Origin of the sequence: Photorhabdus kayaii (assembly GCF_025384895.1) — a bacterium.
GTDB lineage: Bacteria > Pseudomonadota > Gammaproteobacteria > Enterobacterales > Enterobacteriaceae > Photorhabdus > Photorhabdus kayaii.
This window is the reverse complement of the sequence record NZ_JAJAFZ010000007.1, coordinates 1-57,671: the sequence shown is the minus strand read 5'-3', so window position 1 is coordinate 57,671 and position 57,671 is coordinate 1. Positions and strand designations below refer to the sequence as shown.

Genomic DNA, 57,671 nt, shown 5'->3' with positions numbered 1-57,671 from the left:
ACTGCTGTATCCGAAGCCTATTTTGCCCGCCTGCTTGGGCTACCTTTTATTGCTGTTATGCCCTCATACACTGCGAAACGTAAAATTCAGGAAATTGAATTTTATGGTGGTAAATGCCATTTTGTTAACCATTCAGCACAAATATATGACGAGTCAGAACGACTAGCGAAAGAACTAAATGGTCATTATATGGATCAATTTACCTACGCCGAACGAGCAACAGACTGGCGAGGTAACAACAATATTGCTGAAAGTATTTTTCGCCAGATGCAAATGGAACCATTTCCTGAACCAGATTATATTGTTATGAGCGCTGGTACTGGGGGAACTTCTGCAACTTTAGGACGCTATATCCGTTACCAAGGGCATAACACTAAACTAATTGTTGTCGATCCAGAAAACTCTATATTTTATGACTATTACCGTCAAAATTGCTGTGATATTCGTGGCAATTATAGCAGCAAGATTGAGGGTATTGGCCGCCCTAGAGCAGAGCCTTCTTTTATTCCCTCAGTCATTGATGACATGATCCAAATACCCGATTGCGCCAGCATTGCAACAATTTACTGGTTGGAAAAATTACTAGGTAGAAAAGTTGGCGCATCTACGGGGACTAATGTCTGGGGAGCGCTTCTGCTTGCTAACCAAATGCATGACCGTGGAGAACAAGGTGCAATAGTAACTTTACTGTGCGACAGTGGTGAACGTTATCTCGATACTTACTACAATCCAGATTGGGTAAAAAATAACATCGGCGATATCTCACCTTATCTCAAACAACTACCCAATTTCTGTAGTTATAAGTAACATGACCATTTTATTCCAATGAGGATGTTACAATGAGACGAGCTGTTGTTGTATTCAGTGGGGGGCAAGATTCCACTACCTGCCTGATTCAGGCAATTAATCAATATGATGAAGTACATTGTGTCACTTTTGATTATGGTCAGCGCCATCGTGCCGAAATTGATGTTGCACGTAATATCAGTCATTCTCTTGGTGCTGTCGCACATAAAGTATTGGATGTCACATTACTTAACGAATTGGCTCTCAGCAGTCTGACTCGTGATAATATTCCTGTTCCCGATTACAATGAAAGTGAAAAAAGTGCCATACCCAGTACATTTGTCCCTGGCCGTAATATCTTATTCCTGACGCTGTCTGCTATATATGCTTACCAAGTTGAAGCCAAAGCAGTCATTACCGGCGTATGCGAAACTGATTTTTCCGGCTACCCTGATTGCCGTGATGAATTTGTCAAGGCACTGAATAAAGCAGTAAGCCTTGGCATTGCCCGTGATATCCGCTTTGAGACGCCATTGATGTGGCTCAACAAAGCTGAAACTTGGGCATTGTCCGACTACTACCAGCACTTAGACTTTGTTCGTAGTCAGACATTGACTTGCTACAACGGTATTCAAGGTAATGGGTGTGGTACATGTGCAGCTTGTCATCTCAGAGCTAACGGATTAGAACAATATCTCAATGCGCCTGAGAAAATTATGACTGAAATGAAAGCAAAAACACATTTAGTTTAATCCAAATGGCAATGAGAGCTTTTTCCTCTCATTGTCCTGTTTTCACCAAAACTCCCATTATTTCACGTAATTCACCTTCAATAGACAAAGCTCTTTGTGTTTTTCTATCAATCCAGACAAACGTAGTTTTAGCATCTGCAATGAGTTGATTATTCCTCTTGCGTATAATTTCCTGAGAAAATACGCCACTTCTGTTTCTCAGCTCCGTCAACCGACAATCCACCTCTAATTCATCACCAAGAACCGCTGAACTGCGATAATTAATATTAATATTAACCACTGCAAACCCAACATTGTTTTTCTGTATCCATTCCACTACAGAGTGTTTATGCAGCCACTCCCATCGAGCACTTTCTAGAAATTCCAAGTAGCGAGCATTGTTCACATGTTGAAATAAATCTATATGATAACCATGAACTTTTATAACTGAACTCATAATATTGCCTTAATGTTAACGTCACTCGTCTGATCAAGTTGATTTCACAATAGCAAAACAAAAAATTCATACTAATTAAAGTGATTTATTTGCAACCTTGATCACAACATCCTCATTCACAAAATAAATCATGAATAAGGATGAGGGAGATATATACTAGTAGCTTAACTTATTTCTGTTTCGTTCAACGAAAACTGGCCCTATTCCCTGAACCTCTTGTAATTGTTCCACTGTAGTAAATGCACCATGTTTTTCCCGATATTCAACAATCCCCTGTGCTTTTTTTACTCCAATACCATTCAGTGCTTTTGCTAACTCTTCTGCACTTGCAGTATTAATATTCACCTTTCCTTTTTCCTCTACTTTCAAAGCTTCCTGCTGCTGTAGCTGCTTTTCTGATGAAGAATGGCTGGTAGTACTGACTGTTTTAGCTACTTTGTCTTTTACTTGTTCGGCGGCAATCGCAAGTTGTCCGCCACACGCATAAAGCAAGCCAGCAACCAGAACAGATAAAATTCCCGATTTTTTCATATATGAATTCCTCCATGTTTTATTAGCGAGAAAAAGATTGCCACAGATAAATTTGAGCACAATGGACGAAGATCAGATATGCGAAAGGCCGCGAAAGCGGCCTTTATTGACAAGATAATTACAAAGATATTTGCGATACTCTCCGCAAATTTTTATTCGATATGACCTAACTTAATTTTGGCTTTTTCACGCAGACTTATCAGCAAAGATTCCAGCATAGCGTTACCCATTTCACTCTGGTAAACACCCGTCATGCTTTTAATTTGTTCCTCCGATACAACACCTGGAGTCACTTTATCCAGTTGAATCAGCACAACGTCATCCAAACTATTTTTCGTCAAACCATATTCTGCCTGACCTTCTTTTGGCTGTGGTAACGCGAACACTGCATTAACTAACATATTATCTTGAGATGTACGCTGAATAACCTGAGACTCACCAAACTGAATACCTGCATTTTTCAATGCTTGCTCACCTTTACCTTCTTTTAAGGCGGCCAGTAACTTATCGCTTTCGACTTGAAGTTGTTTTTCAGCTTTCTGACGTTTAACCAGTTCAGTAACCTGTTCTTTAACTTTTTCGAAGGGTTGTACTGTTTCTGGTTTATAATTGTCTACACGCAGAACAAATGCACGATCACCTTCAACGGAGATAACATCAGAGTTAGTTCCTGTTGGCCCCTGCCCATCAACAAGATTGCCTTCAAAAATGGCATGAATGACAGAACTAAAGTTAATCTCTGCCGGCACATGATTACGATCAAACCAATCAGTCGTCACAACCTTAATACCTGAAATTTCCTCAGCAGCAGCTAAAGATTCATTATCGCTGGTAGCAGCATCACTGACTTTCTGTTGCAGAGCATAGAAAGCATCTACTGCTTTTTCCTGCTTAACCGTTTTTTCAATTTCAGAGCGAACTTCAGATAAGGGTTTAATTATTTGAGGTTTAATATCATCCAAATGGAAAATAGCGAAGCCATTAAGAACCTTAATCAAAGAAGAAATTTGGCCTTTCTCTTTTAAATTAGCTTGTCTCAACTCTTCAGGAAGAGCATCTTCTTCCATCCAGCCGATATCACCGTGATTTTTCGCTGAAAATTTATCGGTGGACTTTTCAGCCGCCAATTTACCAAAATCAGCCCCTTTATTTAACTCATCAACTACTGTTTTAGCCTCAGCTTCAGTTGCAAGCTGAATTAAACTGTACTTTTTCTGCTCTGGTTGTGTATAGCGTTTTAAGTTGTGCTCATAGTAAGCATCAATGTCAGCAGACGTAGCCGAAACCTTATTCATTTCATCTACAGCATCCATTTTGATATAGCTGACTTTCACTTCCTCAGGAGCAATAAAGCTGCTCTTATTCAGATTATAGTAATCTTGCAAATCTTTATCTGTTACTTCCTGCTGCGCCTGAATTTTCTTCAGCTCCAGTGTAGCCAAACGGGCGGTTCTCTGTTGCAAAAACAATTCAGCATTGAGTTTCACTTCACTCGGCAAGGCTATTTCACTACCAGAAAAAGCCATAATTAATTGTTGATTAACTAAATTCTGGCGTGTTTGTTCAGCAAAAAGATCCGGACTCATATTGGAACGGTTGAGCAACTCCAGATATTTGTTGTTATCAAATTTACCATTTATCTGAAAGTAAGAAGTATTTCGGATAAAATCCTTAACTTGCTCATCACTGGCAGATAAACCTAATTCACGGGAATATTGTTCAATTAATACATTATTAATTAGACGCTCCAAAGCCTGATTACGAATCTGCTTCATGCTTTGTTCGTCACTTGCCAACACAGAGAATTTATCTCCCAATTGATCTTTCAAGGTGTCTCTCTCTTGCTGAAACACCCTCTCCAATTCAACACGACTGATAGTCTGACCATTCACTTCGGCAGCATAACTACCAGCTCCACTTGTCAGGTAGCCCCCAACTCCCGTCAAAACAAAAGACAGGATAATGAGAGCCAGCACGATTTTAAGCACAGGACTGTTTGCCGCCGTGCGTAGGTTGTCCATCATAAAGGGGCAAAACTCCGCTTTGGTGAAATTGAAAATACCATATTACGCTAATTCAAGCGCTAAGAGAAAAAAAGCGCACCAATCAATTGATGCGCTTCTATTTTAACTTACCAAACCTATCTCGTCAGTCTATGTTTGCCAATATAACAAGGACTGATAAACAATATTTGGTTCGTGTCACCCATTAACAGCGTCTTTCAAACCTTTACCTGGACGGAAAGCAGGTACTTTAGCCGCAGCAATTTTGAGCTCTTTTCCTGTTTGAGGGTTACGGCCTGTACGTGCAGAACGTTCACGAACAGCAAAAGTACCGAATCCCACCAGAGCAACATCATCACCATCCTTCAATGCACCCGTTACAGAAGAAATGAATGCATCTACTACACGCCCCGCAGCTGCTTTAGAAATATTAGAGTCAGCAGCAATTTTGTCGATCAGTTGTGATTTATTCACTCTTATCATCCCCATATAGTTTTTACTACCGCATCAGAATCCCAACGGATAACCCGATAGCAGTGCCGTTATATCAATCCTTCCCGATATTGGCAAGAAATCATAAGACAACAAAATATTTATTAAGCAGTTTACCCAAGTTAATAATGTAAAAAAGCTGGTAAGCCTGAATTCACTTACCAGCCTATATTTCATTCATACTTATTGAAAAAATTCACTATTTTGTATTACTTGACTGACACTAATTCTGCGCCAAACGCAGGGTTCTGCAATGTAATAGACAAAACATCTTCAATACGTTTAACTGGATGGATCTGTAGATCTGCAACAATGTTCTGGGGAATTTCTTCCAGATCACGTTTATTCTCTTCCGGAATTAAGACCGTTTTAATTCCACCTCGATGGGCAGCTAATAGTTTCTCTTTCAAGCCACCGATTGGCAGAACTAAACCACGCAACGTGATCTCACCCGTCATAGCAACATCCGCCCGAACTGGATTACCAGTCAGACAGGAGACTAATGCTGTACACATGGCGATACCTGCACTTGGGCCATCTTTTGGCGTCGCCCCTTCCGGAACATGGACATGAATATCCCGTTTCTCATAGAAATCAGAGTTGATACCCAACTTATCAGCACGAGCACGAACAACTGTTAATGCTGCCTGAATGGATTCCTGCATAACCTCACCGAGTGAGCCGGTATAGGTTAGTTTACCTTTCCCTGGAACACATGCGGTTTCAATGGTCAGTAAATCACCACCAACCTCAGTCCATGCAAGCCCTGTAACCTGACCAATACGGTTTTCTGTATCTGCACGGCCATAATCCACACGTTGAACACCCAAATAATCTTTCAAGTTATCTGCATTGATTTCAATATGTTTTAAATTTTTATCCATTAACAATGTCTTCACCGTCTTACGGCACAGCTTAGAAATTTCTCGCTCTAAACTACGCACTCCGGCTTCACGAGTGTAATAACGGATAATGCCAATAATAGCACTGTCATCAATAATTAATTCATTTCTTTTCAGAGCATTACGTTCAATCTGCTTAGGCAGCAAATGACGCTTGGCAATATTTAACTTTTCATCTTCGGTATAACCGGAAAGACGAATAATCTCCATGCGATCCAACAATGGTGCCGGAATCTTCATAGAGTTGGATGTTGCAACAAACATGACATCTGACAGATCATAATCGACCTCCAGATAATGGTCGTTAAATGCCACGTTCTGTTCTGGGTCCAAAACTTCCAATAAGGCAGAAGCTGGATCACCACGCATATCGGACGACATCTTATCAATCTCGTCCAGTAGGAATAGGGGATTTTTCACTCCAACCTTGGACATTTTTTGAATCAATTTGCCCGGCATAGAGCCAATATAAGTACGGCGATGACCACGAATTTCCGCTTCATCACGGACCCCACCCAATGCCATACGCACATATTTCCGCCCGGTCGCTCGTGCAATAGACTGACCTAAAGAGGTTTTACCCACCCCAGGAGGACCAACCAGACATAAAATCGGTCCTTTAATTTTGCTAATTCGGCTTTGTACTGCTAGATACTCAAGGATACGCTCTTTCACACGCTCTAAACCATAATGGTCGGTATCCAGAGTTTCCTGAGCTTTAATTAAATCTTTTTTAACTTTACTGCGAGCAACCCACGGAACCTGCACCATCCAATCGATGTAGCTACGGACAACCGTCGCTTCCGCCGACATAGGAGACATCATTTTCAGCTTTTGCAATTCAGCTTCGGCTTTTTCACGAGCTTCTTTGGGCATTTTTGCCGCTTCAATTTTGCGCTTCAGGGTTTCATACTCATCAGGCGCATCATCCATTTCACCCAGTTCTTTTTGAATCGCTTTCATCTGTTCATTCAGGTAGTACTCGCGCTGGCTTTTTTCCATTTGTTTTTTCACGCGGTTACGGATGCGCTTTTCTACCTGTAACAAATCAATTTCTGATTCCATCATTGCCATCAGATATTCAAGACGCTCAACGACATCAGACATTTCCAAAACAGTCTGTTTATCACTGAGTTTCAATGGCATATGCGCAGCAATTGTATCAGCTAATTTAGCTGCATCTTCAACACTGTGTAGCGAAGTCAAAACCTCTGGCGGGATTTTTTTATTTAGCTTAATGTAGCCTTCAAACTGATTAATAGCTGTCCTGATCATCACTTCCTGCTCACGTTCATCAACGATCGGTGAGTCAAGATACTCAGCATGAGCAGAAAAATGTTCGCCATTGTCAGTCAGAGTTGTAATGCGGGCACGTTTCAACCCTTCGACAAGCACTTTTACGGTGCCGTCAGGCAATTTTAACATCTGTAAAATAGAAGCTACTGTACCAACGGAGAAAAGGTCATTAACCCCTGGCTCATCAGTTGAAGCTTCTTTTTGCGCAACCAACATGATCTGTTTGTCATGATCCATTGCTGCTTCTAGGCAGTGAATAGACTTCTCACGCCCTACAAACAATGGGATCACCATATGCGGGTAAACCACCACATCGCGCAGAGGCAATACAGGGATTTCTATGCGTTCGGAACGCTCAAGATTCATAGAGCTCTCTCTTCGTTTAGCTTTCGCCAGTTTTTAGGGAATCTCGTGAAACGCGGTTCTCACGAGTTTCACTCCATAGAATATAAAATATATGGGGACAGGAATTTGACATTCAATAGTATGATACTTTAATAAAAATAAAATGAGGGTAGTCCCCTCATTTTATTTAATAATATCTCGTTTAGCGAATTCCCTATCCTAGACTCAATTATTCACCAGAAACCTGGGCATCCGGTTTGCTGTAAATCAGTAAAGGCGCAGATTGACCATTGACAACCGATTCATCTACAACAACTTTCCCAACGTTTTCCATTGATGGCAGATCATACATAGTGTCCAGCAATGCGCCTTCAACGATAGAACGCAGGCCGCGGGCACCTGTCTTACGAACCATTGCTTTCTTAGCAATAGCCGTCAGGGCTTCACTTCTGAATTCCAGATCAACACCTTCAAGGTTAAACAGTGCTTGATACTGCTTAGTCAACGCATTTTTAGGCTCTTTCAAAATCTGGATCAACGCTTCCTCACTCAATTCACTGAGCGTGGCAACAACAGGTAACCGCCCAATAAATTCAGGGATAAGACCAAATTTGATGAGATCTTCTGGCTCAGCCTGTGCAAGCAATTCGCCTTCAGTCGCTTTTTCTGACTCACCTTTGACTTTCGCACTAAATCCAATACCTGTACTGGTATTTAGACGCTGACCAATCACTTTATCCAGACCTGCAAACGCACCACCACAAATAAACAGGATCTTAGAGGTATCTACCTGTAAAAACTCCTGTTGTGGATGTTTACGCCCCCCCTGAGGAGGAACCGCAGCAATTGTACCTTCAATCAATTTCAGCAGCGCTTGCTGTACACCCTCACCTGAAACATCCCGAGTAATTGACGGGTTATCAGATTTACGTGAAATCTTGTCAATTTCATCAATGTAAACAATACCGCGCTGAGCTTTTTGCACATCGTAGTCACATTTTTGCAGTAATTTCTGAATAATGTTTTCTACGTCTTCTCCCACATATCCCGCTTCAGTCAGCGTAGTCGCATCTGCCATAGTAAAAGGAACATCAAGATAACGGGCCAATGTTTCAGCCAATAGTGTTTTACCACTCCCTGTCGGCCCAATCAGCAGGATATTACTTTTACCTAATTCAACACCGTTACTGGTATCGCCATTACGTAACCGCTTGTAATGGTTATAAACAGCAACCGCCAACACTTTTTTCGCCGTTTCCTGGCCGATCACATAATCATCCAAATGCTGACGAATTTCATGAGGCGTTGGTAATGCATTACGCTCACGATGTGGTACAAGCTCTTTAATTTCTTCGCGAATGATGTCGTTACATAAATCCACACATTCATCGCAGATATACACTGACGGGCCAGCAATCAATTTTCGCACTTCATGTTGGCTTTTCCCGCAGAAAGAGCAATACAGCAGCTTTCCTGAACCGTCTTTGCGCTTATCTGTCATCAGTCACAACCTCACTTTATCAACTGCTCACCCAGATTCGTCTGGCAAAGCAGGAAACTTCTGCTATTACCCCGAACGTCATAGCCTTACCAAGTGGTAAGCCGAATGTTTATATACCCGTTATCTTTCAAGTCGCCTCTTTGTTGACTGCACTCACTCACCCCGGTCACATAGTTACCTATGCTCCCGGGGATTCGCTCTCTTGCCGTCTCGATGCATCTTGAAATCCATAGGGTATATTATAGCTTCTGGGAATAATAAATTAATCGCGATGGGTGAAAATCTTATCAACCAATCCATATTCTACGGCTTCGTCTGCTGACAAGAAACGATCACGTTCTGTATCTTTCGCGATCTCTTCAATAGGTCTTCCCGTATGTTTTGCCATCAATTCATTCATACGCGATTTTACTTTCAGTATTTCCTGAGCATGAATTTCAATATCTGTAGCTTGCCCCTGGAAACCGCCTAATGGCTGATGAATCATAACCCGGGAATTTGGCAAACAGATACGTTTTCCCTTTGCCCCAGCAGTCAACAAGAATGCTCCCATTGAACATGCCTGCCCCATACAAATAGTACTGACATCCGGTTTAATAAACTGCATCGTATCATAGATGGACATTCCCGCAGTAATCACACCACCTGGTGAATTGATATATAAGAAAATATCTTTTTCCGGATTCTCTGCTTCAAGAAACAACATCTGAGCTGCAACCAGATTTGCCATGTGATCTTCAACCTGACCGGTCAGGAAAATAATACGCTCCTTTAATAAGCGAGAATAGATATCGTATGAACGTTCTCCACGAGCAGTCTGTTCAACTACCATCGGCACCAAAGCCATGTGAGGCGCATATTGATCCCGCTTGTCGCTATATGACATTTTCGTCTCCTAATAGAATTCATGTTGGTGCCATTCATAACCAATTCTACTTGAGATAAGCGATGATGACCATGATTCAAAGTTAGCCAATCAAGGGGGAATCCCCCCTGAAAAATTTTGCAATCATATACATAATATTAAAAAGGATCTGAGGGTAAACCCACTTTTTTCAAGAAAAATCTTGCCTCTTAATTTATAAAAAAACCCGCAGGTTAATCTGCGGGTTCATTTCACTGAGATGATAAATTCATTATCTCATGACAAAACTAAAGCTTATGCCATTTGATTCTGATTCATTAACTCATTGAAAGTTGTTTCTTTTTCAGAAACTTTTGCTTTACCCAGAAGAACTTCAACAGCTTGTTCTTCTAAAGCAACATTACGAACATTATTCATCAATTCTTGGTTTTTACCATAGAATTCGATCACTTCTTGAGGTGCTTCATAGGCAGAAGCCATTTCCTCAATTAATGCTTTAACACGTTCTTCATCAGCTTTCAGTTCATTACTACTGATAACTTCGCCTAATAACAAACCAACAACAACGCGACGCTTAGCCTGTTCTTCAAACAGTTCACGAGGCAGTTCCAAAGCTTGTTTTTCATTGCCACCGAAACGCTGAGCAGATTGACGGCGCAGAACATCAATTTCGCTATCAACAGCAGCAGCAGGAACTTCGATTTCGTTAACTTTAACTAATCCCTCGATAACCTGAGATTTAATACGGTTACGAACTGCATTTTTCAGTTCACGTTCCATATTTTTACGTACTTCTGCACGCAGACCATCAACAGTGCCATCAGCAATACCGAAACGTTTGATGAATTCTTCATTAAACTCTGGCAGCTCACGCTGTTCCACTTTTTTCAACGTGATTGCAAACTTAGCAGCTTTGCCTTTCAGATTTTCAGCGTGATAATCTTCTGGGAAATTCACATCAATGGTAAATTCTTCCCCAGCTTTATGGCCAATAATGCCCTCTTCAAAACCTGGGATCATACGACCCTGCCCCATAGCCAGAACAAAATCAGAAGCCTTACCACCTTCAAACTCTTCACCATCGATAGAACCATTGAAGTCAACAGTCACACGATCTTCTGCACCAACAGCTTCTTCAGTTTCTTTCCAATTAGCCTGCTGCTTACGCAATGTTTCCAGCATTGCATCAACATCTTCGCCTTTTACTTCAACAACGGGCTTTTCAACTTCAATAGATTCCAGATCTTTCAATTCAATTTCTGGATAAACTTCAAACTCTACAGAGTAAGTGAAATCTTCACCATTTTTGAATTGTTCTGGTGCATAACTTGGCGCACCTACTGGATTAATTTTTTGTTCGATGATTGCATTAATAAAGTTACGTTGCATCAGATCACTCAGAACGTCCTGAATGACAGAAGCACCGTAACGTTGTTTAACAACGTTCATAGGCACTTTGCCTTTACGGAAACCATCGATACGAACTTTTTTTGCTACATTGACCAACTCACTACTAACTGCTTTCTCAACATCGGCAGCAGGAACGGTGATTGTCACACGACGCCCAAGGCCTTGAGTGGTTTCAACAGAAACTTGCATTTTTTTACCTCAAAAAAATCATAGTGCTCGGTCAACTCCAGAGACCACACAACCAGCACATATTTTATGTACCAATCGCAACACTCTCTACGAACCGGGGCGGTCGCATTTAAAAACCGAGAATCCCTGATGTCAGAAGCGTCCCGAAACCATTCTAAAAATTAGACGCGACATTATAGCGATGCAGAGGGTGTGAGTCGAGAATTGCTGAAAAAAGCCCGAACTATTCATCAACTTCACAGGATAACGATTATTCAGCGGCTAAATTTGCATCCAAAATGTATCATATATAAAACGTAAAAACGGCCCGAAGACCGTTCACTGGATTTATTCAGTTGTGTAAGAAAACGCCCCAAATTAAGCATCAATCAGCGGATTTCAGGCAACAATATTACCCCCACGACATGCCGGTGACGCCAAAACAGTATCCTGCAATTCATTCCACTCTTTTTCTGTATAGGTATGCAACGCCAAAGCATGAACACCTGCGGACAATTCTGCCGATAATACGCTGTAAACAGAACGATGGCGGTTTAGCATACGTTCACCAGCAAATTTATTGCTGATGATTACGACCTTAAAATGGCTTTCAGAACCTATGGGTACATTGTGACGATAACTTTCATCAATGACCTCAAGATATGAGGGATTAAATGCAACCTGTAATTTCTCTTCTATATCCTGATACACCATATCATTCCCCTTAACCGCACAGTAGTCGTACTACCAACCATACTAATAATTTTAGTCTATTCTCCATAAGTTATAGCATCAACGCATTAAAATATCTTTCAATCGAATCCTACATCATAAGGTTTTTATATGCGTTTACCCCATCAGAGATATGCCATGATCAAAAGGCAGTGCTATTATTGACGTAATTTATGCTATTGATAAGTATTACTGGATATCCTTATCACTGATGAGAAAATTAACATGTTGAAAAGAATTTTATTCCCACTCATTGCACTTTTTCTTCTTGCAGGCTGTGCAGCTCCCAGCAATACCCTGACCATCGAACCTAAAATTACATTGCCAACAGCAGACCCAACGATGGGTGCGATTACCATCAGTATTAGCGGTGCCGACAATCGTCAGTCTCAAACACTTGCTCAAGTTAACCGCAATGCAAAGCTGGAAATACTGAAACCATCCCGTGATCTGCGCTTTCTACTCCAGGAAATCCTGGAAAAACAGATGACCGCTCGTGGTTATATGATTGGCTCTCCAGCCAATGCCAATCTGCAAATTATTGTGAACAATTTATATGCAGACGTTAAAGAAGGTAGCCTGCGCCATAATATTTCAACAAAAGCCGATATTTCCATCATTAGTACAGCGCAAAATGGCAGTAAACAAGTTAAGAATTACCGCACTAGTTACAATGTACAAGGTCCTTTAGGCGCAACTAATGAGAAAATTGCTGATGCAGTCAATACTGTATTATCAGAAGTCATAGCAGATATGGCTCAAGATCCTTCCGTCAGTAATTTCATCAAACAAAATGCTCGCTAATTAAAGGATTAATTATTTACTCTGCCCGCAAAGGGCAGGGTTTTGGGAGGCACATGTCTTATCGTTATCTCACCGTTTTTACCCAACATAATTCACGAATTCTGCTTTTACTCGGCTTTGTTTCTGGTTTACCGCTCGCATTGACCGCCAGCACCCTGCAAGCATGGATGACCGTTGAAGACGTTGATCTGAAAACAATTGGCTTTTTTTCTCTTGTCGGCCAAGCGTATGTTTTCAAATTTCTTTGGTCCCCTTTTATGGACCGCTTTATCCCCCCTTTTCTTGGACGTCGCCGTGGTTGGCTACTTGTTACACAGTTATTACTTATAGCCAGTATCGCGGCAATGGGCTTTCTCCAGCCATCTCAACATTTATGGTGGCTAGCCACACTGGCAGTAACCGTCGCTTTCTGTTCTGCATCACAGGATATCGTCTTTGATGCTTATAAAACCGATTTATTGAGTAGCGAAGAGCGGGGTGTAGGTGCTGCCGTTTCGGTATTTGGTTATCGATTAGCCATGTTAGTTTCAGGCGGGTTAGCATTATGGATCGCAGACCGCTATATTGGCTGGCAACACACCTACTGGTTGATGGCTGGACTGATGCTGATTGGCGTCTATGCGACGTTAAAAGCTAGAGAGCCTGAAATTGACGCTCCGTCACCAAAAACACTCCAGCAAGCCGCAATAGAGCCATTAGTCGATTTTTTTAATCGCAATAATGCATGGCTGATACTACTGTTAATTGTCATGTATAAAATGGGAGATGCCTTTGCTGCCAGCCTAAGTACCCCATTTCTTATCCGAGGTATTGGCTTTGATGCTGGTGAAGTTGGAATGATCAACAAAACGCTGGGATTAGCAGCAACTATCGTTGGTGCATTATATGGTGGTTATTTAATGCAACGATGGAGTTTATTCCGCTCACTCATGATCTTTGGCATCCTGCAAGCGATTTCCAATATTGGATACTGGCTGTTATCCATTACTGACAAAAATATCTACACTATGGGCAGCGCCATTTTTCTGGAAAATATCTGTGGCGGAATGGGAACCGCTGCATTTGTTGCCTTACTTATGGCGTTATGTCATAAATCGTTCTCTGCAACACAATTTGCTTTATTATCTGCTTTATCTGCTGTTGGACGAGTCTATGTCGGCCCAATTGCGGGTTGGTTCGTTGAATTACATGGCTGGCCAAACTTCTATCTATTCTCTATAGCGGCCTCTGTTCCAGGCTTATTACTGTTATTTATCTGCCGCCAGACTCTGGTTTATACCCAGCGAACTAACGATTTTATGCCACGTACTGAATTCAAAAATTCCTATCGTCTAGCGCTTGGCTTACTATCATTAGCAAGCATCTTGCTCACATTCTGGTTATTTACCATCACCACCAATGCTCTTAACTGGACTCATGCACCTTATCTGGCCGAAACATTGCTATTATGGGCAGCACAGATTGGTATCACAGGCATCATTCTCGGTAGCTTTCTAGATTATCTCGCATTAAGAAGGAACAAATTGGCTTAAAAGGCGAAAACATTAAGTTAATTTATTAAAGGTTGACGACGGTCAGCCTTTGATATCTCTGCCCTCTTTTTAAATAGTTAAGTGATAGCGATCACACTTCAAATAGTCATTTGCCCAAAAGTGCTATTTTCGAGTAATTATTTGATTGTTCAATATTCATATCCGCGTAGAATCAGACTACCATTTTAAGGGTTATTTAATATAGCTTTGAAACCCAAAACCTCTTTTCATGGATGCGTTAGAGAAATTTATGAGAACAACCATTCTGGCTACTGCTTTATTCACCACCGTCTCAGTTCCAGCTTATGCTGAATATCAAGGGGGCTTTGCTAATATCAGCATGAACTACCTCGACTGGACTAGCCATACCACACACAAGTCAGGGCAAACCTCTCATAAAGACGACTTTGCCTACTTAGAACTGGAAGGCGGAGCCGGATTTAACTGGGGTGAACTATACGGGTTCTTTGATCTGGAAAATGCTTTCAACAATCAGCATGCTGAACCAGGGGATAACCAAAGATACACTTTTAAAACAACCGGTCGCTTTTATCTGGCTGATACAGGTTTCAATCTCTATGGTCATGTTTATGGTACTTATTCGCTCCCAGGTACAGCACATGGCGGGAACTTCCATGAGGTAAATACCCTCTATGGTATTGGCTACAACACTGATTTCGCTGGTGTCTGGTTCAAACCGTTTGTGGCGCTGCACTATGTTGACCAAACTTTCTACTCCGGTAATAACGGCTATGTCGTTGGTTGGGTTGCGGGTTACGACTTTCAACTCTGGGAAGAAAAATTCAGCATAACTAACTGGAATGAAATAGAACTTAATCGAAATGAACGCTACGGCAACGGTGGACGGAATGGTACCAATGGTGCAATAGCGTTATGGTGGACACCTCACAAATCCTTCACAACTGGCATTCAATATCGATATGCCGATCATAAACTGGGTGAAGACTTCTGGCAGGATGGGATTGTTTACACTATCAAATATAATTTCTAATTATTGATTTTAATTGTGAGCTACCAAAAGTGGCTCACAATTAATTTAATTCTTAAATAAAATGGCCGCGGCGGAAATTTTTAAAGCAAATTTTTATATTTTTTTCCTCTTCTCTAAAAAATATAAAATAACTTTAGTATAAATTCGTATTTCCGCCCTATTTCGTTACAATTAAATAACCTTTTCAAGCTAACTTCTGATTAATCCTCCACTTGCATGTGATCCCATCGACATAAAGGGTAACAACCCCTCAACTAACTATTACAAATGTTTACACTCCAGTAGCCTTACCGTAGAATGCCCGCACTGATGAAACGACAATAGAGCTTTTGTTATTTGGAGTCGTTAGATGAGACTTATGAAATACAATAAAAGTATTGGGATATTGTCAATACTAGCGGCTACTCTTGTGCTGAGTGGCTGCGATATGGTATTGATGAACCCTAAAGGCGCCATCGGCGCTGAACAAAAAACGCTGATACTCACGGCTATTGGCCTGATGCTGATCATCGTTATTCCGGTAATCATCATGGCATTCACTTTTGCCCTGCGTTACCGCGAAGCCAACAGAAGTGCTACCTATCGCCCTAACTGGGCGCACTCAAATAAAATTGAGCTGGTAGTATGGACCGTTCCTATCATTATCATTATTATTTTAGCAACCATTACTTGGAAAACAACCCACGAGCTTGACCCATATAAACCACTGGTTAGCGATGAAAAACCCGTAACTATTGAAGTCATCTCTCTTGATTGGAAATGGCTATTCGTTTACCCGGAGCAAGGTATTGCTACAGTTAACGAAATTGCTTTTCCTACCGGAGTGCCTATTAACTTCAAAATCACCTCTGATTCCGTGATGAACTCATTCTTCATCCCGCAATTAGGTGGTCAAATCTATGCAATGGCTGGTATGCAGACTAAACTTCACTTAATTGCCGATGAACCTGGCGTTTATAAAGGTTTGTCCAGTAGCTATAGTGGTCACGGCTTCTCTGGCATGAAATTTACTGCTACCGCTACCGCAGATCGGGAAGGTTTTGAACAATGGGTTCAAAAAGTGAAAGCCTCTCCCAAAACCTTGGATACCATGCAAGCATTTGATGAGTTAGCCAAACAAAGCCAGAATCATCCGGTTGAATACTTCTCAAGCGTTAAACCTAACCTGTATCAAGACATTATTGCCAAATTTATGGGCAACATGAATATGCATGGCGGCCACGGTGCAACGACAGGTCATAACATGAATATGAGCGAAACTGCTCATGCCGGAGTTGAGGAATAAAGTAATGTTGGGAAAATTAACACTTGATGCAATCCCACTGCATGAGCCCATTGTCATGGTTACTCTTGCAGGGATTCTCTTAGCAGGGCTCGCAATTGTCGGAGCCCTGACCTATTTCCGTAAATGGAAATGGCTATGGAGCGAGTGGTTAACCAGCGTTGACCACAAGAAAATCGGTATTATGTACATTATCGTGGCGCTGGTCATGATGCTCCGTGGCTTTGCCGATGCCATCATGATGCGTGGTCAGCAGGCTGTCGCCTCTGCGAGTGAAGCAGGTTTCCTGCCACCGCATCACTATGACCAGATTTTTACCGCCCACGGCGTCATCATGATTTTCTTCATGGCGACACCTTTTGTTGTCGGTCTGATGAACGTCGTGGTTCCACTACAGATCGGCGCTCGTGACGTGGCATTCCCATTCCTGAACTCACTGAGCTTCTGGTTTTTCGTCGTCGGCGTTGCACTGATTAACATCTCTCTGGGTGTAGGTGAATTCGCTCAGACCGGCTGGTTAGCTTATCCTCCGCTCTCAGGTATAGAATATAGCCCAGGCGTTGGGGTCGATTATTGGATATGGAGTCTTCAGATATCCGGCATTGGTACCTTGCTGACAGGCGTTAACTTCTTTGCGACGATCCTGCGTATGCGTGCTCCTGGCATGTCCATGATGAAAATGCCTGTATTCTCTTGGGCAGCACTCTGTACTAACGTATTGATCATCGCCGCATTCCCGATTCTGACAGTGACCATTGCCCTGCTAACTTTTGACCGCTACATGGGCACCCATTTCTTCACCAATGATATGGGTGGCAACATGATGATGTACATCAACCTGATATGGGCTTGGGGTCACCCTGAAGTTTACATTCTGGTGTTGCCGGTCTTTGGTGTTTTCTCTGAAGTGACTGCGACGTTCTCGAAAAAACGACTGTTCGGCTATACTTCTCTGGTATGGGCAACCATTGCCATTACCGTACTGTCGTTCATTGTATGGCTGCACCACTTCTTTACGATGGGCTCGGGTGCGAACGTTAACGCCTTCTTTGGCATAGCCACCATGATTATCTCGATTCCGACAGGCGTTAAGATCTTCAACTGGCTGTTCACAATGTATCGAGGCCGTATTGAGTATAAAACACCGATGCTGTGGACCGTTGGCTTCATCGTCACCTTCTCTATCGGTGGTATGACTGGCGTTCTGCTGGCAGTTCCAGGCGCAAACTTCGTTCTGCATAACAGCTTGTTCCTGATCGCACACTTCCATAACGTTATTATCGGTGGTGTTGTCTTCGGTTGTTTTGCTGGTACTGCTTACTGGTTCCCGAAAGCTTTCGGTTTCACACTGAACGAAAAATGGGGTATCCGCGCATTCTGGTTCTGGATTATCGGCTTCTTTATCGCCTTTATGCCAGTTTACGCGCTCGGCTTTATGGGGATGACTCGTCGTATTAGCCAAGATATCAACCCTGAATTCCATACTCTGCTGGTCGTCTCCGCGATTGGTGTTGCACTGATTGCCGTTGGTATCCTGTGTCAGGTCATTCAATTCTACGTTAGTATCCGTGACCGTGACCAAAACCGTGACCTGACCGGCGACCCTTGGGGCGGGCGTACTCTGGAGTGGGCAACATCTTCTCCACCACCGTTTTATAACTTTGCTGACGTTCCACATGTGCAAGCGCGTGATGCATGGTGGGATATGAAAGAAAAAGGCACAGCTTATAAACGTCCTGCTAAGTATGAAGAAATTCATATGCCTAAAAATGCCGGTGCGGGTGTAATTATTGCTGGCTTCAGCTTGCTGTTTGGTTTCGCCATGATTTGGCATATCTGGTGGCTAGCTATCGCAGGCTTTGCGGGCATGATTATCACTTGGATTGCAAAAAGCTTTGATGAAGATGTTGATTACTACGTACCCGTTGCTGAAGTTGAGCAAATTGAGAATCAACACCATGAACAAATTAGCAAGGCAGGTCTGAACCATGTCAACTGAAACTATGACTAACCACAATCATGCCCACGAGCATCACGGGCACCACGATGCGGGAGCCACTAAAGTATTCGGTTTCTGGGTCTACTTGATGAGTGACTGTATTTTGTTCGCATGTCTATTTGCGACTTATGCAGTACTCGTTAACGGAACCGCAGGCGGCAAATCGGGTAAAGAGATTTTCGACCTCTCTTTCGTATTGGTCGAAACTTTCCTACTGTTATTCAGTAGTATCACTTATGGCTTTGCCATGTTAGGCATGAACAAAGGAAAAGTCGGCCAAGTTAACGCCTGGCTCGGTATGACTTTCCTGTTCGGCCTTGGCTTCGTGGCGATGGAATTGTACGAATTCCATCACCTGATTGTTGACGGCCACGGCCCTGACCGCAGTGCATTCTTGTCCGGATTCTTCGCACTGGTTGCTACTCACGGTATCCACGTTACCTGTGGTCTGGTCTGGATTATCATCATGATAATCCAAGTAACCCGCCGCGGTTTAACTGATGTAAATAAAACCCGTCTGAACTGCCTGAGCTTGTTCTGGCACTTCCTGGATGTGGTATGGATCTGTGTATTTACCGTTGTTTATCTGTTAGGAGCTATGTAATGAGTCATTCCAATACCGCTCATACTGGAGCTAGCCACGGTAGCCTAAAGTCTTATCTGATCGGCTTTGTTCTTTCGGTCATCCTGACAGTGATTCCGTTCTGGATAGTAATGGATGGTTCCGCCTCCCATACGACTATCCTGACAACAGTAGTCGCTCTGGCTGTGGTGCAGATTATTGTTCATTTTATTTACTTCCTGCACATGAACACTTCGTCAGAAGAGCGCTGGAACTTAGTCGCATTGCTGTTCACTATCTTGATTATCGGTATTGTTGTTGTTGGCTCACTATGGATTATGTACAACCTCAACATTAATATGATGGTTGATTAAAGAGCTGCATATATGATTAAGCAATACCTGCAAGTAACTAAACCAGGAATTATTTTCGGCAATTTAATTTCTGTGATCGGTGGTTTTCTACTCGCCTCGAAAGGGGTGATTGATTACCCTTTGTTCATCTCGACTCTGCTCGGCGTTTCATTAGTCGTGGCTTCTGGTTGTGTATTTAACAACTACATTGACCGTGACATCGATCGGATCATGGAAAGAACAAAAAACCGCGTCCTTGTAAAAGGGCTTATTGATCCGAAAATCAGCCTGATTTATGCATCAATACTGGGTATTGCTGGCATAGTGCTGCTCTATGCAGCAGCCAATGCTTTAGCAATGCAATTAGCGATTATCGGTTTTGTCATCTATGTAGGGGTTTACAGCCTCTATATGAAAAGGAAATCTGTTTATGGCACGTTGATCGGCAGTTTGTCCGGTGCTGCACCTCCGGTTATTGGTTATTGTGCAGTAACTGGTCAGTTTGATACGGGCGCGTTGATCCTGTTACTGATTTTCAGCCTGTGGCAAATGCCGCACTCCTACGCCATTGCTATTTTTCGTTTCAAAGATTACCAGGCAGCCAATATTCCTGTACTGCCCGTCATTAAAGGCATATCTGTGGCGAAAAACCACATTATCCTTTATATCCTGGCATTTATGATTGCAACCCTTATGTTAGCCATCAGCGGTTACGCTGGTTACAAATATCTGGTTGTTGCAGCAGCAGTGAGCGTCTGGTGGCTAGGAATGGCGTTATCCGGTTACAAAACTGATAATGACCGCATTTGGGCTCGTAAATTATTTATATTTTCCATTGTGGCAATCACTTCCCTGAGTGTCATGATGTCTATTGACCCACATGTGCCCTCAGAAGCCTTCCTAACTTACGTCCGGTAATTTTCCCTGATGGCAGTCGCTACCCCCTCTGCCATCAGTTTCCTTCCAGCCTGTTATCCCCTCTCCTTAATACTTCAATATTATTAATTCAATTAACTATTTACCCCTTATTGAAAACCTATCTACAATGACGCATCAAAATATTTCGAGGTAATCATGAACGATAATAAAATGACGCCACTTGAGCTTCGGGCGACATGGGGCCTAGGTTCAGTTTTTTCTCTGCGAATGCTAGGCATGTTCATGGTTCTTCCTGTATTAACAACCTATGGACTTCATCTAAAAGATGCCACCGAAACACTTATTGGCATCGCCATTGGCATTTATGGTCTAACCCAAGCAATTTTCCAGATCCCTGTTGGCCTGTTTTCTGACAAAATTGGCCGTAAGCCCTTAATTGTTGGTGGATTATTGCTATTCGTCCTTGGCAGTATTATTGCTGCTCTCAGTGACTCCATCTGGGGCATAATAATTGGACGAGCGTTACAAGGCGCTGGAGCGATATCTGCTGCAATTATGGCGCTACTTTCTGATTTAACCCGTGAACAAAATCGAACTAAAGCAATGGCTTTTATTGGCATTAGTTTCGGAATAACTTTCGCCATCGCCATTGTACTTGGCCCAATCCTTACGAATGCCATTGGATTAAATGGCCTATTTTGGGGAATTACCATTCTGGCCGGTAGTGGCATTCTGATAACATTATTTGCTGTTCCTTCCACCGATAAACACATTATTAACCGTGAATCAGGCATTGTTCGTCACAGTTTCAGTAAGGTTCTGGCTGATAGCCAGTTGCTGAAACTTAACTTTGGCATTCTCAGTTTGCACACTTTGTTAATGGCAAGTTTTGTCGCCCTTCCTTTGGTGATGCAACAAGCGGGGCTCCCTACCCAACAACACTGGAAGGTTTATCTGATCACTATGCTAGTTTCATTCTTATCTGTTTTACCTTTCATTATTTACGCAGAAAAAAAGCGCCGCATGAAACAAGTGTTTTCACTGTGTATCACGATGCTACTGATTGCTGAAATTGTATTGTGGGCGGCGGGACATCACTTATGGGTGATTTTTATCGGCATACAAATTTTCTTTATTGCTTTCAATGTAATGGAAGCTATCCTGCCATCACTTATCAGTAAAGAAGCACCAGCGGGTTATAAAGGTACAGCAATGGGTATCTACTCCACCAGCCAATTTTTAGGTGTCGCTTTAGGGGGTGGCCTCGGTGGTTGGTTATATGAATTAAAAGGAGCACCGCTGGTATTTGCGGCAGGTATCGTTCTGACAATCATTTGGCTCATTATTAGCATAACAATGAAACAACCTGCATATGTCAGCAGCATCAGAATTTCTCTACCAGAGAATATAGTCAATAAGGCATTGCTGGAACAAAAAATTCTTGTTCAGCCAGGCGTTTGCGAGGTCGTTATTGTTCCGGAGGAGCATAGTGCTTACATAAAAGTAGATACTAAGCTGACAAGCAGAGCACAACTTGAGCAATTGATAGCTAATAATAACACGATAGATTAAGTATCAAACCAGATAACCCCTACTCACTCCGATTCGATATTAAGGGAGATTGGGAGTGGGATTCCTTGTCAGGAATACCCCACTCCACATTAGGCTAGATATATCAATCCATTAGTCGGAAAATCAATCCCGAAAATTAGTAAACTGGAATGGCTGTCCCAGCTCTGCGCCACGAACTAATGCCATAACACTTTGCAAATCATCACGAGCTTTACCTGTCACTCGCACTTGCTCACCCTGAATCTGTGCCTGTACTTTCAGCTTACTATCCTTAATCAGCTTCACGATCTTTTTCGCCGTAGGGGTATCAATCCCCTGCTTCAGAGTCGCTTCAACGCTGTAAGTTTTACCACTGTGCAACATATCATCAGGGATATTCAATGCAGCACCATCGATACCACGTTTAGCCAACTTTTCACGCATGATATCAACCAACTGATTTACCTGAAAATCTGACTCACTGGCAATCTTGATAGATTCATTTTTTTCATTTAACTCGAAATTGGCGCTGACATTACGGAAATCCCAACGGCTAGCAAGCTCGCGCTGCGCATTTTCTACCGCGTTGCGAACTTCATGCATATCAATTTCTGAAACAATATCGAAAGATGGCATTATCCATGACCTCCTGATAATCAATAAGTTGGCATGATAACCGCTTTCCATTGTCAGCAAAAGCGCTATACTCGGATTAGCGGGATCTTATTATTTCCATCCAATATTATGGCAGCGTCTTTCAAAAGGTGTATATGAAGATAACCGTTCTTGGCTGTGGCGCTATAGGAAAACTGTGGCTAGCAGCATTATCACAACAAAAACATCAAGTACAGGGTTGGCTAAAAAGTTCTCGGTCTTATTTATCTGTTCATATTGACGAAATGAATGGGCAAGTCTTCAACCAACCAATCCCAACTAATAACAACGACCATCTTGCCAACAGCGAATTACTGATTGTCTGTTTGAAAGCATGGCAAGTCGCTGATGCAGTGAATAATTTACTCCCCAAACTTTCACCTAATTGCCCAATCTTATTACTACACAATGGTATGGGTACCCAAGAAGAACTATTATCAGCGCCTAATCCAATACTGCTTGGCGTCACAACGCATGGTGCATATCAGGATGACCAACGGGTTTATCATACCGCTTCCGGGCTAACCCATATTGGCCCAGCAACGTCAAATGCAACTGGGCTTAGCTCTCTGGCTAATGTATTACATCAATCTTTGCCAGATGTTGCATGGCATAATGAAATTCTCTCGATTAGTTGGCTGAAACTTGCCGCTAACTGTGTCGTAAACCCGCTGACTGCGCTTTATGAATGCCAAAATGAAGATCTGCTTCGCTACCCGGAACAATTGAATATTTTGTGCGAAGAAATTATTCAGGTTATGCAACGAGAAAACATCCATACCACTATCGACAAGCTGATTGCCTATGTCTACGATGTGATTAAGCTTACAGCAAAAAACTACTCATCCATGTTGCAGGATGTCCGCGCAAAGCGTCGCACTGAAATTGACTATATCACTGGTTATTTATTACGCCGGGCCCGTGCACATGGTCTTTCTACCCCTGAAAATACCCGTATCTATAACCTAGTAAAACATAAGGAAAGATGATTATGAATCCTTCAGCACTCATCTGCCTAACTCACGGTAGTGAAGAAATAGAAGCCGTTGCAACCATTGATTTACTGGTACGCGCTGGCATCAGTGTTACGATCGCCAGCACCGCCAGCGATGGAGAATTAGTTTTAACTTGCTCCAGAGGTGTGAAATTGGTTGCTGATGTCCCTCTGGAAAAAGTTATTGATGAATCTTTCGATGCCATCATCTTACCCGGCGGTATGCAGGGTGCCGAGTGTTTCCGTAATAATCCACTAGTTATCGAAAAAATCCGCAAGGCACATTATCAAGGAAAAATTATCGCTGCAATTTGTGCCGTGCCTGCTATCGTGCTTGAACACCATAATTTATTCCCTACTGGCAAAATGACCGGCTACCCCGGTTTGCAAGACAAAATTTCATCCGATAAATGGATTGATTGCCGAGTCTGTTTTGATGATCGTGTCAATCTATTGACCAGCCAAGGGCCAGCGACAGCTTTTGATTTCGCATTAAAACTCATTGAATTATTAAAAGGACGAGCAACAGCAGCCGAGGTGGCAGCTCAACTCATATTACCACTAGGTGTATATTCTTATCAGGACTGAAAAAATAGACAAAAACACCTTACTTTATACGATTCGGGGTTCACGTAATAGGAACCCCGAAACATAGAATTGAAGCAATTAAGGCCGATAAACTTTCACGTTATCAAAACCCTGCTCAGATAAATAGAGTGCCTGCAAACGACTCATTACCCCACGTTCACAATAGAGCAAATAAGTCTTATCCTTTGGCAAATCACCAAACTGACTGCTCAACTTATAGAATGGCAATGATTTAATTTCCACACCATTTAACTGCAATGGCCGATCATCTTGTTCATCAGGCGAACGAATATCCAATAACACATCCGTCGGAGCGAACGCTGTCACCGTTTCAATTTCAACCACTTGCTGATTGCTTTGTTCTGCGATCTGGCGAATATCAATATTCTGAGCTTCACTGACAACTTTTTCCAAAATATTAAAATCGAAATTCGCCTCTTCTGCTTCAATTTTAGCTTTAACAGCTTTTACTGTCGGGCTTTTTGAAATAACACCACAGAATTCAGGCATTGTACGGGCAAAATCCTCAGTGCCTATTTCACGTGCCAACCTGATAATGTGCTCTTTATCATGAGAAATCAGCGGCCGCAGAATCAACGTATCCGATGCATTATCAATCAAACGCAAATTAGTGAGTGTCTGGCTGGAAACCTGTCCCAAAGCCTCACCGGTAACAATCGCCTGCACGCCATAACGCTCTGCAACTTTAGATGCCGCTCTTACCATCATCCGTTTAAGCACCACCCCCATTTGACCGTCATCAACTTTTTCCAAAATTTCAGCGACAACAGGTTCAAAATCCACGGCAACGAAACGGACTTTATGGGAACTGCCAAAACGATTCCAAAGATAATGAGCAACCTGTTTCACACCAACTTCATGAGCAGAACCGCCAAGATTGAAGAAGCAATAGTGAACACGACAGCCACGGCGCATTAGCATATAGCTGGAAACACCAGAATCAAAGCCTCCAGAAATTAGAGATAATACATCTTCCTGCGTTCCGATAGGAAAACCACCAATTCCTTCATAACGGGCTTTTACCAGAATCAGTACATCTTGATCAATTTCCAGATTAACAGTCACATCAGGATGATTGAGTTTTACTTTTGCAGATTCAATATGCTGGTTTAAACCACCACCGACATAACGTTCTACTTCATTGGAAGTAAATTGATGTTTACCGCGACGTTTAACCCGCACGCAAAATGTCTTATTGTGGAGCGATTCGCCATAAGCCTCATAAGCTTGTTCAAAGATATGATGCATGTCACGAAACTCACGCTCCTCTACTTGCAGAATATGGTGAATACCGGGGATACGTGTCAGCGCATCACAAATTTGAGCGCCAAGGTTTTCATCTTTAGTACGAACTTCGATATTATCCCAATGGCGAACCACTGCAATATTATCTCCTAACGTTTTAAGCACATTGCGAATATTACTAGCGAGAATTTTAATAAAGCGCAAACGAACAGTTTGGCTCTTGATCGTGATTTCAGGGAATAATTTAATAATAAACTTCATAGTGAGTTATAGTAGTAGTTAGGCATTTTGATAAAAAAAACTGATGGTATGTCTTGGTTGTCAAATCAGGCCGCGAAGTATAACACTATCTCGTGATATAGCCCGGAAAAAACACAAAATCAGTTAAGGATTTGTTTGCACCAGCATAATAAGATAGTCTGCAACCCTTAGGCGAACTCTGTAAATAGTAAAAAATTATGCCAAAGAAAAATGCAATATCAGAAAGTACAAACAGTACGCCAGAAACTGCGGCGGCAATGACATTTGAAAGCTCATTAAAAGAGCTGGAACAGATTGTCGCCCGGCTAGAATCAGGTGAACTGGCACTGGAAGAAGCCCTAAGCGAGTTTGAGCGTGGTATTCAATTAGCCCGTCGAGGGCAACAAACGTTGCAACAAGCAGAACAGCGAGTGCAGATTCTGCTTAACGATGATGTCCAATCTCCACTGAGTCATTTCTCCCCGGATACTGAATAAGCCTATGTCTGAACAAAATTCAACCCAATTTAAAGAACAGCTTAAAATCTGTCAACAACGAGTCAATAACGTTCTGATAAGCACACTATCTTCACTGGCATTTGCAGACAATCCACTCGTTCACACAATGCAACATGGCACTTTACTCGGTGGTAAACGTCTGCGCCCATTTTTAGTTTATGCCGTCGGTGAACTGTTTGGATTATCTGCAAATAATCTGGATGCTCCAGCAGCAGCCGTTGAATGTATCCACGCCTTTTCATTAATTCATGACGATTTACCGGCGATGGATAACGATGATTTACGCCGTGGACAACCGACCTGCCACATAAAATTTGGTGAAGCTCACGCGATTTTGGCAGGAGATGCATTACAGGCGCTGGCGTTTGAAATCCTATCTAAAAGAGAAATGCCGGATGTAACAACGGCAGATCGCCTTGAAATGCTTGCCGAACTAGCAACCGCCAGCGGTATCGCTGGTATGTGCGGCGGTCAAGCGTTGGATTTAGCTGCGGAAGGTAAACACATTGATCTCCATATGCTGGAACACATTCATCGCCATAAAACGGGCGCACTTATTCGTTGCGCCGTCAGAATGGGCGCATATGGCGCAGGCCAAAGTGGGCATGATGCCTTACCTGAATTAGATCAGTATGCTCAGGCCATTGGCCTCGCATTCCAAGTTCAAGACGATATTCTTGATGTCATTGGCGATACCGAAATGATAGGAAAACGCCAAGGCAGTGACCAACAGTTAGAAAAAAGCACTTACCCCGCATTATTGGGGTTAGAACAAGCACAGAAAAAAGCATACGAACTGTATCAAGAAGCATTACAAGCTTTGAATAAACTGGAAGATAAATCTTATAACACAGCAATGCTGCGCACACTTGCCAGCTTTATCATTGAACGTAACAACTAAGGTCTGCCGGTAAATTTACCCACTGGCAGCGCTATTAATAAACACTTCTTAACGAGCATCAAATGAGCATTGATATAGCCAAATACCCCACATTGGCATTAGCGGAAAATCCTGAAGAGCTTCGTATGTTACCAAAAGAGAGCCTGCCGAAATTATGTGATGAACTTCGGCAATTCCTGCTAAACAGTGTCAGTCGCTCCAGTGGTCATTTTGCCTCCGGTCTTGGCACCGTTGAGCTGACTGTGGCGTTGCATTATGTCTATAAAACACCTTTCGATAAATTGGTATGGGACGTCGGCCATCAGGCTTATCCTCATAAAATCCTGACAGGGCGCCGAGATCGTATTGATACGATTCGTCAAAAAAATGGGCTTCATCCTTTCCCTTGGCGAGATGAAAGTGAATACGACACCTTATGTGTTGGTCACTCATCAACCTCTATCAGCGCCGGATTAGGTATGGCAATTGCGGCTCAACGCGAAGGCAAAGGCCGCCGTACAGTTTGTGTTATCGGTGATGGTGCGATAACCGCGGGGATGGCTTTCGAAGCGATGAACCATGCCGGGGATATCGACCCAGATATGTTAGTCATTCTTAACGACAACGAAATGTCCATCTCAGAGAACGTCGGAGCGTTAAACAACCATCTAGCTCAACTTCTATCCGGTAAACTCTACACCACGTTGCGGGAAGGCGGGAAAAAAGTCTTTTCCAATCTACCACCGATTAAAGAGCTACTGAAAAAAACTGAAGAACATATCAAAGGCATGGTTGTTCCTGGCACTCTGTTTGAAGAATTAGGCTTTAATTACATTGGCCCCATCGACGGACATGATGTACTGACATTGACCCAAACGCTGAAAAATATGCGTGAATTGAAAGGGCCACAGCTTCTGCACATCATGACCAAAAAGGGTCGTGGCTATGCCCCCGCCGAAAAAGATCCTATCAGTTGGCATGCGGTGCCTAAATTTGATCCGACCACTGGCGCATTACCTAAAAGCTCAGACAACCGCCCTACTTTCTCCAAAATCTTTGGAGACTGGTTATGCGAAGAGGCCGCTAACGACAAAAAGCTGATGGCGATCACACCTGCCATGCGTGAAGGCTCTGGTATGGTACGTTTTTCCCGCGAATATCCTGATCAATACTTCGATGTCGCCATTGCAGAACAACATGCCGTGACTTTTGCCGCAGGTTTGGCAATTGGTGGTTACAGGCCAATTGTTGCAATCTATTCGACATTCCTCCAACGTGCTTATGACCAAGTTATCCATGATGTCGCCATCCAGAATCTACCTGTTCTATTTGCAATAGATCGCGGCGGTATCGTAGGTGCTGATGGTCAGACACATCAAGGTGCCTTTGATCTTTCATTCCTTCGTTGTATCCCCAACATGGTAATTATGGCGCCAAGTGATGAGAACGAATGCCGACAGATGCTGCATACTGGCTATCATTATCAGCAAGGTCCTGTAGCCGTGCGTTATCCACGAGGAACCGGAACGGGGGCAGAACCCCAACCATTTGAACAATTACCAATTGGTAAAGGTATTATTCGCCGTCAGGGTAAGAAGGTAGCGATCCTGAACTTTGGTACTCTGTTACCTGATGCAATAACAGCAGCAGAATCACTGGATGCGACTGTTGTTGATATGCGTTTTGTCAAACCACTGGATAAAGAATTGATATTAGAAATGGCTGATAACCATGATTTATTGGTCACGCTGGAAGAAAATGCCATTATGGGCGGCGCCGGAAGTGGCGTTAATGAACTACTAATGCAGGAAGGTCGCCTAGTGCAAATTCTGAATATTGGCTTGCCTGACCAATTTGTGCCACAAGGTAGTCAGGAAGAAATTAGAGCGGAGTTAGGGCTTGATGCCGCAGGTATTCAAAATAGCATCAATAAAAGGCTATTTTCCTGAGTATATACCCTATGGATTTCAAGATGGATCGCGACGGCAAGGGAGCGAATCCCCGGGAGCATAGGTAACTATGTGACCGGGGTGAGTGAGTGCAGCCAACAAAGAGGCAACTTGAAAGATATAGAAATTCGTTATCAATGAAATAATAGCCTATTAAATTCCTTTCTCACTCGAACAATTCCGCATGTGTACCGGTTCTGACAAACTCTATTGCATTTTTCTGTTCGTCCAGAAGATAAATTAAAAGAAAATCCCCCCCAATATGACACTCTCTAAATCCAGCCCAATCTCCGACTAACTCATGATCTTTATATTCAGCTCCTAGAGGTGAATCATTAGCAATGAGGAGCATTACAACAGATTTTAATCGGTTCATGTCATAGCGCCCAGAACGGCTCAATCGTTGCCAATCTTTACCGAACTGTTTTGTATAGTCTGAGCGACGCGGAAAGCTAGCGCGCTTACTTGCCGCAGTCTTTTTCAATGTCATGAATTAAATCATCCGCATCGTTAAAACGTGCATTCATTGAGCTTCTCGCCTCATTCATAGCCTCAACAGTAACTCTGTTAGGGATTTTCTTGATCTCGAAAGGTAGCACCTTTTCTTTGGCCACCATCGTTACAGCAATGCGTAGAAAGTCAGACATTTTAATCCCAATAGCAGCTAAAACATCGGTTGCCTCTTGCTTAATTGCAGGATCTATACGTGTGCGAACATAAGTTTCAGTACCCATTTAATACCTCGTACATGCTGATTTTTGTAGTGCTATCGTAGTCCTAATTTTGATATTAAGCAATCTTAGCCCAGAGAAGAAAATGCTGAAGTATAAAGCAAAAAGCAACGATATTACCTTTCAGTGGCAACCTGTTCAGGGGTTCGGGAATTGTAGTAATTTCATTAGACTTTCCATCTACACCACACCTCAGAAAATAAAAATCTGATAAAACGCTAGTAACCAAACAATCACGAAAGAAAATACACCCGCAATAATATCATCCAACATGATGCCTAAACCGCCATGAACATAGCGATCAAACCAGCGAATGGGCCACGGTTTCCACATATCGAGAATACGAAACACCATAAAACCGGTCAAAATCCACTGCCAATTAACCACAGGGATTGCCATCAATGTGATCCACATACCGATAAATTCATCCCAGACAATACTACCGTGGTCATGAACTTTCATATCATCAGAAGTACGCTGACAAATCATTATGCCGAAAAACATCCCGACAATAATAACCAACCAGCAAATCCATTCCGGAAACTGGACCAGCAATAACCAGAATGGAATAGCCGCCGCCGATCCCATTGTTCCCGGCACAACCGGCGACAGCCCACTACCAAAACCTGTCGCTAATAGATGCCAGGGATTACTCATCCGTAAACGACACTTTGCCTTATCCATGTGCCTCCTCAGTAATAAAGTGATCGAACCCTTTTAGATCTAATTTAATCTCTTTATTATTGCTGTAATAACGAACGCCCTCCGATTCCGCCATAATCTGTCCAACACAGCTAAAACCAGCTCCGGTATGCGCCAACGCAATTTCCAACGCACCACGATTCCTCTCCGGGACGGTAAAACACAATTCATAGTCCTCCCCACCACTCAAAGCCCACATCAAAGCTTGTTGCGGTTCAACGTACTGTTTCATTGCATCAGAGTAAGGAAGCGCATCCAGATTTATTCTGGCTCCACATCGGCTGGCTTTCAGAATGTGACCTAAATCGGAAATCAAACCATCAGACAAATCAATTGCTGATGTTGCCAAGCCACGTAGTGCTTGCCCTTGTAAAATACGAGGTTGCGGCCTGAGATGACGCTGAACCAACCAGTTGCGGGATACCGGATCAGAAATTTGTAGACGGTTTTGTAACAGAGCCAAACCCGCCGCACTATCACCCAACGATCCACTCACATAAATCCAATCACCATTTTTTGCGCTAGTACGCCGTAACGCCCTGCCTGCGGGAACCAAACCATGAATCGTCAACGTCAGACTCATCGGACCGCGGGTAGTGTCACCACCAATAAGCTGCATACCATAATAACGCAACTGCTCAAACAGACTGTCACTGAAACCACCCAGCCAGCGTTCATCCACTTCCGGTAATGTTAACGCCAATGAAAGCCAAGCAGGATCAGCGCCGACTGCGGCCAGATCACTCAGATTCACAGCAAGAGATTTGTAAGCTAAATCTTCAGGGGAAATATCAGGTAAAAAATGTACGCCTGAAACCAAGGTATCCGTACTAACCGCCAATTGTTGTTTATCGGCTAGTGTCATCAGTGCACAATCATCACCAATACCTAGATTTACATCACGCCGGCTAATCTCCCGACGATCAAAATAACGCGCAATGAGGTCAAATTCGCCACATACCATAATAGAATCCCAAAAAGTTACTGATGATCATGAACATAAGGCCGGTATCCCGGCCTTACAAATCATCGTCTACGGTGGGAAAAACCCGACAAGCAGTAGCTTATCTTTTTCTGCGTACTGCCGGGCCAGATTTATCCAGTACCCCGTTTACGAACTTATGGCTATCTTCAGCACCGAAGACTTTTGCCAATTCGATAGCTTCGTTAATAGCCACTTTATAAGGGACATCATCACGATAACTTAGTTCAAACATAGCAACACGCAAAATGGCTTTTTCTACCTGACCTAACTCTTCGAGCTGACGGGAAAGATAAGGGGCCATCAAAGCATCCAGCTTAGCCGCATTTACAGCTACTCCTGACAGCAATTCACGAAAATAGGTTACGTCAACACCAGTGACGTCCTGCTCCGACAGAAACTGTAATTCAACATCAGCAATGCTATTGCCAGATAATTGCCATGAATATATAGCCTGAACAGCGCACTCACGAGCACGACGACGAGCAGCAGGTTTCACAAGATTCCCCTTAATTAAAACTAAAATCAGCCTTTAATGGCATTAATTACATTGATCATTTCCAGTGCGGTTAATGCAGCTTCTGCACCTTTATTACCCGCTTTGGTTCCAGCGCGCTCAATCGCCTGTTCAATGCTTTCTGTGGTCAGAACACCAAACGCTACTGGAATTTCACTAGCCATCGCCACACTAGACAGACCAGAACTGCATTCACCAGCAACGTATTCAAAATGAGCGGTACCACCACGGATAACTGTTCCTAGCGCGACAACAGCGTCATATTTTTGAGTTTCGACCAATGTCTTCACTGCCAATGGCAACTCGTAAGCACCAGGAACCCAGACAACAGTGATATTCTCTGAAGCAACCTGACCGATACGCTCAAGCGCATCCACCGCTCCGCCTAACAGACTGTCATTAATGAAGTTGTTAAAACGTGCAATGGCAATCGCCACACGAGCTTGTGGAGCTGCAACACCACCTTTGATTACGTTCATAGCCTTCCTTCCATCTGTTCATATCCGCAGGGGGGCGGATTCTATCATATTCTTTCGTTAGCTGCGCCTGCCGATTTAGCAACAGAGCATAAATACAGGCAAACTAACCCACACTCACATATTCAGTCAGTATACAGGCCGCAGACGCAGACGAAGATCAGGTCCCACCTGCTGTACATCAAAAATGTCAAATTCCGGCGCCTCTGCCAAATTTTTGAGTTCAGGAATAGTGAACAAACCACAAGCCGTATCACCTAGCACTTTTGGCGCAACATAAAGAACCAATTCATCCACCAACCCTAAAGTTAGCAATGCCCCCGCCAGCAATGCCCCACACTCAGTCCAGACTGTGTTGATCTGGCGCTTACCCAACTGCATCATCAATGACACCAAATCTACCCCAATACCATGAGCAGGTAACAGTATCTGTTCTACATTTTCGGATAAGTCATGTTCATCTGCTTTAGTGCGAGCCAGCCAACAATAACCGGGCTGCTGTATGACCTGATGCTGAGGGCCAACACGATTCTGACTGTCAACAATAACACGTACCGGTTGACAAAGATTTTCCTCGGGATAAACCGCCTGGGTTTCTGCGTCTAATTCACGCCAACGAACTGTCAAGTGAGGATCATCAGCTAAAACAGTGCTACTGGAACTCAGAATCGCGCTACATTGAGCACGGAATTTTTGTACATCATCGCGAGCTTGAGGTGATGTAATCCATTTACTTTCGCCAGAAGCTAATGCCGTTCGGCCATCAAGAGAAGAAGCCATCTTCAACTGAATATATGGAAACCCGGTACGCATCCGCTTCAAAAACCCCCGGTTGAGAGATTCAGCTTCTTCCATCATCAGTCCATGTTCTACTGCAATACCAGCTTGTTGCAGCTTATAAAGCCCCCTTCCTGCTACCTGTGGATTGGGATCCTGCATCGCCGCAACCACACGGCTAACGCCAGCCGCAATCAACGCATCGGCACAAGGCGGTGTTTTACCGTGATGGCTGCACGGTTCAAGCGTGACATAAACAGTTGCGCCTTTAGCTTTATCTCCGGCTATCCGTAAAGCGTGAACCTCAGCATGTGGCTCACCAGAACGTAAATGAAAACCTTCCCCAACAATTTGTCCATCACGCACAATTACACAACCAACGTTAGGATTAGGTGGCGTAGTAAAGCGCCCTTGATGCGCCAATTCCAAAGTGCGCGCCATATATTTTTTATCGTTATTCACTGGCTCAACCTTGTAATTTAGCAATCTCTTCGCCAAATTCACGAATATCTTCAAAGCTGCGATAGACAGAAGCAAAACGGATATAGGCGACTTTATCCAACTTCTTCAATTCATCCATGACCAGATTACCAATCATTTTGGATGGAATTTCCCGCTCACCGGTAGCACGTAACTGAGATTTAATATAGCTCATCGCCATTTCTACATCATCAGAACTGACCGGGCGCTTTTCCAGTGCTTTTTGCATACCACGACGCAATTTTTCTTCATCGAACGGCTCTCGGATATCGTCACTTTTTATTACTCTAGGCATAACCAGCTCAGCCATTTCAAAAGTGGTGAATCGTTCATGACACTCAAGACACTGACGCCGCCGGCGCACCTGCGAGCCATCCCCGACCAAACGAGAGTCAATCACTTTAGTATCAACAGCAGCACAAAATGGGCAATGCATATCGTTTCCTGATGGTTAATCCGAACTAAATTTACAGTTTATCCTTAATCTGAATAAAAAACACCCTGTCAGCCGGATACTCACAGGGTGTTTGAACAGCATCAAGGCAGAATAATTAAGGCAATAAAGATGGCTGATCAGCCCCTTCCTTCTCAACCTTTTGCTGGATCATGTGTTCACGCTTCATACCCAGTTTCAACGCTAAAGCGGAAGCAACATAGATAGAAGATACCGTACCGATAGAAACACCAATTAACATCGCTAGTGAGAAACCTTTCAACATTGCACCACCGAAAATATACAACATCAGCACCACCAGTAAAGTTGTTGCAGATGTCATGATTGTACGGCTCAATGTTTGCGTCAGAGAGACGTTCATAATTTCATACGACGTACCACGACGGATCTTACGGAAATTCTCACGGATACGGTCAGAAACCACGATACTGTCATTCAATGAGTAACCGATAACCGACATCAGCGATGCCACAATGGTCAGATCAATCTCGATATGGAACAATGACAGAACCCCTAGCGTGATGATGACATCATGGGCAAGCGCAAGAACCGCACCCAATGCTAAACGCCATTCAAAACGGAATCCAACATAAATCAAGATACAGATAAGCGCCGCCAGCAACGCCATTGCACCATCTTGGGCGAGCTCAGCACCGACACTCGGCCCAACAATTTCAATACGATTGACACTCGCATCTTTATCAATGGTGTCATTAATGACTTTAATAACCTTTTTACCCAGCTCCTCATTAGCCGCACCCGTAACTGGTGGCATACGCACCATTACATCACGGCTACTACCGAAATTTTGCAACAGAGGATCTTCAAAGCCCGCTTTTGCCAGGTTATCACGCATCTTATCCAAATCAGCAGATTGACTGAGCTTGATTTCGATTACCGTACCACCGGTAAAATCGAGTCCCCAGTTAAACCCGCGGGTTGCCATCACAAAAACAGAAGCTACCAACAGTAGCAACGAAATTCCGAAAGCAACGTTGTCCCAGCGCATAAAGTCATAGACTCTGCGACCGTAGTTCAATTGTTCAACAGTATAATCCTGTGCCACAACGTGCTCCTTAAATTGACAGCTTCTTAATACGCTTACCGCCGTATAGCAGGTTGACGATCCCTCTAGTACCTACAATAGCGGTGAACATAGAAGTCGCGACACCAATTGACGTTGTTATCGCAAAGCCTTTAATTGACCCGGTACCAACAGCATAAAGAATGACCGCGGTAATCAACGTGGTCAAATTAGCATCAATAATACTGGAGAAAGCCCCTTTATAACCTTCATGTATCGCTTGTTGTACTGTCCGGCCATTACTCAACTCTTCTTTAATACGTTCGTTGATCAGCACGTTCGCATCAACCGCCACAGCCAGCGTTAGCACAATACCCGCGATCCCCGGCATGGTTAACGTCGCCCCTGGTAACAGAGACATGATACCAACAATCAGCACTAGGTTAGCCAACAACGCACTGCTCGCAATCACACCGAATTTGCGATAGTAAATCACCATAAACAGAATTGATGCAATTAAGCCCCACAGACAAGCTTCTAAACCTTGTTCAATGTTTTGCAGACCAAGGGTTGGCCCAATGGTACGCTCTTCTACAATCTGAATCGGTGCAATCAGAGCACCCGCACGCAACAATAAGGATAACTGACGCGCTTCGGTTGCGTTGGAAAGGCCCGTGATACGGAAATTGTTCCCCAGACGAGTCTGAATATTAGCAATGTTAATCACTTCTTCATGTTTAACTAACACCGCCCGACCATTAGCATCTTTCTTACCGCTGTCTTTATATTCCACAAACAATGTCGCCATTGGCTTACCAACATTGTCCTTGGTGAAATTAGACATCGCGGAGCCACCAGCACTGTCCAGTGAAATACTCACCTCTGGACTACCGTATTCATCGGTACCAGGGGTTGAATCTGTAATATGATCACCGGTCAGAATAACACGTTTATATAACACAACCGGATTACCATCACGGGTGCTCTTCACCTCAGAATCACCTGGCACACGGCCTGATGTAGCTGCGGTAGAGTCAATACCGGTATTGACCAAACGGAATTCCAACGTCGCTGTCGCACCAAGAATCTCTTTTGCACGAGCAGTATCCTGAATACCCGGTAATTCAACCACGATACGGTCAGCGCCCTGACGCTGAACCAATGGTTCAGCCACACCCAGTTGATTAACACGGTTACGTAGAATGGTAATGTTCTGCTGCACCGCATAAGATCGGGCTTCGCGCTGACGTTCATCACTCATCACCGCTTTCAGAGTATTATTGCTTCCAATACTGAAAACTAAATCACGGTGGCGACCAGTAAGATAGTTTTCCGCCTCAGACCGCGCTTTTTCATCACGGAAGCGGATTTCTACACCGTAATTATCAATTTTACGGGCAGTGGAATAAGGAATGCCTTTTTCACGCAAATCAGTGCGCAGGCCATCAATATTCTGCTCTTGCAGTTTGCCTAATGCGGTTTCCATATCCACTTCCATCAGGAAGTGCACCCCACCTCGCAGATCAAGGCCCAGTTTCATTGGTTCGGCACCAACCTTACTTAACCAAGTTGGTGTTGCTGGTGCCAGGTTCAATGCCACCACGTACTGATCGCCTAATGTGGACATCAATACTTCACGGGCACGAAGCTGAATATCGGAATTATTGAAACGAGCAAGAATCGCACCATTTTCCAGCGCAATAGATTTACTCGCGATTTGATTTTTTTCTAAAACATTATGGACTTGGACCAGCGTTTGCTCACTGGCGGCAATGCCTCGCGCGCCAGTGATTTGTACAGCCGGATCCTCACCATAAAGGTTGGGAAGTGCATAAAGCAAACCGATGAGGATCGCAGCGATCAGCATCAGATACTTCCACAAAGGATAACGGTTTAGCACGGCAGTTCCCTTCGGGAAAATCAGAAATTACAGAGCCTTCATTGTACCTTTCGGTAAAACGGCAGCGACGAAATCACGTTTAATGGTTACTTCAGTAGTGTCATTCAGTGCTACAACGATATAACCGGTGTCAGAAACTTTAGTGACACGACCAATCAAACCACCATTGGTCATCACCTCATCACCTTTGGAAATAGAATCCATCAGCTTTCTATGTTCTTTGGTACGTTTCTGTTGTGGACGCAGGATCATGAAATAGAAAATCAAGCCGAAAACAACCAGCATGATGATCAAAGAATATGGGCTTCCCTGAGCCGGTGCGCCAGCAGATGCTGCTGCTTCAGAAATAATACTCATTAAACTTCCCTCAATGTTATCAAATTCAATAGTAATCAAAAACCAGCCGCAATATGCTATACACACTGAAACCAGTCAATCACTACTTAAGTCAAATACTTAATGCCGGAACGGGTTTACCAATCCGTTGATAAAAATCTTCAACAAACTGTTCAAGATTACCTTCCTCGATGGCTTGACGGATCTTAGCCATCAGGCGCTGATAATACCGCAAATTATGGATAGTATTCAGCCTTGCACCGAGAATTTCGTTACAACGGTCAAGATGATGCAAATATGCCCGACTATAATTTCGGCAAGTATAGCAGTCACACTGCTCATCCAGTGGCGAAGTATCCTCTTTATGTTTGGCATTACGGATTTTAATCACACCATCGGTCACAAAAAGATGACCATTACGGGCATTACGGGTTGGCATCACACAATCGAACATATCAATGCCGCGACGAACCCCTTCCACCAAATCCTCTGGTTTTCCTACTCCCATCAGATAACGTGGTTTGTCTTGCGGGATTTGCGGACAGACATGTTCAAGAATGCGGTGCATATCCTCTTTAGGCTCCCCTACCGCCAGACCACCTACAGCGTATCCATCAAAACCAATCTCTACCAGACCTTTTACTGAGATATCACGTAAATCTTCATAAATGCTTCCCTGAATAATACCAAACAAAGCGTTTTTATTCTGTAGCTCATCAAAACGCTGACGACTACGCGCCGCCCAACGTAAGGACATCTCCATCGAACGTTTCGCATAATCCCAATCAGCAGGATATGGCGTACATTCATCAAAAATCATGACAATATCAGAACCCAAGTCATACTGGATTTCCATCGATTTTTCTGGGCTGAGGAAAACCGGCGTACCATTAATTGGGTTACGGAAATGTACACCTTCCTCTTTGATTTTACGCATTGCGCCAAGGCTGAATACCTGAAAACCACCTGAATCCGTCAAGATTGGACCATGCCACTGCATAAATCCATGCAAATCACCATGAAGTTTCATGATTTCCTGCCCTGGGCGTAGCCACAGATGGAAAGTATTGCCAAGCAGGATCTGCGCACCGGTTTCTTTCACTTCTTCCGGTGTCATTCCTTTTACTGTGCCATAAGTTCCAACTGGCATAAATGCTGGCGTTTCTACCACGCCACGCTCAAAAATCAGACGACCACGACGGGCTTGACCGTCGGTAGTTTGTAATTCAAATTTCACTTAACCTCCAGGCATCAGATAAACAGTCCGATGCTGTTATTTAAAACCAGACAAAGTTGAAATTTACCGTTGAGCTGAGATATTCACATAACCCTATTTTCAACAAATTCAACAATATATTCCAGTCAATGCCATAATTATTACATTAAGAAATCTTTTCCTTGCAAGCGAAGGGATTACGACGAATAAACATAGCATCACCGTAACTAAAGAAACGATATTTTTCTGCAACCGCTTCTTGATAGGCATTCATCGTATTTTTATAACCCGCAAACGCAGAAACCAGCATAATAAGTGTCGATTCCGGTAAATGGAAATTAGTAATCAACGCGTCCACAACCTGATATTCAAAACCCGGATAGATAAAAATTTGCGTGTCATTAAAAAATGGCGCAATTAACCCATCCTGACAGGCTTTTGCGGCACTTTCCAGCGATCGAACTGACGTTGTGCCAACGGCAACAACTTTATTACCTCGCGCCTTACATGCCAGCACAGCATCAACCACATCCTGTGGCACTTCTGCATACTCAGCATGCATAATATGGTCTTCAATGGTTTCCACCCGCACAGGCTGGAAAGTACCCGCACCAACATGCAATGTCACAAAAACCATTTCCACGCCTTTTTTACACAGCGCTTCCAATAATGGCTCATCAAAATGAAGACCGGCCGTTGGTGCAGCTACCGCCCCGGGCCGTTCGCTGTATACAGTTTGGTACAACTCACGGTCTGCCTCTTCATCAGGACGATTAATATAAGGCGGCAAAGGCATATGACCTATGTCATCCAAAATGGACAACACATCACGTTCATCATCAAAACGTATTTCGAACAGGGTATCATGGCGGGCCAACATGATTGCTTTAAGACTTTCATTATCACCCAATAACAATTCAGTCCCCACTTTTGGCGCTTTGGAAGCACGCACATGTGCAAGTACCCGCTTATCATCCAGCACCCTTTCAACTAACACTTCCAACTTACCGCCCGTGGCTTTTCGGCCGAAAATACGCGCAGGTATGACACGGGTATTATTGAAAACCAGCAAATCTCCGGCATTCAGCTTATCGAGAACATCCGTAAAAATACCATGCGTTAATTTTCCCGTTTCACCATCAAGCGAGAGCAAACGGCAGCCACTGCGTTGCGGTTGAGGGTAATGAGCAATCATTTCGTCAGGAAGTTCAAAAGTAAAATCGGAGACACGCATTATATTTAATCATTCAGAAAAACAGGCGGACTAGTCTAGTGCCGCGGCTCTAAGGGTGCAACAAATAAGCACATAACTTCGCGGATTTATACCCGTCATCTTTCAAGTTGCCTCTTTGTTGGCTGCACTCACTCACCCCAGTCACATAGTTATCTATGCTCCCGGGGATTCGCTCCTTTGCCGCCGCGATGCATCTTGAAATCAATAGGGTATATATTATAATCACCAAATGAATTTTCTCGCTCACCTTCATTTAGCTACTCTGGCTGACAGCTCCCTACTAGGAAATCTGATGGCAGATTTTGTGCGCGGTAATCCAGAAGGACAATACAGCGCTGATGTAGTTGCAGGTATTCGTATGCATCGGCGTGTTGACGTATTAACAGATACCCATCCACGGGTTATTCAAGCCCGTCATTTATTCAGTAATTCATATCGACGGGTTGCGCCGATTACTTTGGATATTATCTGGGATCACTTCCTCTCCTTGAATTGGGATAAACTGGTTCCCACCTACTCATTACCGACATTTATTCACCATGCTCGCAATCAGATTGAACCTCATCTTTATTACACTCCCGAAAAATTTCAGGAACTGAATGAGTTTTTATGGCCGCAAAACTGGCTGATCCGTTATGCAGATCTTGCATTTATCGCAGATGTATTAAAAGGCATGGCCCGAAGACATCCCAGATTATCGGCTTTATCTGGATCATTTCAGGATATAGAGCAACATTACGCTGATTTCGAAGCACTATTCTGGCAATTTTATCCCTATATGATGGAAAAGGCAGAAAATAAGGATTTTTACTGTTCGCCTCAATAAACGTTATTATTACAACTATGCTTGTGAATAAATCGTAAATGCGGATAGAAAGAAATCATTCAGGCAATATGGCACTTTCGCATGTTTAACGATTTTTTCATCCTTAATATCCGGTGGTGCTGCCAGAAGTTCTTTTTCCCAGCGGGCCAGCCATTTGGCTGGCATAAGATGAATAGTAGGAAATTATTTTTTGACGCTAGCTTTCATTCGGAAAGATCTTCATCAGGGGGACCTAGGCGATCCAATTCGGCCAGAATCAACGGAATTTGTGCCTCTAAATCAGCGGGTCTTTTATCTTTACTCCACCAAATAAGCGGCTCACGGCGTTTATAGTCCACTTTACTGACTGCTTCTTTGCCGTTTAATAAGAATTTCACCATAAAGGCGACTGCCAGAGCTTTATCATTGCCACTACTTAAGAAAGCAAAAGTATAACTGCTGACATTAGGGATAAAGACACGTTCGATAAGGTTATTATTTTCATCCAATCCGTAGACTTTGAGATACAGAATATTGGTTTTTTCCATCATACCTAATTGTGGATAACGGGCGGCATAGGCTTTACCTTTATACCAGGTGTAAAAAATTTGCTGCTCGCGATCGATAATTAATGGCGCTTGGCTCTGCCAGAAAAATATACAATAGACAAAGGGTGGAATAATCAGTAGATAAAGTAGCAGGAAACTTATATCAATTATGAGTAGTTGAGAGCTACTTGGGAAAAAGGTATAACGATAATATAAATATTTCCTTAATGAAATTTCTTTATCGTTACCGATATAACGCACATCTTCCATATCTACAGGTAGATCATTACGCAGATAGAATTCTTCACCATATTTTTTTTTTGCGTAACCAACCCATCGATGAATAGCTTCCTCGTTTTTTTTTCTTGACTCTATAAAATCGTTAATGTTTAACACCAAACTACTAATAATACCCAGTGTTACTGGGATTAATGTGATACTCCGGAAACGGCGCTGAGGGTTTCTAACCCAACACTCCTTATCGTTAAGGTAATCCAGTATTTCTACATGCTTAATGGTTTCTTCATCTTTAATATCCGGCGGTACAGACAAGATTTCTTTTTCCCAGCGTACCAGCCGTTTGGCTGGTAGAGGATGAATCGTAGGAAACCATTTTTTGAGTAGATCTTTTAATCGTTGTTTCATATAAATTCTCCGTCAAAGCTGCCTTTAAGCGTATTTTCCTCTGTTGGTTTCTCTCCCCAGAAATAGCGCAGAGGGGCAATAACATTGTCTGACTGTTGGTAATACCAATATAACTTGCTGCGATAAGGATTTGTTTCGCGCCCTTCTGTAGTGACTATTTCTAGTGTGGCTGTATTTCCATTCAAAATCAGTTTTGCCTGTTTTCGTGCAGCCTCAAATGTAGCATCACGAAAAGTGTCCCGCGTATACTGGCGATGGTTAATGGTGATAGTGATAACTTGTGCACCAAGATAGTATATTTCGTTTTCTTTAACGAATAGTCCGTATATTTCTGAAACACCCATTTGGAAAGCAGGTAAGGTAAATCTATAGGTGGTTTTTCTATATTCTCTATGTATCTTTAGTTGTGGCTGAATAAACAGATTTAAAAATTCCTGGTTTTCGATAAGAAAAGCATTCTTAATGGTATCGCTCATTTCTCTAGCATCTTGTAATTGCTTTAAGATAGTTGGTCGTTCATCCACTGGCCAAAAAGCATATTTATTTCCCGCTCCCCAAAAACAGTTATTCAGTACCTTCTCCAAATCTGACCAGGCACTGCTGGCCTGTCCAATACTGCCACCGACAAGCAAACTGATTCCCGCAGCCAGCCATGCTAGCAATCCTGCTGTCATGACAGAGCCAGCGGCGAACCAATAGAAGTCAAATCGGCACTCATACCAATTACCGCGGTACTAAAGCGCATCAGATTCATATAGGTAGGTCCGGGTTGTAACGGGTTGTTGCGGGCATATTCTGTCTGCATAACCACATCGGCCAGGGTGAAGGCATTCAGAAACAGGCTGACACCGGTCAATGAAGAATCAAACAGTAAACCAATAGAGGGTTTACCAGCCCCTTCTAAGGTAAAAAGTTGAACCGGCGAGTCCACACTGGTCTTGACTTCCGGCAGAGTTATTACCGGTTTAGTGCCGAGTGATTCCAGACGTTTACTCCAGTTAATTATCCGTTCCCCGATAGCCTGTTGACGCACCGCCGGGTCAGCCAGAAAGGTCCCCATACCTAACAGAATATTATCGACTCCACTAATAAACGGGCCCTTCAGGAGCGGTGATTTTACTTTGTCGTTATTCAGCACAGCGATAACCCCACTGGTAATGGTGCGCCAGAAGTTGCCATCCCCGTTGCCGTCTGACTCTTTGGCCGCCAGCTTTGCCAAAACCTGCTGGCCGGGCAAGGATGATTGCAGGTTGCCGAGCAGACCGGAGAGGATTTCACTGAAAAACCGGAACTCCAGCGTGTCCTCTTCTTCCAGCGTCTCTTTTTCATCTTGCAGTGAAAAGAAGTAGTGAAAGTAATTTTGCAGCCCGCCGACTTGATAACTGAGGTCCGGGTTATCCGCAAAGGCTTCAAACAGTTTCATAAACATCGCCTGACGCGCTTCAAAATCTTCGGTGACTTTTTTCAGTTTCGGCCAGTCATTTTCCCAGGCGTCAGAATCAATACTGTCATCTATTTTCTTTTTTAGCTCCGGGTTTTTGGTGGCTTTGAGCTTTTCGACATAGAAACCGATGGTCAGTGGGTAAATATTGGAGGCGTTATAGCTCTGTTGCCACAAATTCAGGATAGAGTAGGCTTCCACAATATCCCGCTGACGGCCTACCGGGTCATGCAGAATTACAATCCGCGCCTGTTCATTCAGGTGCAGATAACTGTTGATTTCCCGGATAATTTTATCGGCGTCCATCTCATAGCTGTCCTGAGTGGTCAGCGTATCAATACTGACGTCAGCCAAATCCAGTTCATTGATGTCTTTTTCAATGATGGCCTTGATGTTGGCAAACTGCTCCTGCCGGATTTTGTAATCGACAATCAGTTTTCGAAAATATTTGTCTGAGGCGTTAACCGCAAAGGGGGATTGTTTCTGTTCGAGATTGATGAACTGCATGGTTTTCTGCCGCAGTTCAAGACTGTTGTCAATCTTAGCCAGTACTGAGGAGTGCCACGGGTGTTCACTGTAGGCGATACTGATATTGATGACATCTTTGGCGACAAACAGGAATGGATGACCTTCGCCCCGAATGCCCGGCTCAGGGATAAGCCCTTCACTGGCATCTCTGCGGTTGAGGAACATATATTTTTTAAATTTTTCTACCCGCTGTTTTTTGCCGTTAACCTCTTTCTCTGACACGCAGTATTTAAAGATGTGCAGATAGCCCCGGGCCTTGCTGCCGCGAGCGGTAAGCGGGTCTTCTTCCTTAATGTATATCCAGCCGGGACGCAGGAGGCGGGCGGCATAGCCTTTGGTTTGTTGGAGTGATGAGGAGAACATCAGAGTGTGGATATCCGGGGGCGCTGCTGGTTTTTCCAGTTCTTTGCCGAAAAAGTTCACATAAGCATAGCGAACCGGGTAAATCGGTTTAATGTCGCAGTCACAGGGCTGAATATAGTTGTCTACCTCAAGATTCTGCGGGAACAGCTCGTAAGCTTTTTCTATTAATTTGTCAAATTGTTCCTGAATGTCAGTGGTCATAATATTTCCTTTGTCGTTAATCTAAGGATGTCATGGATACACTGCGGCTACTCTCAATTATTCAAAAAAGTTCATACAACCAAAGGCTGAGAATATTTTCACTGGTTACAATCCTGAATAAGTTCATTGTTCAGGCGGTGAACTTGCACAAATGATTTAACAGCACTTCAAAAAGCTGTTTGGGGGGATAGGTATGGACCAGATATTGCACGAAACAGGAGAAATCAGAAGGGAAAAATGTGGATTTTCTCGCGTCAACTCATTTACATCATGTTTTATTTGTAAAAGTCTTTCCCTATTGGTGTCTTTAGGACTTCTCATTTCTTCCTCTGTTTTTTACGTTAGAAAGTTAATACAAATTTATATTTATTCTCAATAAATATCAAAGTTGACAGTTTAAGTAAATGTAAATTCTTGATTAAAACAGTTAATAATGTAAATTTTATAAATATTTAAGTAACATGATTAGTTAATTTATTTCGGTAAGTTTTTATCCCAATAACCATTATTGCCAGTCTATGCTGGAGAATAATGATGAACACGGATGGACACAGAAACTGGCACACGCAGGTAAGAATGAAATAGTCTCTTAGCTTGAATTCGACCAAGCCCTTGCAAAAATCCTCTATCTTATTAAGGTAAAGAAAATAAAAATAAAGTATTAATAGGTAAAATCTATTGCAAAGATTAGTATTTTATCCTTTATTGGTGTACGCTAATTCTTTATTCTATATCCAATTTTTACATAAACCTCGTAAAACTACAGGAGTAACTCATGGTTCTGGTAACTCGTCAAGCGCCTGACTTTACAGCAGCAGCGGTCCTCGGCAACGGCGAAATCGTTGGGAATTTCAACCTGAAAAAACACCTGAACGGTAAACCTGCCGTTATCTTTTTCTGGCCAATGGACTTTACTTTCGTATGCCCTTCTGAGCTGATCGCATTTGACCACCGCTACGAAGAGTTCAAAAAGCGCGGTGTTGAAGTTATAGGTGTTTCTTTTGATTCTGAATTCGTCCACAACGCATGGCGTAAAACTCCTGTCGATCAAGGTGGTATTGGCGAAGTTAAATATGCAATGGTTGCTGATACTAAACGCGAGATTCAAAAATCCTACGGCATTGAGCACCCAGAAGCGGGTGTTGCTTTGCGCGGCTCTTTCCTGATCGACAAAAACGGCGTAGTTCGTCATCAAGTCGTTAACGATCTGCCTCTGGGCCGTAACATTGACGAAATGCTGCGTATGGTTGACGCACTACAATTCCATGAAGAGCACGGCGATGTCTGCCCTGCGCAGTGGGAAAAAGGTAAAGAAGGCATGAGTGCTTCTCCAGATGGCGTAGCTAAATACCTATCTCAAAACGCTGCTAAACTATAACCTTAGATATTACCCATAATTAGACCAGCCGGTTATTCCGGCTGGTTTTTTTTCACTGAAATTCCTCGTTTTGCCACCTTGCGCACAAAAACCCCCTATCCCCGATAACTATCACCACTTACAATTAAATTTACAATTGTTTAACATTAAAATCCGTGTAAATAAAATAAGTCATTACACCGACAAAAATAACCTCGCCAAAAGACAGGAGCTTACAATATGTTGAAAACATGGAAAACACCGCTGGCAATAATATCCCTGCTCGTCTCATCCCACCTTTATGCCGCTTCGGAACCGGCTGTTGAAGCCAAAAATGGTATGGTCGTTTCAGCCCAACATCTTGCTTCACAAGTTGGTGTGGATATCCTCAAAATGGGTGGAAATGCGGTTGATGCAGCGGTTGCTGTTGGCTATGCCCAAGCCGTTGTCAATCCATGTTGTGGCAATATCGGTGGTGGTGGCTTTATGACAATTCATTTAGCCGATGGTACCGATACTTTCATTAACTTCCGCGAAACCGCGCCAAGTGCAGCAAGTGCCGATATGTATCTAGATAAAGAAGGTAATGTTATTAAAGGAGCCAGTTTATATGGCTACCGCGCAGCCGGTGTGCCCGGAACCGTGATGGGGTTAGACAGCACCCTAAAAAAATATGGCAAATTGAGCCGTGAACAAGTCATGGCACCTGCAATTAAGCTGGCACGAGAAGGCCTTATACTGACCCGTGCAGATACCGATATTCTGGACACCACAATCAAACGTTTCCGCAAAGATCCAGAAGCAGCTCGTATCTTCCTACGCAAAGATGGCTCTCCTTATCAACCGGGAGATAGATTAATACAAACCGATCTGGCAAATACGTTAGAGTTAATTGCTAAAAAAGGGCAAGAAGCTTTTTATCACGGAAATATTCCTAAACTGGTCGCCGAAGCCGCTAAAAAATCCGGCGGCATTATTACCGAAGCCGATTTTGCCAATTATAAAATTTCAGAAACACCCCCCGTTACCTGTCACTATCGCGGTTATAAATTTATCTCTTCCCCGCCACCGAGTTCAGGCGGAGTAACCATGTGTGAAATTCTGAATATTTTGGAAGGTTATAACCTCAAAGAAATGGGATTCAACTCGGCTAACTATATTCACACATTGACAGAAGCCATGCGCCATGCCTACATGGACAGAAATACTTACCTTGGTGATCCAGAATTTGTTAAAAATCCAATCGATCGCTTACTGAGTAAACACTATGCTGAATCTCTACGTAAAAAAATAGAGCCAGGTAAAGCAACATTATCGGAGAATGTTCAGCCGGGTATTGGACCCCACGAGAAACCAGAAACCACACACTACTCCATTGTCGATAAAGAAGGTAATGCAGTTTCAACTACCTATACTATCAATGGACTTTTTGGTGCTGTCGTCATCGCCCCCGGAACAGGTTTCTTCCTCAATGATGAGATGGACGATTTCACCACTAAAATTGGTGAAAAGAATCTTTATGGTCTCGTTCAAGGCGCGACTAACTCTATTGCCCCCGGTAAGCGCCCACTATCCTCAATGAGCCCGACACTTGTCACAAAAGACAATAAGACATTCCTTGTTCTAGGCTCACCCGGCGGCTCCCGTATTATCTCTATTACCCTGCAAACCGCCTTAAACATTATTGATCACGGTATGTCTCCTCAAGAAGCGGTCAATAGTCCCCGTATTCATCACCAATGGTTACCCGATGAAGTTTATTATGAGCAACGTGGTATTTCTAAAGACTCGTTGAATTTGCTAGAAAAAATGGGATATAAAATGGTGGAACAGATACCATGGGGTGCTGCTGAAGTGATTATGGTTGGTTTACCTAAAACCGCTAGCACTTCAGCTAATTCTTCAGGCAATGATGCAGCCGTATCTGGTCAAGTTCGTGAAAACCATTTTTATGGCGCCAATGATGTCCGACGCCCGGCTGGTGCGGCTATTGGTTACTAATAGCTGACCGTTCAAGAAACAAACACACTATGTAAGATATCGGGATAGGGGCGCCTTTTCAGAAACCCTATCCCGCGCACTCCCAAACATCTATACCCGTCATCTTTCAAGTTGCCTCTTTGTTGGCTGCACTCGCTCACCCCGGTCACATAGTTATCTATGCTCCCGGGGATTCACTCCCTTGCCGTCGCGATGCATCTTGAAATCCATAGGGTATAACAATGACAAGCCGTCAGAATAAACGGGCTATTATCATTGATGAATTTGTCTCTCGCGAGCACCTGAACGCCCTAAAACGCGGTCATAAATACCAGCCACAACTAAAACCAACAAGGATGGCGCTAACCAGGCTAACCCCTGATCCGCCAGTGGTAAACGAGTTGCCCAGTTCGGTAATAAATACGCCAGTGCTTCAGATGATTTAATCGCATCCAAGATACCAAACAACAGACTAACTAACATTACCGGAGCCAAAATACGGGTAAAATTGTTCCACCAGCACAGCGTAAAACTCAACACAATCAGAACGATACAAGGTGGATAAATAGCTGTCAGTACCGGTATAGAAATCTTAATCAAATGACTCAAACCAAGGTTAGAAGTCAACATGGAGAATCCTCCAAGGATCAACACCAGTGAACGATAAGACAGGGGCAGATAACGGCTAAAAAACTCAGCACATGCACAAGTTAATCCAACCGCCGTCACCATACAGGCGACAAAAATCAACACAGCCAGGAAAATACTGCCGACACCACCAAAAGTATGATGAACATAGGCATGCAAAATGACCGCACCATTTTCTGCATGAGGCACTAACGATCCACTACCAGCGCCTAATTTGAACAGCGATAGATAAACCAGAATCAGACCAAAGCCGGCAATAAAACCTGCCCACATCGCATAACGGGTTAATAATGAAGATGAGGCAACGCCTCTTGAACGCGCTGCGTTAACGATGACAATCCCAAAAACCATCGCACCCAGCGTATCCATTGTCAGGTAACCATTGACGAAACCACTGGAGAATGGGATTTGCTGATAAACATCAATCGCTGGAATTGAATCACCGGCAGGCCAAAGTAAAGCAGCAACACCAAGTATACCTAGCGCCAACATCTTGATAGGCGCTAACACATGCCCGACAGTATCAAGCAAACGGCCTGGGTACAGGGAAACAGCAATTACCAACACAAAATAAATAAGACTGTAGATAAACAGAGGTAACTCGCCGGTACTGGTAAGCGGGGCAATGCCTACTTCAAAAGAGACCGTTGCAGTCCGTGGGATAGCGAATAAAGGACCAACAGCCAAATAACAAACTGTCGCCAACAGCAAACCAGCCACTCTACCAATAGGTGAACTCAGCTCTTCAATACCACCGCCAACTTTTGCCAATGCGATGATTGTAATGACGGGTAAACCAACCGCCGTCGCTAGAAAGCCTAATGCTGCTAGCCAAACATATTCACCTGATTGTAACCCCACCATAGGGGGAAAAATAATATTCCCCGCCCCGACAAACAGAGCAAAAGTCATAAACCCTAATGCCCAAATATCCTTAGATGATAAACGATGTGTCATAATGATTATTAATGTTTTGTTACCATATTTAATGGCCTGAATAATATAAATATCATCAATAGTTAAGCCCATATTGACAATATTGAACCCTAATTTAACGATTTATTATCAAAATAATATTCACTAGGTATCTGTCGAAGACAGATTATAGTGACCATGATAGATAGAATCGCCAACAACTGCCCACAAGTAAAACTTTTATAGTGCCAGAAGGCAATAGATAAACCAGAATGCAGAAGTATATGCCGCACTCTTTTTCAAAACTAGTGATTGCTGTTAGCTATCATTGAATAAACACTATATGATTTGCGTTTTTTTTAACCTGAAAAAATAATAATCAATTACGAAGATTAATTATTACTGTTAATCAAACTATTCCTATCTCTTCTGCTGGTTATTTTGACAGGTACAATCAATCCTGCCGGTAAAGTAAAACTAAAGATCGTCCCTTTGCCTATTTCGCTGGAAACTTTAAGATGAGAATGGTGATGATGTAAGGCATGTTTAACAATCGCAAGACCGAGACCACTTCCTCCAGTTTGTCTGGAACGCGCTTTATCTACTCGATAAAAACGTTCGGTCAAACGAGGTAGATGTTCAGCGCTGATACCTTGCCCATTATCTTTCACTGTAAATTCAGCACCATGGGAATTCTTTTTCCAACTGACATCAATTTGAGTCCCTTTAGGAGTATGGTTAACCGCGTTATAAACCAAATTCGACATTGCACTGCGAAGCTGCTCTTCATTACCGAACACTTTTAGACCTTCACCAACATCAAAATTAATCTTATAACATTCATTACCTAGCGCAGTGGCTTCCTGACGCAATATTTTAAGCATCAAAGGCACATTAACGACTTCATTCATATCAATTTGGGGAGCGACTTCAATTTTAGACAGTTGCAACAATTGTTTCACCAAACCGTCCATCCTCCGGGTTTGCTCCTGCATCGTATTCAGCGCTTTCTTATTTAGCGAACTATCCTCTGCCTGATCCTGCATCACTTCCAAATAACCCTGCAAGACGGTTAGAGGGGTACGCATTTCATGACTAACATTGGCAAAAAAGTCACGACGGGCATTTTCCAGTGTTCGCTTCTGAGTCACATCTCTGGCAACCATTAAGAATTGCCCCTCAGAATAAGGCATCACCCGGAACTCAACAACGAACCCATTATTTAATTCAATGGATAAAGGGCGCGAAAAATCCCTGGAAAGGATATATCGGCTAAAATCAGGGTAGCGAAGTAAATTAAAAATATGCTGTCCGTTGTCTTCAGGCCAACGAAAACCGAGTAAATGTTGTGCTAAACGATTACACCAGAAAATATTACCTTCCGTTGTCATCATCACAATAGCATCGGGTAATGATTCCGCCCCGCTACGAAACCGTTTGATCAACAGCGCCAGCTCACGACGCCGCTTTCGATTCCGTTGCTGCATCTGGTGAATACCATAGAAAATTGGTTCCCACCCTCCTCTCCCCGACGGTGGCAACATACTGCGATCCAACCATAGCCAATTCGAAAGTTTCAGCAAATTATAACCATGCCATATCAGCACCAAAAATACCGAAACAAATAAACACCAAGACAAATGACCAATAAATATCGACAGAATTACCGCAGGCAAACAAAAGAGAAACAGTTCTGAAACCAATTTTTTCCAAGATAAACGTTCTAACACATTAGATTCTCCGGTGCGTAGACTTACTACCTATCACAATAGGGCTATTTTATTTGCCATTCTTTGCCATAAAGAACAAACCTGGGCAGTGCTCAAAATCCTCACGTACTACGTGTACGCTCCGGTTTTTCCGCGCTGTCCGTGTTCAAACTGTCTGCAACAATTACGCCTATTGGGATAGGCTCTTAGTAACGGGTAGAAAAACGATAGCCCGTACCACGAACGGTCTGCACCATTTTATCATGGCCGCCAATCTCTAATACTTTACGTAAACGGCGAATATGAACATCAACAGTTCTATCTTCAACATAAACATTTGCTCCCCAAACATAATTAAGCAACTGTTCACGGCTATAGACTCGCTCAGGATGAGTCATAAAGAAGTGCAGTAATTTAAATTCCGTCGGCCCCATATCCAGTGCTTTATCCTGGCTGGTCACCCGATGGGACGTTGAATCCAAAACCAAACCATCCATTTCGATGATATCTTCCATGACCATCGGTGAAATACGCCGTAATACCGCTTTAACTCTGGCAACCAGCTCCTTAGGAGAGAAAGGCTTAGTGATATAGTCATCTGCCCCAACTTCAAGGCCACGCACCCGATCTTCCTCTTCACCACGGGCAGTCAACATCATTACCGGAATATCGCGAATATTATTATTCCGTTTCATCTGCTTAATTATCTGCAAACCAGAACCACCGGGGAGCATCCAATCCAATAACACTAAATCAGGATAGGGTTCAGATAAACATGCCAACGCAGAATCATAATCCTCTGCTTCTACCGGCTGATACCCGTTTTTTTCCAGAACAAAACAGACCATCTCACGAATCGGAGCTTCATCTTCAACTACCAAAATGCGTCTTGCCATGATTAATCCCGTTAATATATTGAGATAAACGCTACTTAGTTTAAAAAAACATTATGCGTCAGTTTTATGACAAATTTATGAAATCCTGCCTTGGTTATCCTCTATCTGCAATCGATTTCGCAATAATTAATTTAACAATTGTCATATTTCATAATGAATGCGAAGCCGCTCGGAGATATATTCACGAAATCAGATTTAAACGCGACATCCAGAATATAGCGATTATAATCATGCTTCACTTTAACCAATGACGGCGAAAATATGCGTATTATTCACACTTCGGACTGGCATCTTGGCCAATATTTTTTTACAAAAAGCCGGGCTGCTGAACATCAACATTTTCTGCGCTGGCTGATTAAACAGATTGAACATTATCAGGTCGATGCATTAATTGTTGCCGGAGATGTATTTGACACGGGTTCACCACCTAGCTATGCCCGTGAACTATATAATCGCTTTGTCGTTGAACTACAACCGACCGGCTGTCAGTTAATTAGCCTTGGTGGTAACCATGATTCAGTAGCAACATTAAATGAATCAAAAGAACTCCTTTCCTGCCTAAATACCACCGTTATTGCTCACGCAGAAAAAGATCAACAAAAACAGATAAAAATACTCACCACCAAACAAGGCAATACCGGTGCAATTCTTTGCGCAGTCCCTTTTCTGCGGCCAAGAGATATTATGATCAGCCAGGCTGGTCAGTCAGGAGAACAAAAACAGCTCGTATTACAAGAAGCTATTGCAGAACACTATCATCAACTCTATCAGCAAGCGTGTGAATTACGTGATGAATTGAATTTGCCCTTACCAATCATTGCTACCGGGCATCTGACGACCGTTGGTGCCACTGTTACAGATTCGGTGCGGGATATTTATATTGGTACATTGGATGCCTTCCCGGCGCAAGCTTTCCCGCCGGTAGACTATATTGCGCTTGGGCATATTCACCGGCCACAAATAGTGGCTAAATCTGAACATATTCGCTACAGCGGCTCCCCTATTCCCCTTAGTTTCGATGAAGTCGGGCAAGAGAAAAGTGTTTGTTTGGTGGAATTTACCCAAGACAAACTGGAATCCATCAAGCTTTTACCCATTCCGCAATATCAGCCCATGCAACTAATCAAGGGTAATCTGCAACACATTGAACAACAGTTACAAACTTTTAATGACTATCAAGGAGAGCAACCCGTCTGGCTGGATATTGAAGTTGCAACCCAAGATTACCTCCATGATATCCAGAAAAGGATTCGATCAATGGTTGCAGAGCTTCCTGTCGAAGTCATTCTGCTACGACGTAGTAAAACACAGCAACAAAATAGGCTAGCACAAGAAAACAGAGAAACTTTGACAGAACTTAGCGTTAACGAAGTTTTTGCCCGACGGCTTGCACAATCAGCACTCGAAGATGAAGAACATAAAAAACGTCTGACCACCCTTTTCGAACAAACACTGAACGATATCTATCAGGCTAAAAACAAGGAAGAGCAGGCATGAAGATTTTGAGTCTACGGCTAAAAAACATTAATTCATTACAAGGTGAATGGAAAATTGATTTCACAGCAGAGCCGTTTGCCAGCAGTGGTCTGTTCGCCATAACCGGTCCTACCGGCGCGGGTAAAACCACCTTATTGGATGCGATCTGCCTTGCGCTTTATCACGAAACCCCACGCTTGACGATTTCTACCTCACAAAATGAGCTGATGACCCGACACACTGCGGAATCATTGGCTGAAGTGGAATTTGAAGTGAAAGGTGTCGCTTACCGTGCTTTCTGGAGCCAACGGCGAGCGCGTAATCAACCCAATGGCAATCTGCAAGCCCCTAAAGTGGAACTCGCCCTTAGCAGCAGTGGTAAAATTCTGGCCGATAAAATCCAGGACAAAAAAGAAAAAATCATTGAAATTACTGGATTAGATTACGATCGTTTCACCAAATCCATATTGCTATCCCAAGGAGATTTCGCTGCTTTCCTCAATGCTCAGCCAAACGAACGGGCTGATTTATTGGAAGAGTTAACCGGCACTGAAATTTACGGAATTTTATCTCAACAAATTTACCAACAACATCAACAAGCACAATCAGAGCTGAATATTCTGCAAGCCAAAGCATCTGCCATTGATTTGCTAACGGCAGAGCAGTATCAACAACATCTGGAACAACAGCAACAACTCACCCATGCTGAATCACAACTCAATCAGCAGATAAAAACAGTGCAACATTCGGCACAATGGCTGACACGTGGAGAAGAACTTGAGCAACTTGTTACTGAAAATAACGCTTCCTTACAGCAGGCAGAAAAAGCGCTTACTCATGCAGAGCCGCAATTGCAGAAACTGGCTAGCAGTGAACCCGCAGAAACACTGCGCCCATTGCTGGATGATAAAAACCGAACACAATATGAACATCAGAGAACCCGCAAACAGCTGGAAGAGATGCATCAGCAACTTCAACAACAGCAACAGACGCTCACGCCGATACAGCAAAAGGTGACTCATGCAGATTCTGCCAGAACAGAGTATCAACAACACCGGCAACAACAAGAAAAGCTGATAACAGAACAGGTGATTCCATTAGATCATCAAATTGCGGTACAGATTAAAGAGCTCAATCTTACTCAGCAACAAATCAACGAGCAGAAAACTGCGCTTGAAAACCGTTGTCAACAATATGACACAGCAAATCAGCGCGCCCTATCATTCACCAATCAAAGAAAACAACTAGAAAACTATTTCGAGCAACAACCTTATCATCAATATTTCGGTGAAAATCTGGCTTTTTGGCAACATCAATTCTCTTGGCGGCAAGAGCAGCAGCAACAAATTGATCACCAAACGCAAAAAGTTGGCAAGCTCACTGCCGAAATCATGCAACTTAACAATAATCTGAACAAACAAGAGGAAGACTTAAAACAACAAATTGAAAATAACCAACCGCTGGAACTGGCATTTGAGCAGGCCAAGCAACAATTTTCTACTCTGCAAAAACAATATTCGCCGGAGAAATTAAAAAAACAATTAACTCAATATCAGGAACAACTACCGCTGCAACATAAACTGGAGATCCTGTCCCCGCAAATCTTGCAATTACAAGTCGCTATTGCCAATCATCATATTCGCTTACAACAACCGGAAAAATTATTAAAGGAACTTCCTGTTCAAATTGAATCTATCGATAAACAACTCTCAGACAAACAGCAACATTTAGCCGATCTTGCTCAACGTATTCAGTTAGAACAAAAGATTGTCAGTCTGGAAAAAGAACGGGCACAACTCAAGGAAGGTTCTCCTTGCCCACTATGCGGTGCTGAACATCATCCTGCAATTCAGGCTTATCAAAATATTGAACTACCAAAATCAGAACAACGGTTAAAAGATTTACGTCAGCAATTTGAAGCACTGCAAGCCACCAAAATATCATTGGTTAATAAAAAAGAGTTCCAACAGCAACAATACGACCATATTTTGCAAGAAATTGCTGATGCTGAACTACGATTGAATATATTAACGCAACAATGGCAGGAAACTTGCGTAATATTACAGACCGAAATTTCTCTTTCAGATAAACCCGCTCTTGAACTATTTGTGCAACAAAACCAATCTGCTCATCGGCTTTGCCAAACTCAATTAACCGAATTTGAACTGGCAGAAAAAACGTACCAGAAAACAGAAAAAATACTGACCGCTCATCAAGAATACGTTAAAGAAATTGAACGAAATATTGAACTGAGTAAACATCAACACAATGTACTGAAAAAACACTTATCTGAATTGCAACCAGAGATACAACAACAGCAGCTTAAGCTAACTGATGTCATCGAAAAAATGGCGTCAGAATTACAGCAATATAATTTATCCCTGCCAATGCTGAATGATACTGAAAACTGGCTGCAACAACGTAGAGAGGAGTGGCAGATATATCAAAACTGTCATGAAAACTGGCAACAGATCCAAAAAGAAGAAGCGGTCATTCAAAATCAGATTGAATCATTGCATAAACAGAAAGAAGAGTATGTATGCCGTTTAAATGGGCTTAATCAAACAGCACAGCAACAGAAACAGCAACTCGCAGAGGCACAACAACAGCGCCAACAACTATTTGGTAAGCGATCTGTTACCGACATCACTCAGGCATTACAACAACAATCTCAACAACTGGAAGAAGCGTACAAACAGGCACAATCACATCTGCAACAGGCACAATCCAATATTAGCCAACTGACCGGCGCCATTAATGAGACAGAAAAAAACCACAACCAGTCTGAGCAACAAAAACAGCAGGCAGAACAAAACTTCAATGCTGCATTAGCAAAGAGCCCATTTGCCGATCAGCATGCCGTTGAATCGGCGCTGTTATCGCAAGAGCAACGTAAGGAATTGCAACAACTCAAGGAACAGCTTGAACAACAACAGATACAAGCCAACGCCCTATGCCAGAAAGCAGCAGAAACTCTGCAACAACATCGGAAAAATCGCCCTGAGTTACTTAATCAATATACAAAATCACAACTGACCGAACAGTTGGAAAACATTACTGATGAGCTAAAAAGAAACACCTTACAGCAAGGAGAGCTGAAAAACCTGCTTGGTAATGATGCAATACGCCGTCAACAGCAAAAATCCTTATTGGAAGAGATCAGCCATTGCCAACAAAATTATAATGACTGGAGTTATCTTAATAATCTGATTGGTTCGGCTGATGGTGCTAAATTCCGTCGCTTTGCTCAAGGATTAACACTGGATCATTTGGTTCATCTCGCCAATCAACGGCTGAAAAAATTGCACGGACGCTACGATTTGCAACGTAAAAACAGTGATGGTCTTGAACTACAAGTGATTGATACCTGGCAAGCCGATGCTATTCGTGATACCAAAACGCTTTCCGGTGGCGAAAGTTTTCTGGTCAGCCTCGCCTTGGCTTTAGCGCTATCTGATTTAGTCAGCAATAAAACCAGTATTGACTCACTGTTCTTGGATGAAGGCTTTGGCACACTTGATCCAGAAACCCTTGATATTGCACTCGACGCTCTGGATCATCTGAATGCTTCCGGGAAAACCATTGGTGTTATAAGCCACGTCGAAGCCATGAAAGAGCGGATACCCGTACAGATTAAGGTTAAAAAAATTAATGGGCTTGGGATAAGTAAACTCTCACCTGAGTTTCGTTATGACAAGTCATAATGGAAAACAACAAACCTTTTTCCAAAGGGAATTGAATACAGCCATTTTTTCCTTGAAAGGGTACTCCCGCCAGCATAAAGGCGGGAAGGAAATTTCGACAAGGCATTACCCTTGCTGGTTTTGAATGTACTGTGTGACTTGCTCCCGCCAACATACATCGAGAAGCAAGAACGCTCAACGAAATGACCGCGCTTCGAGCAGTTTGCTAATACTAAAAGCGCGTTTTACTCACAATTAGCATTCAGGTGGGAGAAATCCGCAGGTTTTGTTAAAAGACGATGGTTTTATTAGGCCACTACAGAGTCAATCATTAAAGAAAATCGATAAACCTTTAGGTTGACTAG

General features: G+C 43.0%; 53 protein-coding genes and 1 pseudogene (1 of these 54 running past the window's edge). 21 read left to right on the top strand and 33 right to left on the bottom strand.

Features of this window, described 5'->3' with window-relative positions; translation table 11 throughout:
• Window positions 1–807 carry the 3' portion of a PLP-dependent cysteine synthase family protein gene (locus LGZ98_RS04425; protein ID WP_113040816.1) on the top strand. 246 nt of this gene lie to the left of the window's left edge, so only the last 807 of its 1,053 coding nucleotides appear in the window; the start codon falls outside the window, past its left edge; it ends in the stop codon at window positions 805–807.
• A 32-nt stretch (window positions 808–839) separates the two neighbouring features.
• Window positions 840–1,538, top strand: coding sequence for a 7-cyano-7-deazaguanine synthase QueC (gene queC, locus LGZ98_RS04420; protein WP_113040815.1), 699 nt, complete (start codon window positions 840–842; stop codon window positions 1,536–1,538).
• 28 nt (window positions 1,539–1,566) lie between these two features.
• Here queC and LGZ98_RS04415 read toward each other — a convergent pair whose 3' ends face one another.
• The 9 genes from LGZ98_RS04415 to bolA form a co-directional block, all read right to left on the bottom strand.
• Entirely contained in the window at window positions 1,567–1,974 is a 408-nt protein-coding gene (locus tag LGZ98_RS04415) for an acyl-CoA thioesterase (RefSeq protein WP_112894567.1), read from the bottom strand.
• Between the two features lie 156 nt (window positions 1,975–2,130).
• Complete coding sequence (locus LGZ98_RS04410; RefSeq protein WP_262977771.1) at window positions 2,131–2,505, bottom strand: ComEA family DNA-binding protein; 375 nt, start codon at window positions 2,503–2,505, stop codon at window positions 2,131–2,133.
• A 152-nt stretch (window positions 2,506–2,657) separates the two neighbouring features.
• A complete protein-coding gene (gene ppiD / locus LGZ98_RS04405) occupies window positions 2,658–4,529 on the bottom strand; it encodes a peptidylprolyl isomerase (RefSeq protein ID WP_262977770.1) in 1,872 nt (623 codons plus the stop codon).
• Window positions 4,530–4,706: 177 nt separating this feature from the next.
• Window positions 4,707–4,982, bottom strand: coding sequence for a nucleoid-associated protein HU-beta (gene hupB / locus LGZ98_RS04400; protein WP_011148005.1), 276 nt, complete (start codon window positions 4,980–4,982; stop codon window positions 4,707–4,709).
• 227 nt (window positions 4,983–5,209) lie between these two features.
• Window positions 5,210–7,564: an endopeptidase La gene (gene lon, locus LGZ98_RS04395; RefSeq protein ID WP_262977769.1), complete on the bottom strand. Its 2,355-nt coding sequence runs from the start codon at window positions 7,562–7,564 to the stop codon at window positions 5,210–5,212.
• 208 nt (window positions 7,565–7,772) lie between these two features.
• Window positions 7,773–9,044 carry an ATP-dependent protease ATP-binding subunit ClpX gene (gene clpX / locus LGZ98_RS04390; protein ID WP_011148007.1) on the bottom strand — a complete coding sequence of 424 codons (1,272 nt, stop codon included), beginning with the start codon at window positions 9,042–9,044 and terminating at the stop codon, window positions 7,773–7,775.
• 262 nt (window positions 9,045–9,306) lie between these two features.
• Complete coding sequence (clpP, locus tag LGZ98_RS04385; protein ID WP_058588443.1) at window positions 9,307–9,930, bottom strand: ATP-dependent Clp endopeptidase proteolytic subunit ClpP; 624 nt, start codon at window positions 9,928–9,930, stop codon at window positions 9,307–9,309.
• Window positions 9,931–10,203: 273 nt separating this feature from the next.
• A complete protein-coding gene (tig, locus tag LGZ98_RS04380; protein ID WP_113040813.1) occupies window positions 10,204–11,508 on the bottom strand; it encodes a trigger factor in 1,305 nt (434 codons plus the stop codon).
• Window positions 11,509–11,886: 378 nt separating this feature from the next.
• Window positions 11,887–12,201: a transcriptional regulator BolA gene (gene bolA / locus LGZ98_RS04375; protein ID WP_112877929.1), complete on the bottom strand. Its 315-nt coding sequence runs from the start codon at window positions 12,199–12,201 to the stop codon at window positions 11,887–11,889.
• Window positions 12,202–12,444: 243 nt separating this feature from the next.
• Here bolA and LGZ98_RS04370 point away from each other — a divergent pair, with 243 nt between their 5' ends.
• The 9 genes from LGZ98_RS04370 (at window position 12,445) to LGZ98_RS04330 (ending at window position 22,214) form a co-directional block, all read left to right on the top strand.
• Entirely contained in the window at window positions 12,445–13,023 is a 579-nt protein-coding gene (locus tag LGZ98_RS04370) for a lipoprotein (RefSeq protein ID WP_112894573.1), read from the top strand.
• A 53-nt stretch (window positions 13,024–13,076) separates the two neighbouring features.
• Entirely contained in the window at window positions 13,077–14,555 is a 1,479-nt protein-coding gene (gene ampG / locus LGZ98_RS04365) for a muropeptide MFS transporter AmpG (protein WP_113040812.1), read from the top strand.
• A gap of 250 nt (window positions 14,556–14,805) precedes the next feature.
• Window positions 14,806–15,567: a nucleoside-specific channel-forming Tsx family protein gene (locus LGZ98_RS04360; protein WP_113040811.1), complete on the top strand. Its 762-nt coding sequence runs from the start codon at window positions 14,806–14,808 to the stop codon at window positions 15,565–15,567.
• Window positions 15,568–15,916: 349 nt separating this feature from the next.
• Window positions 15,917–16,852, top strand: a complete 936-nt coding sequence (gene cyoA / locus LGZ98_RS04355; protein ID WP_113040810.1) for a cytochrome o ubiquinol oxidase subunit II — start codon at window positions 15,917–15,919, stop codon at window positions 16,850–16,852.
• Window positions 16,853–16,856: 4 nt separating this feature from the next.
• On the top strand, window positions 16,857–18,848 hold the full coding sequence (gene cyoB / locus LGZ98_RS04350) for a cytochrome o ubiquinol oxidase subunit I (protein WP_113040809.1): 1,992 nt from the start codon (window positions 16,857–16,859) through the stop codon (window positions 18,846–18,848).
• Complete coding sequence (locus tag LGZ98_RS04345) at window positions 18,838–19,452, top strand: cytochrome o ubiquinol oxidase subunit III (protein WP_112877923.1); 615 nt, start codon at window positions 18,838–18,840, stop codon at window positions 19,450–19,452. The genes cyoB and LGZ98_RS04345 overlap by 11 nt, the downstream gene beginning before the upstream one ends.
• Window positions 19,452–19,784, top strand: a complete 333-nt coding sequence (locus tag LGZ98_RS04340) for a cytochrome o ubiquinol oxidase subunit IV (protein ID WP_113040808.1) — start codon at window positions 19,452–19,454, stop codon at window positions 19,782–19,784. Before LGZ98_RS04345 ends, LGZ98_RS04340 begins: the two co-directional genes overlap by 1 nt.
• A 12-nt stretch (window positions 19,785–19,796) precedes the next feature.
• The gene (cyoE, locus tag LGZ98_RS04335; RefSeq protein ID WP_113040807.1) at window positions 19,797–20,681 is read left to right on the top strand and encodes a heme o synthase; all 885 of its coding nucleotides are present in this window, start codon (window positions 19,797–19,799) and stop codon (window positions 20,679–20,681) included.
• Window positions 20,682–20,837: 156 nt separating this feature from the next.
• Entirely contained in the window at window positions 20,838–22,214 is a 1,377-nt protein-coding gene (locus LGZ98_RS04330; RefSeq protein WP_113040806.1) for an MFS transporter, read from the top strand.
• Between the two features lie 123 nt (window positions 22,215–22,337).
• Here the strand turns inward: LGZ98_RS04330 and LGZ98_RS04325 are convergent, their stop codons facing one another.
• The gene (locus LGZ98_RS04325; RefSeq protein ID WP_112879731.1) at window positions 22,338–22,829 is read right to left on the bottom strand and encodes a YajQ family cyclic di-GMP-binding protein; all 492 of its coding nucleotides are present in this window, start codon (window positions 22,827–22,829) and stop codon (window positions 22,338–22,340) included.
• Window positions 22,830–22,963: 134 nt separating this feature from the next.
• On the opposite strand from LGZ98_RS04325, the pseudogene panE reads away from it, so the two are divergent.
• Window positions 22,964–23,876: pseudogene (gene panE / locus LGZ98_RS04320) on the top strand (2-dehydropantoate 2-reductase).
• Window positions 23,839–24,429 carry a protein deglycase YajL gene (gene yajL, locus LGZ98_RS04315; protein ID WP_113040804.1) on the top strand — a complete coding sequence of 197 codons (591 nt, stop codon included), beginning with the start codon at window positions 23,839–23,841 and terminating at the stop codon, window positions 24,427–24,429. The pseudogene panE and the gene yajL overlap by 38 nt, the downstream one beginning before the upstream one ends.
• Before the next feature lie 78 nt (window positions 24,430–24,507).
• On the opposite strand, the gene thiI is transcribed toward yajL, so the two are convergent.
• On the bottom strand, window positions 24,508–25,956 hold the full coding sequence (gene thiI / locus LGZ98_RS04310; RefSeq protein ID WP_113040803.1) for a tRNA uracil 4-sulfurtransferase ThiI: 1,449 nt from the start codon (window positions 25,954–25,956) through the stop codon (window positions 24,508–24,510).
• Between the two features lie 197 nt (window positions 25,957–26,153).
• On the opposite strand from thiI, the gene xseB reads away from it, so the two are divergent.
• The 3 genes from xseB (at window position 26,154) to dxs (ending at window position 29,282) form a co-directional block, all read left to right on the top strand.
• Window positions 26,154–26,432 carry an exodeoxyribonuclease VII small subunit gene (xseB, locus tag LGZ98_RS04305; RefSeq protein WP_113040802.1) on the top strand — a complete coding sequence of 93 codons (279 nt, stop codon included), beginning with the start codon at window positions 26,154–26,156 and terminating at the stop codon, window positions 26,430–26,432.
• A 4-nt stretch (window positions 26,433–26,436) separates the two neighbouring features.
• Window positions 26,437–27,354 (top strand): (2E,6E)-farnesyl diphosphate synthase, encoded by a 918-nt coding sequence (gene ispA / locus LGZ98_RS04300; protein ID WP_113040801.1) that lies wholly within the window; start codon window positions 26,437–26,439, stop codon window positions 27,352–27,354.
• Between the two features lie 62 nt (window positions 27,355–27,416).
• Window positions 27,417–29,282 (top strand): 1-deoxy-D-xylulose-5-phosphate synthase, encoded by a 1,866-nt coding sequence (gene dxs / locus LGZ98_RS04295; RefSeq protein WP_113040800.1) that lies wholly within the window; start codon window positions 27,417–27,419, stop codon window positions 29,280–29,282.
• A gap of 166 nt (window positions 29,283–29,448) precedes the next feature.
• Here dxs and LGZ98_RS04290 read toward each other — a convergent pair whose 3' ends face one another.
• The 14 genes from LGZ98_RS04290 to LGZ98_RS04225 form a co-directional block, all read right to left on the bottom strand.
• Window positions 29,449–29,772 carry a type II toxin-antitoxin system YafQ family toxin gene (locus LGZ98_RS04290; protein ID WP_113040799.1) on the bottom strand — a complete coding sequence of 108 codons (324 nt, stop codon included), beginning with the start codon at window positions 29,770–29,772 and terminating at the stop codon, window positions 29,449–29,451.
• A complete protein-coding gene (locus LGZ98_RS04285; protein ID WP_113040798.1) occupies window positions 29,744–30,016 on the bottom strand; it encodes a type II toxin-antitoxin system RelB/DinJ family antitoxin in 273 nt (90 codons plus the stop codon). Before LGZ98_RS04285 ends, LGZ98_RS04290 begins: the two co-directional genes overlap by 29 nt.
• A 189-nt stretch (window positions 30,017–30,205) precedes the next feature.
• Window positions 30,206–30,697 (bottom strand): phosphatidylglycerophosphatase A, encoded by a 492-nt coding sequence (gene pgpA, locus LGZ98_RS04280; RefSeq protein WP_113040797.1) that lies wholly within the window; start codon window positions 30,695–30,697, stop codon window positions 30,206–30,208.
• A complete protein-coding gene (gene thiL / locus LGZ98_RS04275; RefSeq protein WP_113040796.1) occupies window positions 30,690–31,679 on the bottom strand; it encodes a thiamine-phosphate kinase in 990 nt (329 codons plus the stop codon). The genes pgpA and thiL overlap by 8 nt, the downstream gene beginning before the upstream one ends.
• A 100-nt stretch (window positions 31,680–31,779) precedes the next feature.
• Entirely contained in the window at window positions 31,780–32,196 is a 417-nt protein-coding gene (nusB, locus tag LGZ98_RS04270; RefSeq protein WP_112879366.1) for a transcription antitermination factor NusB, read from the bottom strand.
• A 26-nt stretch (window positions 32,197–32,222) separates the two neighbouring features.
• Window positions 32,223–32,693 (bottom strand): 6,7-dimethyl-8-ribityllumazine synthase, encoded by a 471-nt coding sequence (ribH, locus tag LGZ98_RS04265; RefSeq protein ID WP_113040795.1) that lies wholly within the window; start codon window positions 32,691–32,693, stop codon window positions 32,223–32,225.
• A 126-nt stretch (window positions 32,694–32,819) separates the two neighbouring features.
• Window positions 32,820–33,929, bottom strand: a complete 1,110-nt coding sequence (gene ribD, locus LGZ98_RS04260; protein WP_191214705.1) for a bifunctional diaminohydroxyphosphoribosylaminopyrimidine deaminase/5-amino-6-(5-phosphoribosylamino)uracil reductase RibD — start codon at window positions 33,927–33,929, stop codon at window positions 32,820–32,822.
• Window positions 33,930–33,933: 4 nt separating this feature from the next.
• On the bottom strand, window positions 33,934–34,383 hold the full coding sequence (nrdR, locus tag LGZ98_RS04255; RefSeq protein WP_113040794.1) for a transcriptional regulator NrdR: 450 nt from the start codon (window positions 34,381–34,383) through the stop codon (window positions 33,934–33,936).
• 115 nt (window positions 34,384–34,498) lie between these two features.
• Window positions 34,499–35,467: a protein translocase subunit SecF gene (gene secF, locus LGZ98_RS04250; RefSeq protein ID WP_112879368.1), complete on the bottom strand. Its 969-nt coding sequence runs from the start codon at window positions 35,465–35,467 to the stop codon at window positions 34,499–34,501.
• A gap of 10 nt (window positions 35,468–35,477) precedes the next feature.
• Window positions 35,478–37,325, bottom strand: coding sequence for a protein translocase subunit SecD (secD, locus tag LGZ98_RS04245; protein WP_112879369.1), 1,848 nt, complete (start codon window positions 37,323–37,325; stop codon window positions 35,478–35,480).
• A 27-nt stretch (window positions 37,326–37,352) separates the two neighbouring features.
• On the bottom strand, window positions 37,353–37,682 hold the full coding sequence (gene yajC / locus LGZ98_RS04240; RefSeq protein ID WP_011148038.1) for a preprotein translocase subunit YajC: 330 nt from the start codon (window positions 37,680–37,682) through the stop codon (window positions 37,353–37,355).
• A 91-nt stretch (window positions 37,683–37,773) separates the two neighbouring features.
• Complete coding sequence (gene tgt / locus LGZ98_RS04235) at window positions 37,774–38,898, bottom strand: tRNA guanosine(34) transglycosylase Tgt (RefSeq protein ID WP_113040793.1); 1,125 nt, start codon at window positions 38,896–38,898, stop codon at window positions 37,774–37,776.
• 145 nt (window positions 38,899–39,043) lie between these two features.
• Window positions 39,044–40,111 carry a tRNA preQ1(34) S-adenosylmethionine ribosyltransferase-isomerase QueA gene (gene queA, locus LGZ98_RS04230; RefSeq protein ID WP_113040792.1) on the bottom strand — a complete coding sequence of 356 codons (1,068 nt, stop codon included), beginning with the start codon at window positions 40,109–40,111 and terminating at the stop codon, window positions 39,044–39,046.
• A 49-nt stretch (window positions 40,112–40,160) separates the two neighbouring features.
• Window positions 40,161–40,358 (bottom strand): hypothetical protein, encoded by a 198-nt coding sequence (locus LGZ98_RS04225; RefSeq protein ID WP_191214717.1) that lies wholly within the window; start codon window positions 40,356–40,358, stop codon window positions 40,161–40,163.
• Here LGZ98_RS04225 and LGZ98_RS04220 point away from each other — a divergent pair.
• Window positions 40,341–40,937 (top strand): acyl carrier protein phosphodiesterase, encoded by a 597-nt coding sequence (locus LGZ98_RS04220; protein ID WP_113040791.1) that lies wholly within the window; start codon window positions 40,341–40,343, stop codon window positions 40,935–40,937. The two genes, LGZ98_RS04225 and LGZ98_RS04220, sit on opposite strands and share 18 nt — an antisense overlap.
• 15 nt (window positions 40,938–40,952) lie before the next feature.
• Here the strand turns inward: LGZ98_RS04220 and LGZ98_RS04215 are convergent, their stop codons facing one another.
• The 4 genes from LGZ98_RS04215 to LGZ98_RS04200 are packed head-to-tail and all read right to left on the bottom strand — an operon-like array spanning window position 40,953 to window position 44,642.
• On the bottom strand, window positions 40,953–41,102 hold the full coding sequence (locus tag LGZ98_RS04215) for a hypothetical protein (protein WP_228899819.1): 150 nt from the start codon (window positions 41,100–41,102) through the stop codon (window positions 40,953–40,955).
• A gap of 38 nt (window positions 41,103–41,140) precedes the next feature.
• Window positions 41,141–42,109: a hypothetical protein gene (locus LGZ98_RS04210; RefSeq protein ID WP_113040790.1), complete on the bottom strand. Its 969-nt coding sequence runs from the start codon at window positions 42,107–42,109 to the stop codon at window positions 41,141–41,143.
• Window positions 42,106–42,783 (bottom strand): hypothetical protein, encoded by a 678-nt coding sequence (locus tag LGZ98_RS04205; RefSeq protein ID WP_228899828.1) that lies wholly within the window; start codon window positions 42,781–42,783, stop codon window positions 42,106–42,108. Before LGZ98_RS04205 ends, LGZ98_RS04210 begins: the two co-directional genes overlap by 4 nt.
• A complete protein-coding gene (locus LGZ98_RS04200) occupies window positions 42,780–44,642 on the bottom strand; it encodes a toxin VasX (protein ID WP_262977768.1) in 1,863 nt (620 codons plus the stop codon). The genes LGZ98_RS04205 and LGZ98_RS04200 overlap by 4 nt, the downstream gene beginning before the upstream one ends.
• 775 nt (window positions 44,643–45,417) lie before the next feature.
• Between LGZ98_RS04200 and LGZ98_RS04195 the strand changes: the two genes are divergently transcribed.
• Both LGZ98_RS04195 and ggt read left to right on the top strand, forming a co-directional pair.
• Entirely contained in the window at window positions 45,418–46,020 is a 603-nt protein-coding gene (locus LGZ98_RS04195; protein WP_011148042.1) for a peroxiredoxin C, read from the top strand.
• A 219-nt stretch (window positions 46,021–46,239) separates the two neighbouring features.
• Window positions 46,240–48,000, top strand: a complete 1,761-nt coding sequence (ggt, locus tag LGZ98_RS04190) for a gamma-glutamyltransferase (protein WP_262977767.1) — start codon at window positions 46,240–46,242, stop codon at window positions 47,998–48,000.
• An 11-nt stretch (window positions 48,001–48,011) separates the two neighbouring features.
• Here the strand turns inward: ggt and LGZ98_RS04185 are convergent, their stop codons facing one another.
• The 4 genes from LGZ98_RS04185 to phoB all read right to left on the bottom strand — a co-directional run bounded on the left by LGZ98_RS04185 (window position 48,012) and on the right by phoB (window position 52,147).
• Window positions 48,012–48,149 carry a hypothetical protein gene (locus LGZ98_RS04185; RefSeq protein WP_158536583.1) on the bottom strand — a complete coding sequence of 46 codons (138 nt, stop codon included), beginning with the start codon at window positions 48,147–48,149 and terminating at the stop codon, window positions 48,012–48,014.
• A 103-nt stretch (window positions 48,150–48,252) separates the two neighbouring features.
• Complete coding sequence (gene brnQ / locus LGZ98_RS04180; RefSeq protein WP_113043318.1) at window positions 48,253–49,584, bottom strand: branched-chain amino acid transport system II carrier protein; 1,332 nt, start codon at window positions 49,582–49,584, stop codon at window positions 48,253–48,255.
• A 350-nt stretch (window positions 49,585–49,934) separates the two neighbouring features.
• On the bottom strand, window positions 49,935–51,272 hold the full coding sequence (gene phoR / locus LGZ98_RS04175) for a phosphate regulon sensor histidine kinase PhoR (RefSeq protein ID WP_113043312.1): 1,338 nt from the start codon (window positions 51,270–51,272) through the stop codon (window positions 49,935–49,937).
• Between the two features lie 185 nt (window positions 51,273–51,457).
• Window positions 51,458–52,147: a phosphate regulon transcriptional regulator PhoB gene (gene phoB / locus LGZ98_RS04170; RefSeq protein ID WP_112879375.1), complete on the bottom strand. Its 690-nt coding sequence runs from the start codon at window positions 52,145–52,147 to the stop codon at window positions 51,458–51,460.
• Window positions 52,148–52,408: 261 nt separating this feature from the next.
• On the opposite strand from phoB, the gene sbcD reads away from it, so the two are divergent.
• Complete coding sequence (gene sbcD / locus LGZ98_RS04165) at window positions 52,409–53,644, top strand: exonuclease subunit SbcD (protein ID WP_113043311.1); 1,236 nt, start codon at window positions 52,409–52,411, stop codon at window positions 53,642–53,644.
• Window positions 53,641–57,327, top strand: a complete 3,687-nt coding sequence (locus tag LGZ98_RS04160; protein ID WP_113043310.1) for an AAA family ATPase — start codon at window positions 53,641–53,643, stop codon at window positions 57,325–57,327. Before sbcD ends, LGZ98_RS04160 begins: the two co-directional genes overlap by 4 nt.
• The last annotated feature ends 344 nt before the right edge of the window (window positions 57,328–57,671 follow it).

Bases quoted from the DNA above. Each gene is read 5' to 3' on its own strand.
- queC (WP_113040815.1), top strand. From the start codon at position 840: ATGAGACGAGCTGTTGTTGTATTCAGTGGGGGGCAAGATTCCACTACC.
- LGZ98_RS04415 (WP_112894567.1), bottom strand. From the start codon at position 1,974: ATGAGTTCAGTTATAAAAGTTCATGGTTATCATATAGATTTATTTCAA.
- LGZ98_RS04410 (WP_262977771.1), bottom strand. From the start codon at position 2,505: ATGAAAAAATCGGGAATTTTATCTGTTCTGGTTGCTGGCTTGCTTTAT.
- ppiD (WP_262977770.1), bottom strand. From the start codon at position 4,529: ATGATGGACAACCTACGCACGGCGGCAAACAGTCCTGTGCTTAAAATC.
- lon (WP_262977769.1), bottom strand. From the start codon at position 7,564: ATGAATCTTGAGCGTTCCGAACGCATAGAAATCCCTGTATTGCCTCTG.
- clpX (WP_011148007.1), bottom strand. From the start codon at position 9,044: ATGACAGATAAGCGCAAAGACGGTTCAGGAAAGCTGCTGTATTGCTCT.
- clpP (WP_058588443.1), bottom strand. From the start codon at position 9,930: ATGTCATATAGCGACAAGCGGGATCAATATGCGCCTCACATGGCTTTG.
- tig (WP_113040813.1), bottom strand. From the start codon at position 11,508: ATGCAAGTTTCTGTTGAAACCACTCAAGGCCTTGGGCGTCGTGTGACA.
- bolA (WP_112877929.1), bottom strand. From the start codon at position 12,201: ATGGTGTATCAGGATATAGAAGAGAAATTACAGGTTGCATTTAATCCC.
- LGZ98_RS04370 (WP_112894573.1), top strand. From the start codon at position 12,445: ATGTTGAAAAGAATTTTATTCCCACTCATTGCACTTTTTCTTCTTGCA.
- ampG (WP_113040812.1), top strand. From the start codon at position 13,077: ATGTCTTATCGTTATCTCACCGTTTTTACCCAACATAATTCACGAATT.
- LGZ98_RS04360 (WP_113040811.1), top strand. From the start codon at position 14,806: ATGAGAACAACCATTCTGGCTACTGCTTTATTCACCACCGTCTCAGTT.
- cyoA (WP_113040810.1), top strand. From the start codon at position 15,917: ATGAGACTTATGAAATACAATAAAAGTATTGGGATATTGTCAATACTA.
- cyoB (WP_113040809.1), top strand. From the start codon at position 16,857: ATGTTGGGAAAATTAACACTTGATGCAATCCCACTGCATGAGCCCATT.
- LGZ98_RS04345 (WP_112877923.1), top strand. From the start codon at position 18,838: ATGTCAACTGAAACTATGACTAACCACAATCATGCCCACGAGCATCAC.
- LGZ98_RS04340 (WP_113040808.1), top strand. From the start codon at position 19,452: ATGAGTCATTCCAATACCGCTCATACTGGAGCTAGCCACGGTAGCCTA.
- cyoE (WP_113040807.1), top strand. From the start codon at position 19,797: ATGATTAAGCAATACCTGCAAGTAACTAAACCAGGAATTATTTTCGGC.
- LGZ98_RS04330 (WP_113040806.1), top strand. From the start codon at position 20,838: ATGAACGATAATAAAATGACGCCACTTGAGCTTCGGGCGACATGGGGC.
- LGZ98_RS04325 (WP_112879731.1), bottom strand. From the start codon at position 22,829: ATGCCATCTTTCGATATTGTTTCAGAAATTGATATGCATGAAGTTCGC.
- yajL (WP_113040804.1), top strand. From the start codon at position 23,839: ATGAATCCTTCAGCACTCATCTGCCTAACTCACGGTAGTGAAGAAATA.
- thiI (WP_113040803.1), bottom strand. From the start codon at position 25,956: ATGAAGTTTATTATTAAATTATTCCCTGAAATCACGATCAAGAGCCAA.
- xseB (WP_113040802.1), top strand. From the start codon at position 26,154: ATGCCAAAGAAAAATGCAATATCAGAAAGTACAAACAGTACGCCAGAA.
- ispA (WP_113040801.1), top strand. From the start codon at position 26,437: ATGTCTGAACAAAATTCAACCCAATTTAAAGAACAGCTTAAAATCTGT.
- dxs (WP_113040800.1), top strand. From the start codon at position 27,417: ATGAGCATTGATATAGCCAAATACCCCACATTGGCATTAGCGGAAAAT.
- LGZ98_RS04290 (WP_113040799.1), bottom strand. From the start codon at position 29,772: ATGACATTGAAAAAGACTGCGGCAAGTAAGCGCGCTAGCTTTCCGCGT.
- LGZ98_RS04285 (WP_113040798.1), bottom strand. From the start codon at position 30,016: ATGGGTACTGAAACTTATGTTCGCACACGTATAGATCCTGCAATTAAG.
- pgpA (WP_113040797.1), bottom strand. From the start codon at position 30,697: ATGGATAAGGCAAAGTGTCGTTTACGGATGAGTAATCCCTGGCATCTA.
- thiL (WP_113040796.1), bottom strand. From the start codon at position 31,679: ATGGTATGTGGCGAATTTGACCTCATTGCGCGTTATTTTGATCGTCGG.
- ribH (WP_113040795.1), bottom strand. From the start codon at position 32,693: ATGAACGTAATCAAAGGTGGTGTTGCAGCTCCACAAGCTCGTGTGGCG.
- nrdR (WP_113040794.1), bottom strand. From the start codon at position 34,383: ATGCATTGCCCATTTTGTGCTGCTGTTGATACTAAAGTGATTGACTCT.
- yajC (WP_011148038.1), bottom strand. From the start codon at position 37,682: ATGAGTATTATTTCTGAAGCAGCAGCATCTGCTGGCGCACCGGCTCAG.
- queA (WP_113040792.1), bottom strand. From the start codon at position 40,111: ATGCGTGTCTCCGATTTTACTTTTGAACTTCCTGACGAAATGATTGCT.
- LGZ98_RS04220 (WP_113040791.1), top strand. From the start codon at position 40,341: ATGAATTTTCTCGCTCACCTTCATTTAGCTACTCTGGCTGACAGCTCC.
- LGZ98_RS04215 (WP_228899819.1), bottom strand. From the start codon at position 41,102: ATGCCAGCCAAATGGCTGGCCCGCTGGGAAAAAGAACTTCTGGCAGCA.
- LGZ98_RS04210 (WP_113040790.1), bottom strand. From the start codon at position 42,109: ATGAAACAACGATTAAAAGATCTACTCAAAAAATGGTTTCCTACGATT.
- LGZ98_RS04205 (WP_228899828.1), bottom strand. From the start codon at position 42,783: ATGACAGCAGGATTGCTAGCATGGCTGGCTGCGGGAATCAGTTTGCTT.
- LGZ98_RS04200 (WP_262977768.1), bottom strand. From the start codon at position 44,642: ATGACCACTGACATTCAGGAACAATTTGACAAATTAATAGAAAAAGCT.
- LGZ98_RS04195 (WP_011148042.1), top strand. From the start codon at position 45,418: ATGGTTCTGGTAACTCGTCAAGCGCCTGACTTTACAGCAGCAGCGGTC.
- ggt (WP_262977767.1), top strand. From the start codon at position 46,240: ATGTTGAAAACATGGAAAACACCGCTGGCAATAATATCCCTGCTCGTC.
- brnQ (WP_113043318.1), bottom strand. From the start codon at position 49,584: ATGACACATCGTTTATCATCTAAGGATATTTGGGCATTAGGGTTTATG.
- phoB (WP_112879375.1), bottom strand. From the start codon at position 52,147: ATGGCAAGACGCATTTTGGTAGTTGAAGATGAAGCTCCGATTCGTGAG.
- sbcD (WP_113043311.1), top strand. From the start codon at position 52,409: ATGCGTATTATTCACACTTCGGACTGGCATCTTGGCCAATATTTTTTT.
- LGZ98_RS04160 (WP_113043310.1), top strand. From the start codon at position 53,641: ATGAAGATTTTGAGTCTACGGCTAAAAAACATTAATTCATTACAAGGT.